Source organism: Anaerococcus porci (assembly GCF_034090325.1).
In the GTDB taxonomy this organism is placed as follows: domain Bacteria; phylum Bacillota; class Clostridia; order Tissierellales; family Peptoniphilaceae; genus Anaerococcus; species Anaerococcus porci.
Window position 1 is genome coordinate 1 of sequence record NZ_JAXDSU010000065.1, and the last position, 57,671, is coordinate 57,671.

Annotated in this window: 44 protein-coding genes and 1 pseudogene; 2 read left to right on the forward strand and 43 right to left on the reverse strand. The window is 29.6% G+C overall.

The window, feature by feature from the left end:
- The 8 genes from SOR60_RS06850 to ulaG form a co-directional block, all read right to left on the reverse strand.
- A partial coding sequence (locus SOR60_RS06850; RefSeq protein WP_320595550.1) for a transaldolase family protein occupies positions 1-330 on the reverse strand: 330 nt, incomplete at its 3' end.
- A 105-nt stretch (positions 331-435) separates the two neighbouring features.
- Positions 436-1,068 (reverse strand): 3-keto-L-gulonate-6-phosphate decarboxylase UlaD, encoded by a 633-nt coding sequence (locus SOR60_RS06855; protein ID WP_320595551.1) that lies wholly within the window; start codon positions 1,066-1,068, stop codon positions 436-438.
- Between the two features lie 10 nt (positions 1,069-1,078).
- The gene (locus SOR60_RS06860) at positions 1,079-1,909 is read right to left on the reverse strand and encodes an L-ribulose-5-phosphate 3-epimerase (protein ID WP_320595552.1); all 831 of its coding nucleotides are present in this window, start codon (positions 1,907-1,909) and stop codon (positions 1,079-1,081) included.
- Entirely contained in the window at positions 1,896-2,588 is a 693-nt protein-coding gene (locus SOR60_RS06865; RefSeq protein ID WP_320595553.1) for an L-ribulose-5-phosphate 4-epimerase, read from the reverse strand. Before SOR60_RS06865 ends, SOR60_RS06860 begins: the two co-directional genes overlap by 14 nt.
- 9 nt (positions 2,589-2,597) lie before the next feature.
- Positions 2,598-2,894: a PTS sugar transporter subunit IIB gene (locus SOR60_RS06870; RefSeq protein WP_320595554.1), complete on the reverse strand. Its 297-nt coding sequence runs from the start codon at positions 2,892-2,894 to the stop codon at positions 2,598-2,600.
- Positions 2,895-2,916: 22 nt separating this feature from the next.
- A complete protein-coding gene (locus SOR60_RS06875; protein WP_320595555.1) occupies positions 2,917-4,380 on the reverse strand; it encodes a PTS ascorbate transporter subunit IIC in 1,464 nt (487 codons plus the stop codon).
- Between the two features lie 8 nt (positions 4,381-4,388).
- Positions 4,389-4,844, reverse strand: a complete 456-nt coding sequence (locus SOR60_RS06880; protein WP_320595556.1) for a PTS sugar transporter subunit IIA — start codon at positions 4,842-4,844, stop codon at positions 4,389-4,391.
- Between the two features lie 42 nt (positions 4,845-4,886).
- Positions 4,887-5,951 carry an L-ascorbate 6-phosphate lactonase gene (gene ulaG / locus SOR60_RS06885; protein WP_320595557.1) on the reverse strand — a complete coding sequence of 355 codons (1,065 nt, stop codon included), beginning with the start codon at positions 5,949-5,951 and terminating at the stop codon, positions 4,887-4,889.
- A gap of 261 nt (positions 5,952-6,212) precedes the next feature.
- Between ulaG and SOR60_RS06890 the strand changes: the two genes are divergently transcribed.
- Positions 6,213-6,968 (forward strand): DeoR/GlpR family DNA-binding transcription regulator, encoded by a 756-nt coding sequence (locus SOR60_RS06890; protein ID WP_320595558.1) that lies wholly within the window; start codon positions 6,213-6,215, stop codon positions 6,966-6,968.
- Between the two features lie 883 nt (positions 6,969-7,851).
- Here the strand turns inward: SOR60_RS06890 and SOR60_RS06895 are convergent.
- From SOR60_RS06895 to SOR60_RS06930, 8 genes are all read right to left on the reverse strand, one after another.
- Positions 7,852-9,642 (reverse strand): flavocytochrome c, encoded by a 1,791-nt coding sequence (locus SOR60_RS06895; protein ID WP_320595559.1) that lies wholly within the window; start codon positions 9,640-9,642, stop codon positions 7,852-7,854.
- 103 nt (positions 9,643-9,745) lie between these two features.
- A complete protein-coding gene (locus SOR60_RS06900; protein ID WP_320595560.1) occupies positions 9,746-10,204 on the reverse strand; it encodes an NUDIX domain-containing protein in 459 nt (152 codons plus the stop codon).
- A 51-nt stretch (positions 10,205-10,255) separates the two neighbouring features.
- Positions 10,256-13,366, reverse strand: a complete 3,111-nt coding sequence (ileS, locus tag SOR60_RS06905; protein WP_320595561.1) for an isoleucine--tRNA ligase — start codon at positions 13,364-13,366, stop codon at positions 10,256-10,258.
- Between the two features lie 382 nt (positions 13,367-13,748).
- Positions 13,749-14,162: an EamA family transporter gene (locus SOR60_RS06910; protein WP_154540158.1), complete on the reverse strand. Its 414-nt coding sequence runs from the start codon at positions 14,160-14,162 to the stop codon at positions 13,749-13,751.
- A gap of 89 nt (positions 14,163-14,251) precedes the next feature.
- Positions 14,252-16,330, reverse strand: a complete 2,079-nt coding sequence (gene feoB / locus SOR60_RS06915) for a ferrous iron transport protein B (RefSeq protein WP_320595562.1) — start codon at positions 16,328-16,330, stop codon at positions 14,252-14,254.
- Positions 16,327-16,560, reverse strand: coding sequence for a FeoA family protein (locus SOR60_RS06920; protein WP_320595563.1), 234 nt, complete (start codon positions 16,558-16,560; stop codon positions 16,327-16,329). Before SOR60_RS06920 ends, feoB begins: the two co-directional genes overlap by 4 nt.
- A 265-nt stretch (positions 16,561-16,825) precedes the next feature.
- A complete protein-coding gene (locus SOR60_RS06925) occupies positions 16,826-17,317 on the reverse strand; it encodes an AMMECR1 domain-containing protein (RefSeq protein ID WP_154540152.1) in 492 nt (163 codons plus the stop codon).
- On the reverse strand, positions 17,317-17,787 hold the full coding sequence (locus SOR60_RS06930) for a glutathione peroxidase (protein ID WP_154540150.1): 471 nt from the start codon (positions 17,785-17,787) through the stop codon (positions 17,317-17,319). Before SOR60_RS06930 ends, SOR60_RS06925 begins: the two co-directional genes overlap by 1 nt.
- A 170-nt stretch (positions 17,788-17,957) precedes the next feature.
- On the opposite strand from SOR60_RS06930, the gene SOR60_RS06935 reads away from it, so the two are divergent.
- Positions 17,958-19,139, forward strand: coding sequence for an NAD(P)/FAD-dependent oxidoreductase (locus tag SOR60_RS06935; RefSeq protein WP_320595564.1), 1,182 nt, complete (start codon positions 17,958-17,960; stop codon positions 19,137-19,139).
- Between the two features lie 459 nt (positions 19,140-19,598).
- On the opposite strand, the pseudogene SOR60_RS06940 reads toward SOR60_RS06935, so the two are convergent.
- From SOR60_RS06940 to SOR60_RS07070, 27 genes and pseudogenes are all read right to left on the reverse strand, one after another.
- Positions 19,599-20,117, reverse strand: a pseudogene (locus SOR60_RS06940) (ATP-binding cassette domain-containing protein); the annotation flags it as partial.
- A gap of 578 nt (positions 20,118-20,695) precedes the next feature.
- The gene (locus SOR60_RS06945; RefSeq protein WP_320595565.1) at positions 20,696-21,625 is read right to left on the reverse strand and encodes a helix-turn-helix domain-containing protein; all 930 of its coding nucleotides are present in this window, start codon (positions 21,623-21,625) and stop codon (positions 20,696-20,698) included.
- Positions 21,615-23,015, reverse strand: a complete 1,401-nt coding sequence (locus SOR60_RS06950; protein WP_154540142.1) for an ATP-binding cassette domain-containing protein — start codon at positions 23,013-23,015, stop codon at positions 21,615-21,617. Before SOR60_RS06950 ends, SOR60_RS06945 begins: the two co-directional genes overlap by 11 nt.
- Entirely contained in the window at positions 23,002-23,703 is a 702-nt protein-coding gene (locus SOR60_RS06955) for an energy-coupling factor transporter transmembrane component T (protein ID WP_154540140.1), read from the reverse strand. The genes SOR60_RS06950 and SOR60_RS06955 overlap by 14 nt, the downstream gene beginning before the upstream one ends.
- Position 23,704: 1 nt before the next feature.
- The gene (locus SOR60_RS06960; RefSeq protein WP_154540138.1) at positions 23,705-24,286 is read right to left on the reverse strand and encodes an MptD family putative ECF transporter S component; all 582 of its coding nucleotides are present in this window, start codon (positions 24,284-24,286) and stop codon (positions 23,705-23,707) included.
- 20 nt (positions 24,287-24,306) lie between these two features.
- A complete protein-coding gene (locus SOR60_RS06965; protein ID WP_154540136.1) occupies positions 24,307-26,028 on the reverse strand; it encodes an ABC transporter ATP-binding protein in 1,722 nt (573 codons plus the stop codon).
- A 1-nt stretch (position 26,029) separates the two neighbouring features.
- Positions 26,030-27,772 carry an ABC transporter ATP-binding protein gene (locus tag SOR60_RS06970; RefSeq protein ID WP_154540134.1) on the reverse strand — a complete coding sequence of 581 codons (1,743 nt, stop codon included), beginning with the start codon at positions 27,770-27,772 and terminating at the stop codon, positions 26,030-26,032.
- A 203-nt stretch (positions 27,773-27,975) separates the two neighbouring features.
- Positions 27,976-29,217, reverse strand: a complete 1,242-nt coding sequence (locus SOR60_RS06975; RefSeq protein ID WP_154540132.1) for an erythromycin esterase family protein — start codon at positions 29,215-29,217, stop codon at positions 27,976-27,978.
- Positions 29,218-29,219: 2 nt separating this feature from the next.
- Positions 29,220-31,223 (reverse strand): FtsX-like permease family protein, encoded by a 2,004-nt coding sequence (locus tag SOR60_RS06980; protein ID WP_154540130.1) that lies wholly within the window; start codon positions 31,221-31,223, stop codon positions 29,220-29,222.
- A complete protein-coding gene (locus SOR60_RS06985) occupies positions 31,216-31,983 on the reverse strand; it encodes an ABC transporter ATP-binding protein (RefSeq protein WP_320595566.1) in 768 nt (255 codons plus the stop codon). The genes SOR60_RS06980 and SOR60_RS06985 overlap by 8 nt, the downstream gene beginning before the upstream one ends.
- Before the next feature lie 93 nt (positions 31,984-32,076).
- Positions 32,077-33,021, reverse strand: a complete 945-nt coding sequence (locus tag SOR60_RS06990) for a sensor histidine kinase (protein WP_320595567.1) — start codon at positions 33,019-33,021, stop codon at positions 32,077-32,079.
- Positions 33,018-33,689, reverse strand: a complete 672-nt coding sequence (locus SOR60_RS06995) for a response regulator transcription factor (RefSeq protein ID WP_320595568.1) — start codon at positions 33,687-33,689, stop codon at positions 33,018-33,020. Before SOR60_RS06995 ends, SOR60_RS06990 begins: the two co-directional genes overlap by 4 nt.
- Before the next feature lie 92 nt (positions 33,690-33,781).
- On the reverse strand, positions 33,782-35,074 hold the full coding sequence (locus SOR60_RS07000; RefSeq protein WP_154540122.1) for an NAD(P)H-dependent oxidoreductase: 1,293 nt from the start codon (positions 35,072-35,074) through the stop codon (positions 33,782-33,784).
- Complete coding sequence (locus tag SOR60_RS07005) at positions 35,067-36,269, reverse strand: aminoacetone oxidase family FAD-binding enzyme (protein WP_176269749.1); 1,203 nt, start codon at positions 36,267-36,269, stop codon at positions 35,067-35,069. Before SOR60_RS07005 ends, SOR60_RS07000 begins: the two co-directional genes overlap by 8 nt.
- Entirely contained in the window at positions 36,266-37,696 is a 1,431-nt protein-coding gene (locus SOR60_RS07010) for a UDP-N-acetylmuramoyl-L-alanyl-D-glutamate--2,6-diaminopimelate ligase (protein ID WP_320595569.1), read from the reverse strand. Before SOR60_RS07010 ends, SOR60_RS07005 begins: the two co-directional genes overlap by 4 nt.
- Entirely contained in the window at positions 37,697-38,881 is a 1,185-nt protein-coding gene (gene ilvA, locus SOR60_RS07015; protein WP_320595570.1) for a threonine ammonia-lyase, read from the reverse strand. It lies immediately after the preceding gene.
- 289 nt (positions 38,882-39,170) lie between these two features.
- Positions 39,171-42,656 (reverse strand): hypothetical protein, encoded by a 3,486-nt coding sequence (locus SOR60_RS07020; protein WP_320595571.1) that lies wholly within the window; start codon positions 42,654-42,656, stop codon positions 39,171-39,173.
- 76 nt (positions 42,657-42,732) lie between these two features.
- The gene (locus tag SOR60_RS07025) at positions 42,733-46,377 is read right to left on the reverse strand and encodes a hypothetical protein (RefSeq protein ID WP_320595572.1); all 3,645 of its coding nucleotides are present in this window, start codon (positions 46,375-46,377) and stop codon (positions 42,733-42,735) included.
- A 314-nt stretch (positions 46,378-46,691) separates the two neighbouring features.
- A complete protein-coding gene (locus SOR60_RS07030) occupies positions 46,692-46,922 on the reverse strand; it encodes a glutaredoxin family protein (protein WP_154540094.1) in 231 nt (76 codons plus the stop codon).
- A gap of 68 nt (positions 46,923-46,990) precedes the next feature.
- Positions 46,991-47,830 carry a 16S rRNA (adenine(1518)-N(6)/adenine(1519)-N(6))-dimethyltransferase RsmA gene (gene rsmA / locus SOR60_RS07035; RefSeq protein WP_320595573.1) on the reverse strand — a complete coding sequence of 280 codons (840 nt, stop codon included), beginning with the start codon at positions 47,828-47,830 and terminating at the stop codon, positions 46,991-46,993.
- Positions 47,827-48,357 (reverse strand): ribonuclease M5, encoded by a 531-nt coding sequence (rnmV, locus tag SOR60_RS07040; RefSeq protein WP_154540090.1) that lies wholly within the window; start codon positions 48,355-48,357, stop codon positions 47,827-47,829. Before rnmV ends, rsmA begins: the two co-directional genes overlap by 4 nt.
- A gap of 3 nt (positions 48,358-48,360) precedes the next feature.
- A complete protein-coding gene (locus SOR60_RS07045) occupies positions 48,361-49,125 on the reverse strand; it encodes a TatD family hydrolase (RefSeq protein WP_320595574.1) in 765 nt (254 codons plus the stop codon).
- Complete coding sequence (metG, locus tag SOR60_RS07050; protein WP_320595575.1) at positions 49,125-51,065, reverse strand: methionine--tRNA ligase; 1,941 nt, start codon at positions 51,063-51,065, stop codon at positions 49,125-49,127. The genes SOR60_RS07045 and metG overlap by 1 nt, the downstream gene beginning before the upstream one ends.
- 287 nt (positions 51,066-51,352) lie before the next feature.
- Entirely contained in the window at positions 51,353-54,841 is a 3,489-nt protein-coding gene (locus SOR60_RS07055) for a hypothetical protein (protein WP_320595576.1), read from the reverse strand.
- 445 nt (positions 54,842-55,286) lie between these two features.
- Complete coding sequence (locus SOR60_RS10590) at positions 55,287-55,514, reverse strand: hypothetical protein (protein WP_320595577.1); 228 nt, start codon at positions 55,512-55,514, stop codon at positions 55,287-55,289.
- Positions 55,515-55,635: 121 nt separating this feature from the next.
- Entirely contained in the window at positions 55,636-56,901 is a 1,266-nt protein-coding gene (tyrS, locus tag SOR60_RS07065; RefSeq protein ID WP_154540080.1) for a tyrosine--tRNA ligase, read from the reverse strand.
- A 500-nt stretch (positions 56,902-57,401) separates the two neighbouring features.
- Positions 57,402-57,653 carry a hypothetical protein gene (locus tag SOR60_RS07070; protein WP_320595578.1) on the reverse strand — a complete coding sequence of 84 codons (252 nt, stop codon included), beginning with the start codon at positions 57,651-57,653 and terminating at the stop codon, positions 57,402-57,404.
- Between the last annotated feature and the right edge of the window lie 18 nt (positions 57,654-57,671).

A 57,671-nucleotide genomic window follows, 5' to 3' on the forward strand; every position in this document is an offset into this window, starting at 1 on the left:
GAATATTAGGGTACAGTTTGTCTTTATCCCTTCTTTTGAAAGGGTGTTTATTGCTTTTAGACCTTCTTCTGTCATTGGTATCTTTACTACTATATTTTCTGCCCATTTTGCTATTTCTCTTGCTTGTTTTACCATCTCATCGTATGTGTAGCTTGTAACTTCTGCTGATATTGGGCCATCTACTATTGATGCTATTTCTGTTACTACTTCTTTGAAGTCTCTTCCTTCTTTGTTTATGAGTGAGGGATTGGTTGTTACCCCATCACATAGACCTAGGTCATTTATTCGCTTTATTTGTTCGACATTTGCTGTGTCTAGAAAAAATTTCATTTTTTACTCCTTTTATTTTTCTAATAAATAGCAGTAAATCTCTATAACTTATTTTTTAAATACTTTAATTAATAATCTTCAAGTTAAGATTTACTGCTTTTATTATTAGAATATTTCTTTAATTTTATCTTTAAAGTCTTGTGCTGCTTTTTTAGGATTACTTGCCTTGGCTATTCCTCTTCCCGCAATAAATGAATATACATCTATCCCTTTGAAAAGTTCAATCGTATTTACATCTAATCCACCTGTTACTGAGACTTTAAAACCCATTTTTACAAGTTTTCTAATTTTATCTAAGTCCTTATCTCCCCAAGTTTCCCCACTTAAAAGTGCATCTCTTGATTGGTGATATACTACTTGTTCTATTCCTATTTCTTTCCATTGTTTTGCTTGTTCAAAGGTCCAGTCTCCATAAAGTTCAACTTGTAACTGATCTATTTCCTTATTTGCAGCTTCCATAGTTGGTATAGTTGCACAACATATTACCGTCATCCAATCAGCTCCTGCATCCTTGCAGTTTTTTGCTACTGTAGAACCTGCATCTGCACATTTTGTATCTGCTAAAATTATCTTTTCTGGATATAAAGCTCTTAAGGCTCTAACAGGCTCCATTCCATCTTGTAAACATAATACTGTACCAACTTCTAATATGTCTACTACATCCCCAACTTCTCTAACTGTTTCTAAAGCCTCAGCCAATGTTTGGCTATCAAGTGCTATTTGTAAATTTGGTTTCATATATTACCCCTTATTTTAATTTTTTTTCTAAAAATTCATAGGCATTTTTTATAATGTCCTTGTAATTTTCTTCTCCATGATTCCAAAACTCTCCTGTATATAAAGCTACATTTTGATTTTTTAGTTCTTTTATACATCTTTCGTATTCTGTATGTCCACCACTACCAAATTCCATATCCCTATATATACCAGGATTTGTTTCTTTTAAATGTGCTGCAAAAATATATCCTTTACCTTCTTTTAAATCTTCAATAACATCTTTACCATATTTTACAGCTGCATTTTTTAAATTTCCTATATCCGGATAAATTCCAAGATATGGGCTATTAATTAATCTTACATATTTCATGGATTTTTTTACTGTATCCATAAAACTTGTCTCCATTGTTTCAAATGCAAGTATTAGACCATATTTACTAGCCATTTCAACAGCTTTTATGAGATTATCTATAAAATATTTTTCAGTTTCAATAGATGATTCTTCATAGTAAACATCATAGCCTGCTAATTGAATTATTTTTATTGAATTTAAATCTGCAAATTCTATGGCTTTTTGCATAATATCTAAGCTTTTTTCACGAATATTTTTATCTAAAGAACCCATAGGATATTTTCTGTGCCCTGATAAACACATAGTCCTTACCCTCATACCCTCATCTATTTGAGCTTGTAAAAGTTTTTTAGAAAAACCATTATAGAGCCTATTTAATTTTTCATCTGACTCGTCAATACTTATTTCCAATTGGTTAAAACCAATTTCTTTGGCAAATCTCAATTTTTCTTTTATACTCAATTCATTTGGTAAGGCTTTTTCATATATGCCAAGATTAATTTTGTCCATAATATGAATTTTCTCCATGCTTTCTTAGATAGTGTTTATCTAAGAGTTCATCTTTCATAGATTCATGTTTTCCTATCGCCTCTAAATGCCAATTCATAAAGGCAACTTCTTCTAATACTACTGAATGAAATACAGAATCTTCAGCATCTATCCCAAAGCTAAATGGACCATGGTTTGCTACAAGAACAGCTGGGACTTCATCAGCTTTTATCCCCTTTTCTTTAAAACATTCTACTATTACAGAACCTGTATTTTTCTCATAGTCTTTTTCTATTTCTTCCTTTTTCATATTTCTAGTTACTGGAATGGTCCCATAAAAGTAATCACCGTGGGTTGTTCCTGAAGCTTTTATATCTATTTTTGCTTGAGCCATTATAGTTGCCCATTTTGAATGAGTGTGAGTTATTCCAGATATCTCTGGAAAATTTTTATATAATTCAATATGGGTTGGTGTATCACTTGAAGGCTTTAAATCTCCTTCAACTACATTTCCTTCAAGATCAACTACAACCATATCATTAGCATTCATCTTATCATATTCCACACCTGATGGTTTTATTACTATATACTTTCTATCATCTGTAATTTGGGATACATTGCCCCAAGTGAATTTTACAAGATTGTATTTTGGCAAAAGTAAATTAGCCCTATATACTTTTTCTTTTAATTCTTCTAACATAAAAACCCCTTATTTTTCTAGGAGATTATTCTCAAGAATTTTTTCTTTTGCTTCATCTTTAGAAAGAATATTTTTCATTCCTATAATTTGAACTCCCTTAGCTCTTAAAGCATCAAAGTCTTTCATGAAATTTTGGGCACAAAAGATGACATCAGCTGTCCTACCTGTAGATTTTCCTTCAGACAGAGAACAATGAGAAATGTCTAATTTACCCTTATATTCTAGTTCATTAAAAGCTTGTTTAATCTTATTCATCATCATTAGTGAAGTTCCTGCTCCATTTGCACATGCTACTATAATTTTCATCTTTTACTCCTAACATATTCAATTATTTATTTTTTGTCATTTCTTTATATTTTTCATAATCTTCAACAATCATGAAATAAGTATCTTTATTTTTCCTATATTCAATTTGTGGTATTGCTATAAGGACTATAGCAAAAATTGCTATTCCTATATAATGAAGGTTATTCATCAATACTGTTGCCATTGGCCAAACTGTAGCCCAGTCAAACATTCCTAAATATCCACCATAATGAGCAAGTCCTGTGTATGATGCTATGAAAGCTGAGCCAAATACTTGGATTAGTCCTGATAAAAATGGCATAAGCATTGCAGCCTTAAAACCACCCCTATTATTTGCATATGTTCCTATAACTGCATTATCAAAGAATAAAGGTACGAAACCTGCAATGATAAGCGTAGGAGACTTAATTAAAAACAATACTGCTATCGCTAAAAATTGACCCAATGCTCCAAACATAAATCCAATTGTTACAGCATTAGGTGAACCAAAACCAAATACAGCAGCACAGTCTATTCCTGGAAGTGCACCTGGAAGTAATTTATTTTGTATTCCATCAAAAGATGCTGTAAGCTCTCCTACGAATGTTCTAACCCCTAATTGCAAAATAGCTAAATTTACTGCGAATGAGAAAGATGATTCTAATATGTAGAAAAAGAAATTATCTTCTAATTTCAAAGCTTCTTGTGCTACTAGATAGTCTTTTCCTAAAACTAGTTGTATTACACCAAAGAAGGCTGTCATAAGAATTGCTGTTGCAACCATGTTTTCATTAAATATAGATAAAAATCCTGGCAATTCAATATCATCTAAATTTTTACTATTTTCCTTGTGATTTTTAAACAATTTATCACTTAACCAACAAGCTAATCTGACACCAAACATTTGTTGGTGAGCTATACAAAATCCAGCACCATCAGTTAATTTTTGTGTATCTTCTACTGTTAGATTTGAACCTACTGCCCAATAAAGCCCTAATAGAATAGCCATTATAATTAAAATTGGAGTTTCTCCAAGTTTTGGAAAACAAAATACTACTAGCCAAAAAGCTGTTGCAGCTTGTTGCATTTGAACGTGTCCTGTAGTAAATACCGCTCTCATCTTTGTAATATTTTTAAGCCTAACTAAAACTATATTTATAACAAAAGCTATAAGTAGTAATAGCATAACCTGTGAAAATGATTTTCCAATTTCGCCCATTGCTTCAGTGACTGCATTTTGACCAAAATAAGGATCAATAACTGTCGCTGATATCTTAAATCTATCCTTTAAACCTGTAAGAATCGGTCTAAATGTTGATACAAGTCCGCCTGAACCAACACTCAAAATCATATATCCTACAGTAGCTTTAATGAAACCAGCTAATGCATCATACCATTTCTTTCCATCAAATAAGTAACCTATTAAAACTATAAAACCTATAAAAAATGCAGGTTTAGTAAGTATATTTTTTACAAAACCATTTAATATACCAAATAATATATCCATACTAACTCCTAAATATCAAACTCTTTTTGTACTCTTATTAAATCGTCAATATTTTCAACTTTTTCTAAAGCATCAATAATCTCATCTCTTCCTAAAATTTCTGAAATCTCGGAAATGTTTTCAAGATGTTTATCAGGATTTTCGCTAGCTATAGTAAAAAATATACATGCATCCTTGTCTCTATCATCTTCATCAAAACAAACCGCCTTATTAACCTTCATAAATGCAACCGCTGTATCATTAACTCCTTCTGCTTTTTCTTGACAATGTGGCATAGCAACTCTAGGAACTAAAACAATATATGGACCATATTTTTCTACAGTTTCAATTATTTGCTTAGGATATCTCTCATCAACAATATTTTTTTCAATTAATTTTTCACAAGACTTTTCAATAGCCTCTTGCCAGGTATCGATTTCTTCATAGAAATCATATAAACCATTTTTTATAATTTCATTAATCATATATTCCTCCAATTTTCCAAGGTGAATATTCACCTTGGTGTCCTATAATATTGATTTAAACGGTACATTTCTTTCATTTTCAAAAGCATCTTCAAAGCCAGGTCTATATCTATACTCTAATTCATCCTTCATAGTTGGCCATACATACTTGCCACCTACATCCCAAATATATGGATGAAATTTATACTTAGACCTATCTTTTCTATATTGCCATAAGTACTTTATTTCCTTAGGATCAGCTTTGAAATTTGTCCAAACATCATGATGAATTGGAATTACAACTTCACAATTTACTGATTCAGCCATTCTTAAAATATCTATAGAAGTCATCTTATCTTGATTTCCTACTGGATTATCACCATAAGATCCAAACGCTATATCTATATCATATTTCTTTCCAACTTCAGCATATCCGATTGAAAAATGTGAATCTCCTGTGTGATAAACTGTACCTGCTGGCATTTTAATCAAATAATTTACAGCCTTTTCATCCATGTTTGTAGGACAAACACCTTCTATATCTTCCCCAACCTCAGTAGTAACAAGACAAGTTCTATCAAAACTATCAAGAGCTATTATTGTTGTATCATTAACCTTAATTTCATCACCAGGTTTTACAATCTTACATCTTTCTTCTGGAACACCATAAGATATCCATTTTTTGACTGACTCTTTTGGTCCTATAAAAGGAACATCTTTTGAACAATTTTTTAGAACAGCAGCTGCAAAGAAAGGATCAATATGATCGTTATGATAGTGAGTAGATAAAACCGCATCAACCTTTGTTACAGCAAATGGATCAAAAACAATCGGATTGGCCCTTAAATTTGGTTGAAGAGCTTTTCCACCTGTCATATTTCTCATTTGATGGTAAGGTTGCATTTCCTTAACCTTCTTAGTCCTTTTGCCATTACCAAACCATAAGTCAATAGCTATATTTGTATCGTTTTCTGTTTTAAACCAGATTCCTGTACATCCAATCCACCACATAGCAAAAGTACCTTTTTCAACTACTTCTTCATCAATTTCCTCATTTAACCATGTTCCCCACTCTGGGAAAGCTCCAAGTATCCAACTTTCTCTTGTAATTTTATCAATTTGGCTCATAAATATATCCTCCATTAATATAACAACAGCTTATTTTCATTATTATGATATAACAGTTTTTATGATTGGTCAAGCACTCAATTCAATCTTTTGCTTATTTTTAATGAATTATTTGAATGTTTTTATATTTATATTAAGGTATAAAGCGTTATTAATCAATTTATATAAAAAATAGCGTTCAAAAATTCTTATTCATTTTATCTTTTTGTGATTTTTTTGATTTTTTTAATAAAAGAAGTTATCATATAATTAGAGGTAAATATGAAAACAAAAAAAACAATAGTAGATAATAGAAGAAAAGATATACTATCCTATATAAGAGAAAATAAAGAGATAAACACCAATGATCTAGTAAATAAATTTAATGTATCTGACATTACTATTAGGAGAGATTTAAATTATCTAGAATCAATAGGAAAAATAGAAAGATTTTATGGTGGAGCAAGACTTAACCAAAAAAATGATTCTAAAAATATTTTAATAGAAAATAAAAAAGAAAAAATAGCAAAAAAGTGTTCTGAATTTATAACTACTAACGATGATATATTTATAAACTCATCTTCAACGGCATTATTAGTCCTAAAATATATAAAGGATAAAAGGGTAAATATAATTACAAATAATGCAAAAGCTTTATTTCTTGATATTGACCCTCACGTAAGTGTAACACTAACAGGAGGAAGAATATCCTATCCAAAAAATGCCCTTACAGGTACATTCGCCTTAAATAACCTTAAATCTGTAGCCTCAGATATATCTATAATAGGTATATCAGGAATATCAAAGGATGGAGATTTAACAACTTCAGTGATGGATGAAGTAGAAATCAATCAATATATGATAAATGAGTCAAAAAGTAAAAACATCCTAGTGTGTGATAGTTCTAAATTTCTAAAACAAGCAAATTTTAAAATAGGGTCTATCACAAATATAGATCTAGTTATAACAGATAATGATATTGATAGAAACACTATTGAGCAATTAGAAAAGTTTGGGATTAAACTTATAATTGTATAAATGTTTTATCTCCTATAAATAATTAATAAAAATATATCCAAGCTAAGTCCTAGTATATTTATTTTATTATATATTGATTTTCTGTTATATAATTATAATCATTAATCGGATAAGAAAAAAAGCGCATTTAAATACCTAATTCCTATAATGGTTTAACCAAAAAACAAAACAATATTTCTAAATTCCCATTGTCCAAAAAATCCTATACTTTGCTATGATAATGCATCAAGCAATGGAGATATAGGATTAAAGGATGGAGCATATATTATCTCCTTTATTAATATTATTAAAGGAAAATTAGAATCATATATAAAATATCTATAAATTTTTATGAAACTTTGAAAGTTTATTAGTTCATATAAGAGTAAAACAAGCTCTATTTATATAGAAATGGATAACTACTGATATATAAAAATACCCCTTTAATGGTTTGTCCAGTAAAAGGGATACATATCATATCAGGATTTATGCTGATACATAAAATTATTTACAGACCAATTTTGAACTTTACTTTATTATAAAAGTTTTCATTTTAATTCAAGGGTGTTTTATTTAATTCTCTGTCTTCAAATGATTTGTATGTGTAAATATCAGCATTACTATTTGGAGTATTATATTCTATAATTATGGTAAATAATTTATAAATTTAAAAAATGAATTCAAAAAGATTTCACCTTAGCAGAGATAAAAAAGTATTTTACTTTTCGACAAGAATAATCATTTATTTTCATGCTATATTCCAAATATTATTATATCTGAAAGAATCAAGAAACAATGGCAGAGATTTTCCAATTGAAATTTCTGTCCCTACTAAACTTATAATACGAAAATCAAGCCAAAAATAAAGACGGACATGATATAAAATCATAGTCCGCCTTCTTTTTTACTTTCCAACAAATCCTGCCGCTTCTTTTCCTGCTATTCTTCCAAATGTTATAATATCTGATACTGCGTTTCCACCGAGTCTATTTCCTCCGTGTACTCCTCCTGTCACTTCTCCTGCAGCGTATAGACCTTCTATAACTTGATTGTCTTTATCTAGAACTTGGGCCTTTGTGTCTATCATTACTCCTCCCATTGTGTGGTGAATTCCAGGTCCTATTGGTCCTACATAGTATGGGCCTTCTTTAAGGTTTGATTTTATTTTATCTAGGTTTTTTCTATTAAATTCTCCATCTTCCTTATTATCCACAGAATTTGACCATTTTTCAAGACTTTCTTTTACATTTTTTTCATCAGTTCCAATAAAGTCAGCTAAAGCTTTCACATCTTCAACTTTTGTAAGTAAATTTCTATCAGCATAGCCTTTTATTACATTTGATTCATCGTACATTTTTTGGTCTACTACAAGCCATGCAGTTTTGTCAGTTTGCTCATTTATAGCACTTGATACAGCATCTCTTGTGCCCATTTCATCAGTAAATCTAGCTCCTTCTTTGTTTAAAAGAATAGCACCATCTCCTCTTAGGGATTCTGAAATTAAAGAGCCATCTTTTTGAACTACTGTTGGGTGAGTTTGGATTTGATCCATGTCTACAAATCCTGCATTTAGTTTTTCTAAAAACTTTATAGCATCTCCTTCAATTGTTGGAGCATTTGTTGATACATAACCATCTAAGTCTGGTCTATATTTTTTAACCATATCATTTGAACCACCAAAACCACCACTTGCAACTATAACTGCTTTTGAATCTACATTTAGTTCTCCTTGGTCAGTGCTTGCAGTTACACCTGTAATTTTACCATCTTCTTGCTTTATTTTTTCTACTCTTGCATTATAAATTACTGGTACATTAAGTTCTTCACATTTTTTTAGCAATTTTTCTACTATGTATGGTCCAACTGAAAGTATCTTGCCATTTTCATCTACTGGTCTATGTTGACGTGGATTTTTAGCTCCGCCTGCAACTCCTACATCAGATAATCTTGCTCCAAGCTCATCTAACCAATTAATTGAATCTGAAGAGTTATCAACTAATACTCTAACAAGGTCAGGATTATTGATGTTATGTCCACCCTTCATTGTATCTTCAAAGAAATCTTCGTTTGAATCATTGATACCTGCTTCTTTTTGAAATTTTGTCTCAGATGCATTCATTCCACCTGTCGCCCTATTTGTATTTCCACCAGCATTTGCCGCCTTTTCTACAACTATGACAGATTTTCCCTCTTGGGCAGCTGAGATTGCTGAAGTAAGCCCTGCTCCACCAGCACCTATTACAACTATATCCGCCTTTTGGTTAAGATCTATTTTTTCTTTTTTGGCTTCTTTTGCCTTTAAATCTTCTGGATTAATTCCTCCCTTTTTAAGGGCTTCGTTTACCGCCTTTAAAAAAGCTGTTGATGATATTGTAGCACCAGATACTGTTTCAATTTGAGTTGATTGGCGATCTACTATCTCTTTTGATAAACTTTCTATTGCTTTTTGACCAATAGTGTCTGTTTCTTTATCCGCATTAAAATCAACAGATTCTATTACTCCATCTGTAATTTTAACCTTGGCTGTAACATCCCCACCATATCCTTTTTCACTTGCTTCAAATACTCCTTCGCTAGTTGAAGTTGTAGCAGAGCCTTCTTTTTCTTTAACAGCAGTATCATTTGAACATGATGATGCAAGTAAAGAAAGTGAAAGTGCAAGTAAAAGTGATTTACCTATATTTTTAATCTTCATATTCCCTCCTTATTTTATAAGACAAGTATAACATATTTGCAATTTTTTTCACAAAATATATTGGGAAATTTAAAAATATTTCTAAAATAATTGTTAATATAGTCTAGTAGTACAATATATCTTCTTTGTCTACATCCCAATAGACCTCTCTTATCTTTCTGTCATAAATTTTTAATATCTCAGGCATGGAATCGCTCATATTATCCATATTCTTAAAGTCTTCATAGTCTATCCAAGAAAGTAGTCCCTCCCTATTTTCTTTTACTAGATTCCCTGAAAAATCAGATGTTTCGTATAATAGTCCCACATCTTTTTGAAATTCCCCATCTTTATTTGTATAAGCCCAAGTAATTATTCCAACAAGTTCTGGATTTTTAATATCTAAATTTGTCTCCTCTTTGGCCTCTCTTATAACAGAGTCCTCAAAACTTTCTCTTTTTTCTACCTTTCCACCAGGAAAGGTAAGACCTTCCCGGCCTTCCTTTTTCTTTTTATCAAGGACTAGGACCTTCTTGGTATTTTTATCATAAATTTTCACCATGTTCATGAGTCTAATTTTCATATTATCTCCTTAAAATAAAAAGGAAGCAAGAATCCTTGCTCCCCCAATCTATTATTTTCTTTCAAGTTCAATCTTTGCCTTTTTATCATTTAACTCAAATTCTTCGCTTGATAATTCTTTAGCTTGCATTGAATCAGCTAAAGTTTCTTTTTTGATTTCTTTTTCATATTCTTTAAGAGCTTTTGTTAAGTCTTCATCCGCCTCAAAGAATATTTCTATCCTATCTGTAACTTCATAGCCACTATCTTTTCTTAAGTTTTGGATTTTAGATACAAATTCTCTTGCATATCCTTCTTTTTTAAGATTTTCTGTAATTTCTGTATCAAGTACTACAAAGACATTTCCATCCATCTCAACATCGAATCCCTCCTTTGCTTGGATTCTTACGTCGAGGTATTCTTTGTCTACAATATATTTTTCTCCATTTATCTCAACTTCTTGTGGATTTTCTTCAACTTTCCTTACAAAATCTTTGGCATCAACATCTTGAAGGTATTTCCCAAAGGCTCCTACATTTTTACCAAATATTTTTCCTACTTTTCTAAAGTTTGGCTTTAGGTAAAAGTCCATAAATTCTGATAAATCTTTGGCAAATTCTACTTTCTTAATATTAAGTTCTTCTTTGATTAGTCCTGTTAAATTAGATATTACTTCTTCATATGATCCATCTACCACTATTTTTTCAAGTGGTTGACGTACTTTTATGCTCTCTTTTTCTCTTGAGGCACGACCTAGAGTAACTATCTTTCTTACAAGATCCATTTTCTCTTCAAGTTTTTCATCTATAAGTGACTCATTGACCTTATCAAGTATTTCAACGTGTACTGACATCTTTTCTGTTAAGTTCCTGAAAATTTCTTCAGCTATAAATGGAGCTATAGGTGCTGTCATTTTAGCTATAAGAATTAGAGCGTCATAGCAAGTTTTGTATACAGCCTTTTTAGATTCTGTTAAATCTTGGTTCCAAAATCTCTTTCTGTTTCTTCTTATATACCAATTTGATAAGTCTTCTACAACAAAGTCATTTACTAAGTGTACTACCTTATTGTAGTCAAACTCATCCATTGACTTATAGTAGTTTTTAAGAAGGGAATTAAGCCTTGAATATAGCCATTTATCTATCTCTTCAAGTTTTACATTTTCAAATGACTTTATATCATCAAGATCTATATGGTCAGTATTGGCATATAAAACAAAAAAGTTATATACATTTTCTATCGTCCTAAAGAAGTTGTTTTTAACCTCTATAAGACCTTTTTCGTCAAATTTAGTAGGTACCCAAGCAGGTGATACATATAAAGAATAAAATCTTACTGCATCTGCCCCATACTTATCGAAAAGTTCAAATGGATTTAAGGTATTTCCCTTTGATTTTGACATCTTTTGACCATTTTTATCAACTACAAGGTCATTAACGAGTACATTTTTATAAGGTGCCTTTCCTGTTATGATTGTTGATATAGCCATAAGTGAGTAGAACCAACCCCTTGTTTGATCTATTCCTTCACAAATAAAGTCTGCAGGATAAAGTTCATCAAAGTTATCCTTGTTTTCAAATGGAAAGTGTACTTGAGCAAATGGCATGGCTCCAGAGTCAAACCAAACATCTATAACGTCTGGAACCCTGTGCATTGTTTTTCCACATTTAGGACAAGTAAGAGTTACATCATCAACATATGGTCTGTGAAGTTCTATATCCTCACTTATATTTTCATTTGCCTTCTCAACTAATTCTTTTCTTGAACCTATTGATTCTATGTGATTACAATCATCGCATCTCCAAAGGTTAAGTGGAGTTCCCCAATATCTTGACCTTGAAATTGCCCAGTCTTTTACATTTTCTAACCAGTTTCCAAATCTCTTATCACCTATAGTTTGTGGAAACCAATTTACACCATTATTATTTTCTACCATTTTTTCAGAAAGTTTGCTCATTTCTATATACCAAGATGGCTTAGCATAATAAACAAGTGGTGTTTTACATCTCCAGCAGTGAGGGTAGTTGTGTTCAATTATTTGTTTTTTGAATACTTTTCCTTCATCTCTAAGGTGTAAAAATATTTCTTCATTTGTATCGAAGATAAATCTTCCTTTCCAAGGAGTTTCAGTAAAACATCCCTCAAGATCTACTGGTTGGACAAATGGTAGCTTATACTTTCTGCCTAATTGGTAGTCATCTTCACCAAAGGCTGGTGCTGTATGAACTATTCCTGTACCATCTTCTGCTGATACATAGTTAGCACAAGTTAAGTAAAATGCCTTACCTTCAACCTTTACATATGGAAGTAATTGTTCATATTCCACATATTCTAAATCCTTGCCCTTCATATGTTCTACTATTTCATACTCATGATCTCCCATAACTTTTTCAACTAGAGATTTTGCAAGATAATAGTAAGCACCATCTGTCTTATCATCTACTTTTACATAGTCAAGTTCTGGATGAACAGTGAGGGCAACATTTGATGGAAGTGTCCATGGTGTTGTTGTCCATGCTAGAAAATATTCATTCTCCCTATCTTTTCTCTTAAACTTACAGATAAGTGTTATTGCCTTATCCATTTGGTAGCCTTGGGCAACTTCGTGACTTGCAAGACCAGTACCACATCTTGGACAGTATGGCATAACCTTAGCTCCCTCATAGATAAGTCCTTTTTTGAAGGCTTGATTTAATAGCCACCATTCAGTTTCTATATAGTCATTGTCTAAAGTTATATATGGGTTATCCATGTCATATAAGAAAGCCATCCTATCTGACATATCTCTCCACATATCAGAATATTTAAATACGGAGTCCTTACATTTTTGATTAAATTTCTCAACCCCATATTCTTCTATTTGATCTTTTTCTGTAAAGCCTAGTTCTTTTTCCACTTCTATTTCTACAGGAAGTCCATGTGTATCCCATCCTGCTTTTTTAAGTACCTTATAGCCTTGCATGTTTTTATATCTTGAAGTCATATCCTTCAAGGTCCTAGCTATAACATGATGGATACCTGGCTTGCCATTGGCTGTTGGAGGTCCATCATATATTATATATTCATCAGCATCTTCTCTTGTTGTAAAAGTCTTATCTAATAAGTCTATATCAGACCAATACTTAGATAAATCTAGTTCTCTTTGTTTTATATTTTTTGTATCTAGTGATTTAAAACTTGTCATATTACTCCTTCTATAAAATAATAAAAAAACGCCCCCAAAAGGGACGGTCCACCCAAAAATTGAGCATGAAGTTAACGCCTATCTTACGTAATAAACTACTTTTTTCATCTATTAGGCATAAAAGATGATCTTCATAGAAAACTAAACTGACCACTCTCACCTTGCTGGTCTTCTCTGTAAGTTATCCTATTCTACTACTCTTCTTTTAATAGCCTTATTATCTATTGATTAATTTACTAGATTTTAGAGATTTTGTCAAACGAATCTTTAAGCTTATATTTTTTCTATATTTAGAATTTATTGTAAAATTTATTAGTATTTAAACCCAAAATTTTATTTGACTTTTTAATTGGATATTTCTATGACTTATAATAATATAAATCTATATAACCATAATCAAAGTTCCTGCACCTATAAGTATACACCCTATAAGAGATTTTATAGTAAAGTCCTCTCCCAAAAATACGAAGGCAAGGATTAAGGTCAAAACCACACTCATCTTATCTATAGGAACAACTTTTGATGCATCCCCATATTTTAGGGCTGCATAATAGCAAAGCCAACTTGCTCCTGTTGCAAGACCTGAAAGTATTAAAAATATCCAAGATTTTCTTCCTATATTGTGTATTCCTGAAAATGAATTTGTTATAAAAACCATACCCCAACTCATTAACAAGACTACAAAAGTCCTAATGGCAGTTGCAAGGTTTGAATTTACTCCATCTATACCAATTTTTGCAAGAATTGATGTAAGAGCTGCAAAAACTGCCGACATTATAGCTAAAATTATATACATATTATCCCCTTTCTACCTATATATCAATTATAAAGTTTATATTGATTAAAGTCCAAAAAGAAGCCCCACTAAAAGTGGAGCTTCTAAAACTAAAATAAAAACACAAGAATTCTTGCTAAGCTCGTAAATCCTATACAGATTAAAATCCCAAATACTGTTGGCAAGATAAAAGATAGGACTGTCCATTTAATTGATTTTGTTTCTTTGTAAATTGTCAAAACTGTTGTGCCACATGGCCAGTGCATAAGACAAAAAATAATCATATTAATAGCAGTAATAAGAGTCCATCCATTATCAATTAATAGTCCCCTTAGTATCTCAGGATCTGATATGTCAAGAAGAGCCCCCTTTGCCATATAGGTCATTATCATAATTGGTACAACTATTTCATTTGCAGGAAATCCTAGAATAAAGGCTGCAAGGATAACTCCATCAAGTCCCATCAAAAATCCCAAAGGATTTAAAAATCCTACAAAATGATTTAAAATACTATCTCCAAATATGGAAATATTTGCAAAAACCCAAATTATTATTCCTGCAGGTGCTGCAATAATTATAGCTCTTCCCAAGACAAAAAGCGTCCTATCAAAGATTGATCTTACTATTACAGTTCCTATTTGTGGCATCCTATATGGTGGAAGTTCAAGGGTAAAGGATGAGGGAACTCCCTTTAAGACAGTTTTAGATAAAAGTTTAGATGACACAAAGGTCATAAACACTCCCAAAGTAATAACAAAGGCAAGAATCGCAGCCGATAAAAAGCTTCTTGTAAACTTATTTCCTACTCCAATTACAAGAAACATTGATATAGTTGATATAATAGTAGGGAATCTACCATTACATGGTACAAAGTTATTTGTAATAATAGCTATTAACCTTTCTCTTGGTGAATCTATTATCTTACATCCGGTAACCCCCGCAGCATTACATCCAAAGCCCATACACATTGTAAGAGCTTGTTTACCACAGGCATTACATTTTTGAAAAGACTTATCCAAATTAAAGGCAACTCTTGGAAGGTAGCCAAAGTCTTCTAAAAGAGTAAATAATGGGAAAAATATTGCCATAGGTGGTAACATTACTGATATAACCCATGCAACAACCCTATATATACCAAATATTAAAGGTGAGTAGATAGCTTCAGATACTCCTATCGCCTTCACAAAATCTAAAATTTTATCTTCAAAACCAAACAATAGCTCATTTAGCATATCACTTGGTACATTTGATCCTACAATAGTAATCCAAAATACTCCCAAAAGGAGTAAAAACATTATTAACATTCCCGTATACTTACTTGTAAATATCCTATCTAAAATCCTATCTCTTTTTTCATAATTAGGATTTTTATAAAGTACAGCCTTCGAACATATATACTGACTTTTAGCTACAAAACTTATAGAAATAATATCTTCAATTCTTTTTTTATCGATATCATTTGCTTCTAGTTTTTTTCTTGATTCATCTAATTGTTCTTTAATTTCTTTTTTATCTAAAGGATTTTCTCCAAAATACTTCTTGCTAGATGAAAGTATGGAAGGATTATCTTCAAGTAGCCTTATAGCATACCATCTGCTATTAATCTTATCCTTATAATACTTATCCAATACTTTAGCTATCTTTTTTATCTCATCTTCCATAAGTCTAGGATAGGTAATTTGTATTGGATTATAAGGATTAGATTCAAGACTATCTAAGGCTTTTTCTATATTGGAAAGACCTTTCCCACTTCTTGCTGCTGTTCCTATTACAGGTATGGATAGCATTTTTGATAGGGACTCTAAGTTTACTTCTATATTTTTCTTCTTAGCTTCATCTAAAAGATTTACACATAAAATAACCTTTTTTCCAGTTTCTATTATTTGAAGAAGTAAATTCAAATTTCTTTCCAAAACAGTACCATCGCATACAACTACAACTGCATCTGGATTTTCAAAGCAGATAAAATCCCTTGCAATCTCTTCTTCCTCCGAGTGAGCCAAAAGAGAGTAGCAACCTGGTAAATCAACCAATTGAATGTCCTTATCCTTAAACTTAACCCTCCCCTTAGCACACTCAACAGTTTTGCCAGGCCAATTCCCCGTATGTTGTTTAAGTCCTGTTAGGGCATTAAAAACTGTCGACTTTCCAACGTTAGGATTTCCAGCAAGAGCTATTGTTTTTTTCATAGCTTATCCTCTTTTTTTATTAAAACTCCCCTAGCATCTTTATTTCTAATAGCTATAATTGTTTTCATAATAAGATAGGCCTTTGGGTCTTTCATAGGAGACTTAAAAAGACATTTTATATCAATTCCCCTAACAAATCCCAAATCTTGTAACCTTCTTTTCATAGAAAAATTATCTGAAAAGCCTAGAATTCTTGCACTTTCTCCAGGTTCTAATTGATTTAAGTTCATATTGACTCCTTTTAGGATTTTAAATTTAAATTATTTTTTAAGTATTTAGTCAATATAATTATAAATCAAACGATAATAATAATCAATATCTTTAAATAAAAAAGAACTATTGTAGAATGAATTAATAATTTCAAGATTATTAAAAGCTCCTCCACGACAATTAGCCTCCATGAGTCTAGGATATCCTCACATTGTCTATGGGTAACTTGTAATGATAAAACGTTAGAAATTCATAATTTTACAATAGTTCCTTAATATTTAATATTTACTTGTGGATATTTACCTTAAACTTATCTATAGAAAAATTGTCCCAGCTATCTACATTGGCCTTCTTAATAGCTTCCTTTAGCATATCTAAGTCAGAATCAAAATCTTTTCTAAAAACATAATGATTTTTATCCATGAAATTTATCATTACCCCATCATAATCATTAAAGTCTTCTATAAAGGGTAATTTTTCAACATCATAGAACTCATATATAGTAATATCAAGATTTTTAATATTGTTTTTTGTTATTGGATTAAAACTTAGGTCAAAAAAACCTGCATTTATAGATTCGTATACTATATCAAGTCCCATATTTTCTTTGCTAGGAAAAATAGAGCCAGATATCCCCTTTAACCTTCCCCCATTTTCAATTTTAACTACAATTCCATTAGACATATTTTTAAAATAATCATTAAATTCTCTTAAATAGGTCTTATTTTCTAGATAATTTTTAATTGCATTAAGACTAAGTTTTACATAATCATCCATTACAATAAACTTTCTATATCTTTTTTTAATTTTTCGGGCTTAGTATTTGGAGAAAACCTATCTACAACATTTCCATTCCTGTCTACCAAGAATTTAGTAAAATTCCACTTAATCTTATCAGATAAAATTCCACCTTCTTCTTTTTTAAGAAAAGTATAAAGTGGAGATTCATTTTCTCCATTTACATCAATTTTTTGAAATCTATCAAAGCTTGTACCGAAGTTTAAGCTACAAAAATTATCAATTCCCTCATCATCTTCTGGTGCTTGGTGGCCAAATTGGTTACATGGGAAATCTAGAATTTCAAAGCCTTGTTCCTTATATTCTTCATAAAGATCTTCAAGCCCTTGATATTGTGGAGTGAAGCCACATTTTGTAGCAGTATTTACTATTAAAAGAACCTTTCCCTTGTATTTTTCAAGTTTTACGTCTTTTCCCTTGTTATCTTTAACTGTTATATCGTAAATCATAAATCCTCCTATTTTAAATCTTTATAATTAATTGTATATTTTTGAAATTCTTAGAGAACTTTAAAATATCCTTGTTTTATTATTTACCCAATTTCTGATAAAATTATATATAGAAAGATTTTGGGTAAAATAATAACAAAAGATTTTATTGTAATTATAAAGGAGATTTTATGTACGATTATTTAATTGTAGGAAATGGTATAGCGGGACTAAAAGCAGCTGAAGCAATTAGAAAAAAAGATAATGAAGCCTCAATTGTAATAATCTCTGAGGCAAGTCAACATACTTATTGGAGAACCAGATTATCTGAACTTATCTGTAAAGATTTTAATGAAGAAGATATATATGTTAAAAAATGTGATTGGTATGATAAAAATCATATAAAAGAAATATTTAATACAAGGGTAGAAAAACTTGATCTTGAAAATAAGAAGGCCATACTTGAAGATGGAAAAAAACTAGGATATGGCAAGGCTCTTATTGCTACTGGAAGCCATCCCTTTATTCCAGCCATTAAAAATGTCGACATAAATGGAGTGTTTGCAATAAGAAGTATAGAAGATCTTAATAAATTTAGAAACCATATAGAGAAAAATAAAAGAGTCGTAGTTATAGGTGGTGGACTTTTAGGTCTTGAAGCAGCTTACTCTATCAAAAAGGCAGAATGTGAAGTTCTTGTAGTAGAAAGCTTTGACCATATACTTGCAAAGCAACTTGATAATGAATTATCCGAAAAACTCGAAGTAGAACTTAATAAGGCTGGAATCGCTACAAAAACCGGTAAAAATACTATTGAAATCTTAGAAGATAATGGAAAACTTTGTGGAATTAAACTTGATGATGGAGAAGAAATAAAAGCAAATACTGTAATAATACAAGCAGGCGTTAGAAATAATCTTGATCTTGCAAAAGAAAGCGGCCTTGAAGTTGAACGTGGGATAAAGGTAGATGCAACTCTTAAAACAAGTAATGAGAATGTATATGCAGCAGGAGATTGTGTTCAATTAGCGGATACAACAATTGGTCTTTGGACTGCTTCTATGGAGATGGGACAAATAGCAGGAGCTAATATGGCAGGCGATAGCAAAACATATGAAACTCCAAAGCCATTTTCTCAACTTATGATAGGAAATATTAAAGTATTTTCAGCAGGCTTTAATAAGGGTGAAGGAATAGAAGAGATTAAAAAAGAAAATGGAGAAAATATCTACAAGTTATTTAAAAAAGATGGTGACTTTGTGGGTGCAATTTTGTGGAAAGACACCAAATATCAGATGGATGTCAAAAAAATCGTCTTTGACAAGCTAGACCCAAAAGAAACCAAACTTGGTAAGGAGATTTTTGGTCTATAATAATTTAAGAAATCTATAATGCAAAAGAGTCAAAGTCCTAAAATAAAAAAGATAAGTATTTAATCTGACCCCAAAAATAAATATTTGTAAAATTTTATGTGCGAAAACCTCCTGATTAGGGAAAAAACTAATCAGGAGGAATTTCTATGCCAAGAAAAATGCTAGAATAATATTAAACAAAGTATCTAAAATTGTAATCGGAGAGTAGCAAGCAGAAATAATACAAAACTTACAAAAAACTCTAAAAATCTTTTAATAGATTAATGAACTAGAGAATATTTAACTTATAAATATGGTGAAAAAAACACTATCTTAAACGCAAAAATCAATCAATCAAATATTAACTATTGGTATTAAATCCACTACACCTAATTAATTAAATATTATGTCCAGTTTTATCGGTACACATCATGTCAAAGCTTAAATTGATGCACAAAACTATTTACAAACCCTACTAAGCTATCTATTTTTTTCTACTAAAGCACCTTCTTTCATATAAAAATGGACATCAACCAAACTACTTATAAAATCGTGTTCGTGGCTAGCTAGCAAAATTAGTTTGCCTTTTTTCTTCTCCTTGCTTATAATCTCCTTTAAAACCTTAATACCTTCTTCATCAATTGCAATTGTTGGTTCATCAAAAATTAGAATTTTAGGATCTTCCATGATTACATTTGCAATAGCTAATCTTTGTTTCATACCTAAGGAGTAGGCTTCGTATTTTTTATCCTTTGCCTCTGTAAGTCCCACCTTATCTAATACTTGCAAAATCCTTTCTACATTAACAATTTTGCGGATGGAGGCAATTATTTCTAAATTTTGCAAACCTGTTAAACCTTTAAGAAAACTAGGATTTTCTAACAAAAGCCCTATGTCTTGTGGGATAATATTTCCATCTATTTTTTCACCTTGGATATAAATTTCTCCATCATCAATTACAATCAGACCACATATGGCACGAAATAACATTGTTTTTCCAGAACCATTTCTTCTTTATCCTCCATTCACATACATATAAGCCGCACCAGGATTCATTTCTATATAATATAATAACGTTTTCTATTTGTTAATATATATTTAATTTATTTTAAAAAAACATATTAATTGTGTGTTGTCAACTTAATATAAATTAATACATTAAACAATTGTATAGAAAGTCAAAATATTGTGACATAAGTGGTTAGGTCTCTTACATATTTTTGGGAATTTTTTCGATGGTTTTATGGATTGACTAAAATCCCAAGAAATATATGCTATTCTAAACTACTTTTTCGAAATATTCTTCAACGACTTCATTTGGATTTTTGAAGTTAAGTGCCTTGCGCTAAGTGATCTCTCCCTTGCTTAAATTGAGTTCTGACACTTTTTATAGTTTTTCTTCAATAGAGAATCATTTCTCTCTTAGAACTTTTCTTGATTTCTCTATTAATTATTTTTCCAAGATCTGTATATTGGCGTAATTTGACAGCTTATTTCTGAATTATCCAAAGCTTTTTTAAAAGTTTGATCTTTTATTTTTCAGAATTTCACCATTACAAAATTCTCTTATTTTTTTATTATATTTTATTCTTTTTCCTATATTCACTAGGACTTCGTCCTGTGAAAGCTTTAAAAGCTCTAGTAAAATTTGAAGTATTAGTAAAAGATACTTCAAGAGAAATCTCTGTGATTGACTTATCTGTATTTATAAGCAAATCCTCTGCCCTTATTAGCCTAAGCTTAGATAGGTATTTCATAGGTGTATATTGATATTTTCCCATAAACTTATGGGTTAGGCTTGATTTTGATATTTTGAATTTCTCACAAATATAGTCAAGACTTATATTTTTTTCTAAATTTTCTCTCATATAGGCTTCAATTTTTTCTATATAGAAAAAGGAATCAGATTGGTAATATGTATCCTTAAAAGAATTTGAATTAAGGAGTGATATCCTATAAATTAACTCTAGGCTCTTTAAACTAATAAGATTAAAATCACAAGACTCTAATACTTGTACAAGCTCTTTTGCTAAGGATACTAATGTCTTATCATCAATTACCCTTCCTATATCCTTAATATTTTTAATGCTATCTAAGAATGATTTTATAAATGGATAGGAAAAATCTTTCTTTTCTATTTTTTTATCTACTATGATTATATTAAAGGCCCTAGTATTGTGACTTGATGTATAGGACATCTTAGATTTTGGAATTGCCTTTCCTAAAAAAATTTCGTTTGTGGTAATTAGGATTTTGGCATAATTAATATAAGTAAAGTAGTTTCCTTCAGCACAAAATCCTATCCTAAAACCAGTATTTCCTGGAGAGTTCGATGCTTTTGCCTGATATTTTTTCTTAAGATTGATATACATTATAAAGACACCAGGAAAGATTTCATAGCTTGTCATTTTATTTTCTTTATTTTCTAGCCCTTCATAATTAATTATCTTAGGATTATCAGTTTTAATTTCCCTAAATCCCCAAGATTTTAGCCTATTATATGTCATTTACAAACTCCAATATATTTTCATTTGCCATAGAGATAAATTCGTAGTCGTGGCTTACTATTATTACAGTTTTGCCATCTTTTTTCATTTTTTTTATGATTTTTACAAGTTTTTCCATAGAAGGATAGCAAAGTCCACTTGTTGGCTCATCCATTATTACTATTTTTTTAGAACTTACAAAAGCTAAGCCTAAGGCAAGTCTTTGCTTTTCTCCCCCTGATAAACTTTGTGGATGGGAATTCTTTTTATCAAAAAGTTCAACCATTTTTAATATTCTATCAATTTTTCTCTCATCGACTTCTACAATTTGCATTTCACTTAGAACTGATTCTGTAAAAAGTTGGTAATTTACATCTTGCATAATAAGACTTATATAAGCTGGAGGAAAAGATATCTTATCATCATTTATAAAGAAATCTCCTTTTTGTTTTTTGTTAAGATTGCAAACATTTCTAATAAATGAGCTTTTACCTACACCATTTTCTCCTATAATAAAATATATGCCTTGATCTAGGGAGAGGTTAAAGTTAAATATAGTTCTTTTCTTATACCTACATTTAAAGTTTAAAAATTTAAGACTTTTATTTTTGTCATAAGTCTTATCAAAAAGATTTTTAACTTCATAACTTTTATGTCTTAAATTATTTTTTTCTATAAGATTAATAGATCTAAGTTTGTTTTCTTTTATTATATCATCATTAATTTTTAAGGCATCAAAGCCAATAACTTTTTTATTTTTTATTATATAAAGCTTATCTAAGATATCTTTTAAGTAGTAAAGTCTGTGTTCGGCTATTATTATGATTTTTCCAAGATTTTTAAGCTGATTGATAGCTGATTTAAGCCTTATTATAGATTCCTTATCAAGGGATGCGCTCGGTTCATCAAATATATAAATCTCATTGTCCATTACAGATACAGAAGTAATTGCTACGAGTTGTTTTTCTCCTCCTGATAATTTCATAAGATCCCTATCAAGAAGATTTTCTGTTTGAAGAAGTTTAGTAAAATGGTTTATTTTTTTATATATTCCATCTTTAGAAATATTTCTATTTTCTAGTCCAAAAGCTATCTCATCCAAGGAGTTTACCGCATAAAATTGATTTTTAGGATTTTGAAAAACTGTTGATATAAAAAGACTTCTATCGCTTATATTTTTATCTAAAAGACTATTTCCTTCAAACAGTATATCCCCACTTATATTGGCCTTGTTAATTTCAGGAATTATTCCATTAATTAAACTTATAAGTGTAGACTTACCTGAGCCTGACTTTCCTGTTATGACATTTATAGTTCCCTTTTTAAAGGCTAGGTTTATCCTATCTAAGATTTTTATTTCTTTTTCATCTTGGTCCTTAAAATAAAGGGAAAAATCTTTAAATTCCAACATATTTTACTCCTATATATAAGGCTAAAAGAAAAATACCAAAGCTTATTAGAAAAAAATCTTCTAACTTTATCCTTGTTTTTGAAATAGATGTTCTAGGATAACCTATTTTCATACCTCTAGTCATTGCAGAAATTGCTACATTATCTGCAGTTTGTGATGTTATCATAAGAAGTGGTACAAACTTATATTCGAGAAATTTCCCTGGATCTTTAAAGAAATTTCTCATAGTAATCCCATGCATATACATAGCCTCTTTTATAGTTTTCTTATCTTCTCTAATAGAATAAAAAAACCTAAACATTACAGAAATAGGGATAATTATAGGATCTGGAACCTTCATTTTTTGTAGGCTTTTTACTAAATCGCTCATTTTAGTTGTAGTAATTGAATAATAAGTCATCATAACAATTGGCATAATCTTAATTCCTATCATTACATAAATTCCTATCAAAACTATTAATATATTGTCTTTAAAATTTCTTAAAAGTATAGGATAAATCGCAACAAGACTATAAAAAATCACTCCCCTTATAAAAAAAGAATAATTTTTATCAAAAAGTGATAAAAAAAATGGAAAAAGGGCTAAAGAAAGCCCAATAAATCCATATCTTTCAGAAAGCGTCCCTTCTGTCGCAATAAAGCCTACAACAAGAGTCATAAAAAGTTTTGACCTAAAATCAAATCTCATTTTAAGCCATTCCTGCTTTTTTGAAATGTTTATTAAGTAGCTTTATTCCTATAGTGCAACCAATAAATCCACCAACAATTCCAAGAAGAGTTACTGGTATGAATGACCAATTTGGCATAACTGCAAATAAAGTTTTTACATATTCCTCACCATAACCTTGAGAGATTAATTTTTCAATATAAGATTGCCTTGCATAATACATAGGTAAGATATTTACTCCTCCAAAAAGCATAAAAGTTGCAAAAGATAATCTTGCATATTTAATTGATTTATAATTTCCTTTTTTAAGAATCCATTCTGCAAGTAGTGAAATTATAACTATACCAGGAAAAACTATTGCTCCATGACCTGATAGAGAAAAGGCTATTCCAAATAGTATTCCCATTATTAGAATCATACCAAACTTATCTATCTTTGTTGAATAAAGCATAAATACTATTCCTCCTAATATTCCACAGGCAAAGGGTACAAAAGGCATAGTTTGAGGGATAAAGCCAATCATACCTCCACACCATGAAGCTACTAATACCAAAAGAGAAAATACTCCTGCGTTTACTAAGTCTCTTACTGAAAATTTATTCATATACTTATCCTTTCTTTATTTTAATAGACAAACTCTTCAGAAAGTCTTGATGATTCTATCATTTTCTTATAAGCTGAACTTTCTTTTAAAAGTTCTTCATGTTTACCCGATTTTTCTATCCTTCCATCTTTCATTACTATTATTTGATCTACATTTTGAATTGATTTCATTCTGTGAGATATTATTACTAGAGTTTTATCCTTGCTTAATTTATTGAGAGAATCTTGGATATATTTTTCATTTTCTACGTCAAGATTTGCTGCAATTTCATCTAGAAGAATAATATCAGCATCCTTTAAAAATGCTCTTGCAATAGAAATTCTTTGTCTTTCTCCTCCAGAAAGCTTAGAGCCATTTTCTCCAATTTTAGTATTGTAGCCATCTTTTAATTTATTTACAAAATCATCACAAGAAGCAAGCCTTCCTGCTTTAAGAACTTCCTCATCACTTGCATCCATTTTTCCTATCCTAATATTATCCATTACTGTTCCATCTATAAGAAGAACATCTTGAAATACCATGGAGATATGGGAAAATAAATCCTCAGTTCTACTTGTTTTAATATCTTTTTTATCTATTTTTATAGAACCTTTATCATAGTCATATAACTTTGCCATAAGTCTTAAAAGAGTGGTCTTACCACAACCAGATGGTCCCACAAGGGCTGTACTTTCGCCTTCCCTTGCCTTAAATGAAATATTATCTATAACTTTTTTATCCTTTAGATAAGAAAATTCTACATTTTCACCTTCTATATCAAAATTTTTAAAATTAGTTTCTTCTCCTTCTATTATTGGAAAATCTTTTAGACTTCTAATCTTTTCAACTGCTGGGTTTATATACATAATTTCACCAAAATATTGATTAAAAGCTGTTACACTATCTATAATCCTTGCAGCTGCAAAAAGATAGCCTGCTAAATATAAAACATTTATATTTCCACTTATTAATTCTCTTAGACCAAAAAACATGACAAGTCCCAAAGATAGGTTTGAAATTGAAGTTGCTATTGCTATAGGTATAACTTGACCAAGCTCTGATTTTATGTGCTCTTTTTCCAAAACTTTTATAAAATTTAAAATTTCTTTTTCTTTTTTATCTCTTAGTTTATATTCTCTTATTTCTTTTTGAAGGTCTATTATCTCTTGAAAAAGTTCAGACGATCTTCTTTGCTTTTTGTAATAAGTACTTGTTGCCTTACTTTGATTTTTAGCTGATAGGAAACTCGCTCCTATGCTTAAAGCAGTAGGTATTATAATAGAAATCCCTAGAATTGGACTTCCTATAAGTAAAAGTATAGAGATAATTAAAAAGCTTATTAAAAAACCATAGTAACCTGGGAGAGCATGACTTAGCGCATGTTCAATTGTTTCCACATCCTTCATTATAGTTTGAGAAAGATCTGTAAGATTTGTTTTTGTATAAAATGAAAGTGGAAGATCTTTTATCCTGTCAGCTATCTCTATTCTAAGATTAGCTGATTCTTTGTAGGTTTCATTGTAGGTTGTAATATAGTCCCTATTAAGAATAAAGACCATTAGTAAGGCTATTAGTAAAAATCCTATAAGACAAATTTTAAAATCAAATTTTCCAAGCCCCATAAGACCTTGTATTGCATACATCATTAAAATTATAGGAGTCATAAAGGATAAACTTTTAAGTGTTGAAAAAAATATAGCTTTGCATAAGCCACTTGCTCCCTTTTCTGTTATGGAATATTTATTTATCAAGTAATTTTTCATATCAAATCCTCCACTCATTAGCTTTATCATAAAGATCTACAAAATACTTATAAGATCCATCTTTTGCCATAAGGTCTTTGTGATTTCCTTTTTCTTTTATCTTTCCATCATCTATAAGAAATATTTCGTCTACTCCCCTAATAGATGAAAGTCTATGGGCAATCATAATAGTTGTCCTATTTTTCATTAATTCTTTGAAAGCAATTTGTAATTCATGTTCATTTTCGGGATCTGCCGCAGCCGATGCCTCATCTAAGATAAGAATTCTAGGATTTTTCAGAAATATTCTTGCAATAGAAATTCTTTGAATTTCTCCACCAGAAAGATTCACTCCAGCATCTCCTATTACTGTATCAACTCCCTTTTCAAACTTATCTATAAACTCAAAACAACGTGCTTTTTTAAGTGCTTCTATTACTTCTTTTTTCTCTGAATTTTCTTTAGCAAGGGCAACATTATCATAAATTGAAATCCCCTTAAAAAGCTTTGGATTTTGAAAAACCATTCCAATGTTATCCATCAGAAAATCCTTGTCATAGGATTTTATATCACGACCATCTAGAAGAATCTTTCCCTTATCAAGTGGATAAGAACCTGAAATAAGCCTTGCTATAGTTGACTTTCCAGAACCCGAACTTCCCACAAGAGCATAAGACTTACCTTCTTGAAATTTTACAGAAAAATCTTCTAAGATATTTTTTTCATCATCATAAGAGAAATCTACCTTTTCAAAAACAATATCCGCCTTATCTATTTTCTTTGCTTCTCCAAAAATAACTTTCTTTGATTGCATCTCTTCAAATAATCTTTCTAGGTTATCAACCGCAGAATTTGCTTGAAAATGATAAGTTGATACGTACATAATCTTCATCATATTGGCAAAAAACATACCTGTAAAAAGCGTAAAAAACAAAATCTTTGCTGACCATAGATAAGGATCAGATCCATTTTTCACCATGAAAATCGCAAGAAAAATCGGACTTACAATAAATATGTTTAATAACCATTGGAAAGTTACAAAAGGTATCCTACAAGACATTGAATATTCATATACGATATCCCTATAATCTATTATTGATTCATATAAGCTTTTAATTCCCTTAAGAGGAGCATTGAAAATTTTAACTACTGGAATAAATCTTACATATTCTACAGCTCCAGCATTAAGCTTATCTAATTTTTTCATATAGATTTCCATAAAAGTTTTATCTCCCATCATAGCCTTCATTATAAAAAATGAAGCTAGAACAACTCCTACAAAGAATAATCCTAAAAATAGATCAATCTTAAATACTAAAATTAGCATTAAAATTGGAGTAATAATAGCAGCTGTTTGATCCGGAATAAGATGTGCTACTGCCATATGGGTTCCTTCAACATTATTGTCTATAATTTTTCTAACTTCACCTGAGCTATGTGTATCAAAAAAACTTTCGCTAGCCCTAAGAAGTTTTTTTGCTCCTTTCTCTCTTAATCTTGTTTCAAGCCTAAAGGCTAATAAATGACTTTGCCAAAGCCCCAAAAAATATATAAGACCATAAGCTATAAAAAGAATTACAATAAGATTTGAATATTTGATAAGTCCATCGCTTGAATTTTTAGTAAAAATCACTTTAATTATTGTCCATATCTTATAATAAGCAAAAAATAAAGTCAGATTAGAAATAGCTGTAAAAATTACAGCAAATATTGCCTTATTTTTTATCTCTGGTACATAGGCAAATAATTTTTTATATGTGTTCATCTTAACCTCCTAATTTATGATATTAATAACTATTATCATTATATACGAGATATTCTGATTTTTCTTATCATTTATCGTTTCTTATTCATAAAGTATCTAGAAACAAAATCTAAGAATATTAAAAACTATAGGAAATTAAAAAATACCAGATCTAAACTAGAATTAGATCCGGCATAAACTAAACATATATAAAATTAATTTTTCTAATTTATTATTTCAGTAGGATTGGCTTCATAGATAAATATCATTGAATCATACAAATCTTTTGGAACTTGGTCTATTCTATAAGTTTTTGCAATTACATTCATCATAGGAAAATATCCTTCGCCCAAAGAACCCATTTTCATTTTACTTTCTACTATGGACTTAGTAGCCCCATTTTGAAGATTGTTAAAATCTAGGTAAAAAATCCCATCATATTTTTCTGCCTTTTGGGCTATTGGGTCTGCTGATATAAATTTTTTGATAACTCTTTTTTTATCTGTCATTGAGCTTATATTAACCCTTGTCTTATAAAAGTCTGTACCTATGGTAAAGTACTTATCTTTAAAAAATTCACTAAGGTGGTCACCCATGATTTTGTAAATATTTGAAGTCTTTCCTATATGGCCATTGTGTCCTGCTATCATAAGCTTTGAGTTTCTATTATCTTCAAATTTACTAATCCAGATTACATTTTCTGCCATTAGCCTATCTCTTGTTTCATATTCTTTAAAATTATCATCAAGGCTATAGTAGGAAAATCCTTCAAGAAAATTGTCTATCGCTTTCTTAAAAATTATATCATCATCGCTTTCTTCTTTTATCTTATCTTTAAGAACTTTAAGATTTTCTATCAAGTCTTTTACTTTTGAATCTTTTACTTTTATAGGATAAGTTTCAAGGACTTTTAGCTTATCTAGGGCAAATTCTATCCTATTTTTTCCCACATAATCTTTTATGGTTGGTATAAGCTTCTCTGGATTTTGCATATCAAAACCATAGAAGGAAAGTTTCTCATTGTGAATCTTGTTATATTCTTTCATCCATTCTATTAGATTTTTCATTTCTTCAGTCTTATATATAGAAAATGAAAAATATTCCAATGGATTTACTTTAATATTTGGATTTTTTATATATTTGTCTATAAGAATTCCCTCAGAAAAATCACACTCTAATGCAAAGGCTCTCACATCATTATTTTCTACCAGATTTTTAAATACATCAAGTTTAAGCTTTTGAAACTCTTTATTTCCATGGCTTGCCTCTCCAAGGGCAATAATCTTTGCTTTTTCACCTATTTTAATATCAGAAATTTTACGAGCATTTTTGTCAAGATCTGATATTTCTTTTCTTGCCTTAAACTCAGGATATTTAGTCCAAATTGTAAGTCCAAGTCCTATTGCTATAAATCCTATTATGCTTATACAAAATATAAGTTTTAAAATTTTCTTTAATACTCTCATGCTTACTCCTTGTTTAACTTTCCAATTTCAAAATATATAGGTAGAGTTATCCTAAATATAAGAAAATATATTATAGCAAATATCAATATACATAGAACTTCAATTTTTATAAATAGGGACTTATCTAACACAGTAAATAATTGTAGGATACCAAAGGCTAGCTTACTTGCAACTAGTATATGAATTATAGCAAGGACTAGGGGTGCAAAAAATGTCACATAATTTTGCTTGGCTACTGATTTTCTAATCTCACTATTACTCATTCCGATTTTTTTAAGAATTCCTATACTACGTCCATCATCGATTCCTTCTGCCACTTGTTTGTAATAGATTACAACTATAGCAGATACAAAGAACATGAAAGAGAGAAGTATTACAGTTATATAGGCTCCTTGGTGTATTTGGTCGAATTCAAGTCTTGCTTCGTAGGCATTCTTAAATTCAACCTTTCCTTTTAAATTTTGATTTTTTGATATATGATCAATCATTATCTTAGAAAATTCATCCATTTTTTGGACATCTTTTTCTTCTACATCAAAGTACTTTAAATGAATACTCCTTTCACCAAAATCATACCCAGGTCCTTTTTCTTCAAGTTTTTTTAAAAAGTCACTTTTATCTTTTACAACAACTAAAAGATTATGAAAAAGAGTAGCGGTTGTATCTGTTAAAATGTAGTCTATTTCCCTTAAGTTTTTACTAACATTTAAATCTACCCCATCTATGGATAAGCTTTGGTAGGTCTTGTTTTTAGAATCATAAACTAAGGCCTCTCCATCATTTAAGCTTTCTTTTGTATTATTGGCCTTATTAAATGAATCTATGTCAGTAAGAGATACTATTGTTATGCTTTTATCCATCATAATATTTTTAAATTCATCATCTTCCACTAACTTTAATTTTTCATCTTCTATCTCATTTGTTGTAAGTAAGCTTATATCTGCAATCCCCTCATTTTTTTCTTTTATATTAAAATCGGACTTTTCTAGATTTATAAGCTTATCTATGTTATCTTTTAAGTCTTCACTTTGATAGGATATTACAAAATCTCTTGGACTTATCCTATCTAAAAGACTATTTTTTCCTATAAACATAGCAACCATTACTATAAAGCTCATCAAAAGCATGGATGCTATTATGCTTATAGATGAAAGGGCCATAGCTGATTCTTTGCTTCTTTTTATAAGTTCTCCTATAAAAGTCATATTTGTAGATTTATAATAAATTCTTTTGTTTTTTCTAAGTAGTTTTAATATCCAAATTGTAACTGACCTAAAGAATAAGAATGTCCCAAAAATAGCAAGAATAATCGCAGGAAAGAACTTTGGTATAGCATCCAATGCCCCATCTATTGATAGAGCTATTTTATAGGATAAAGCTAAAAATATTATGGATAAAATAAAACTTATCATTGAAAACTTAGGTTGAGCTTGTCCCTTTTTTGCCATTTGAGAAAGTTCTAATGGATTTTTCTTTCTTATAGAATTCAAACTTATGATAGTTATAAGGATAAATATAAGAGAAAATACTATAAATCCCAATTTTATAGCATCTATATTAAAATTAAGATTTATTTTTCCATATCCTAATAACCTCCCAACCAAATTTATAATTAGGGGTGATAAAAGTAAGGACAAAAATGTTCCAGATAAAAGACTAAGAAGAGCTAGGATTATATTTTGAATAAATAAAATTCCTCTTAAAGATCCTTTATCCATGCCTAGTCCATATAAAAGTCCTAATTCCTTATAACGACTTTTTACAACAGCATTTGTCATATATATTAGAAATAATACTGCAAAAAGTGCAATTACAAATTGACCATATCCTAGTATAGATTCAATAAAGGCTCCACCCCTAGAATTTAGAATAAAGTCTTCTGTCTTTAAGTCAACTATAAGGTTAAATATAAAAAGCATGAGGGATGATGCTATTATATAAGGTAGGTACAAATACTTGTTTGTAGAAATTTGCCTTTTAGCTAGGGTAAAGTTTAGCTTATTCAAGACCCTCACCTCCAGCAAGTATTATCATTTGGCTTTTAACAAGTTTTTCATACATTTGCTCATTAGTCATTTCTCCCTTATAAAGATCATAAAATATTTTCCCGTCTTTTATAAATAAAACCCTAGACGCTCTTGCTGCAGCCATGGTTGAATGGGTTACCATCAAAATAGTTTGACCTGTTTCATTTATCTTTTCAAAAATATTTAAAAGTTCCATTGATGAATTTGAATCAAGTGCACCTGTTGGTTCATCTGCAAGTAGGATTTCTGGATTTGTAATTATTGCTCTTGCAACAGCTACTCTTTGTTTTTGCCCTCCTGAAAGCTCATAGGGAAACTTATAAAGAAGACTGTCAATCTTTAAAGCCTTAGCTATAGGATTTAGTTTTTCTTCCATTTCTTTATACTTAGTATTTTCTAAAACTAAGGGTAAAAATATATTATCTTTAATATTTAAAGAGTTAAGTAAGGAGAAGTCTTGGTAGACAAACCCTAGTTTTTCACGACGAAATCTCGCCTTTTCCTTGTCATTTTTATTTTTTATCTCTTCATTATTTAAAATTATTTCACCACTTGTAGGATTGTCTAAAGTTGCTATAAGGTTAAGTAGGGTTGACTTGCCAGAACCAGACTCTCCCATTATAGCTACAAACTCTCCCATTTTTACCTTAAAATTTATATCCTTTAAGGCTGTCACTTTTGTTTCTATTTTCCCTTCATTATATACTTTTCTTAAATTATTAATTTCTAAAATATTCATACTATCCTCCGTAAGTCTATATTAGTACAAATCAGAAAATTAATCCCTAATCTAATATTACAATTTAAAAAATTAAACTTACAAAATGTAAGTTTAATCTTGAATTAATTTATTTCTCTTCAAATTTATAGAAAAATCAGTTCCTTTATTAGGCTCTGATTTAATAGAATATGAATATCCAAGTTTAGCAAGTATATCATCAACCAAGAATAATCCTATACCAGTAGAGTTTGCATCTCTTTTATAAGTATCTCCAGAATATCCAAATTTTTTAATATTTTCTATATCTTCTTTCTTTATTCCAATACCACTGTCGATAATTTCCAAGACATTTTCCTTGTATCTTATAGATATAAAGCCTTTTTCTGTATATTTTATAGAATTAAATAAAATTTGCTCTATAACAAAAGAAAGCCACTTTGGATCTGATACTATCATTTCATCTTCTATACAAAGATTTAGACTTAATCTTTTTTCTATAAAAAAACTCCTATATCTTTTTGCTATATCTCTTATAAGGCTTTCAATAGAAAATGACTTGAAATTATAATCAAGGCTTGCCCTCCTAGATTTTATAAAAGAAAGTAGAGATGAAATATAATCATCAATCTTTATAAGTTCTAAGTCTATATCCATACAATCGTATCTTTGGCTAATAAGTGAAATTGCTGATATAGGGGTTTTAATCTGATGAGTCCATATGGTTAAAAGTCCTTCCAAATCATCTTGTCTTATCTTGCTTTTAAGTACTATATCCTTAAGTTCCTTATCTTTTTTTTTGAAAATTTCACCTATATGTTTTTCATATATATCATCTCTAAGATAGGTAAATTCACTATTTTCTAACAATTTTTGAACTTTTACATATCTAACAATACATAAAATTAGTAAAATAAAGGAAACTAAGGTTAAAGTATAAAGAAAAATCCACCAATCAAGTGAAAAGGCAAAAGAGATAAGTCCAAATACAAGCGAAAATACAATCAAAGAAATGATATAGTCTTTATTTCCTGAACAAAAATTTTTCAACTTTTTCATTTTATATAATAACCTACTCCCTTTTTTGTATGAATAAGATTATCTAAGCCAAGAGCTTTTATCTTTTTTCTTATCCTATTTATATTCACAGTTAAGGTATTGTCATCTATAAAAGATTCGGTAGACCAAAGTTTATCCATAATCTTCTCTCGACTTACAATCTTTCTTGGACTTTCAAGTAATATTTCCATAATTAAAAATTCATTTTTAGAAAGAGCTATGCTTTTACTATCAATTTCTAAAATCATCTTATCTCTATCAAGAACTAAGTTCTCATATTTTAACTTTAAATCATCTACATCATTAAAGTCAAAAGACCTTCTAAGAATTGCTATAATTTTAGAATGAAGGACTTGCATAGAAAATGGCTTTGCAATAAAATCATCTGCTCCATAGTTTATAGCAGATATTAAATTTATATCATCTGATGCAGAAGTTAGAAAAATAATTGGAACTTTGGATACTTTTCTAATTTCAGAAGTCCAGTAAAATCCATTTTTATAAGGTAATTTCAAATCCATAATAACAAGGCTAAAATCACTTTTATTAAAATCATCTATTACTTTTTCAAAATTTTCCACCCTACTTGTCTTATAGCCCAAAAGCTCAAGCTGGAAAGATAGCTCTTCTCCTATTTTCTTGTCATCTTCAACTAATAGTATTTTCATAAAATCTCCTTTATATAATTATAAGTGATTTTTAAAAAATATCATAAAAAAAGACTCCTGCAAGATTAATTCTTGCAAGAATCTAACTTAAATTAAAGTTTCATTGAATTTTGTCTTCTTCTAAGTTTTGTAATTATGGCATCTTCATCAAGCTCTACCATAGATAAGTCTATTACTGTATCCTTTTTGATATCAACAATAGCTCTTGTTTTTTCTGTAATAAGGGCTATTGGTAGTAGGTCCTCTTTAATTGACCTATTGTGGTCAGTTAGCTTTCCAAATACCTTGTCACTTCCAATACCATCAAGGGTTTCTCCCTTTTTTATATCTCTTTTTGCAACTGATACAGTATCAGCAACTTGACCATGAAGTGGAGCTATAGTTGGTTCATTTTCTACTACTGCATTAAAGATAGTTATAGGAGTTTCAAGACTTGTTAAATGGTATGGCCTAAATAATAAATAATTTGGACCATCTCCGAAGCCTAAGAATTTCATCAAATCTCTTACTTCTTTTTTATCACTTGTTACTATAAGAAAAACTCCTGGAGCCATACCAGGTGAAAAGTCTACTACCTTATATGAAGATAAAACTCCTCCCTTATCTTTCAATCTAAAGTCTTCTACTGCTGTTTCAGGACTTGTTTTTATACCATGGCACCCAAAAGTATCTGGTAAAAATCCTAGGCAGTTGCATACTGAGTTAAGCTCAATCATTGTATTTGTTCCGTCGACAAAACTTGTAAGCATTCTTGGTGAAAGTCCCTTTTTTTCTGCCTCATCTTTTAATTTTTCTGCTGTAGCATAATTATCAAGAGGGTTATTTTTACCCTTGGCTGCTACAAGAATTTCAAGACCTATCCCATAGGCAAAATCACATAATTCAATTATAGAACCTGGTTCATCTCCAGCAATTCCAGTATAAATAACTCCAGCCTTTTTGGCCATATCATAAAGAACTGGCCCAACTACTGCATCACATTCTACATTAAGAGTTATAAAATGTTTATGATATTGGATAGTTTTTGTAGCAAGTAGGGCCCCAAAAGGTGGATTTCCTGTAGCATCTATAACCGCTGTAATTTGTAAAAGTTTATAGGCTAGTTTGTAATTTGAGCTAACTACTACGAAACCTCTATTTAGTGCCTCAAAAGCCTCATCAAAAGAATCAGTATTTATGATTTTATCTTCTGAAATTCCAGAATCGATAAGAGCCTCTTTACCCTTTTTAGGTGTGTGTTCTACCACTAGGGCTACGTCTATTGCATCGATGCTACCTAATTGGTTAATAAGACTTGCTCCCATTTTTCCACATCCTACAATAGCCAATGATATCTTTTCTCCATTGTGCTTTAATTCTTTAAGCTTTCTATTAATTTTAAACATTTAATCTCCTTATATCATCTGATGCAGCCTTTGCCGATGAAAAAGCCCACTGAATATTATATCCTCCACAATCTCCAGCCACATCCATAATCTCACCTATAAAATAGGTATCAGCCATATCCTTTGACTTCATCGAATTCTTATAAATTCTATCGCAAGCTACACCCCCAAGTGTTACTTGTGCATTGTTTTTGTCATGTATATCTACTATATTAAAAGAAAATTTCTTTAATATTTTTACCAACTTTTCCAAGTCATTTTTTGATATTTTTACCGAATCCTCATTTATTTTAGCCCTTTTTAATATATCAATTATGAGTTTTTGGTCAATATTTCCAATAAGTAAATTTTTAATAGCTCTTTTTGGAAATCTTTGGGCTTTTTTTTCTAAAATATCAAAAAGTCCCTTTTTTTTATACTCTGGATAAAAGTCAATGTCAAGCCTAATCTTTCTTTTATCTTTAAGAGCTAGAGAAATTATATTGGAAAGATCAAGTATTGCAGTTCCAGTAAGACCATAGGATTGAAAAATTATGTCATCTGTTGACGATTTTTGGAATTTATCATCTACAAAAAGTGAAGCCTTGGCAAATACCTTACAGCCCTTAGCAGTCTTTGATAGGGGATTCTCAGTCTTAAAATTAGTTATACCAAATGTTTGATCAATAAGTTTAGTGTGTTTTTTTAAAATCTTTAAAATAGACCCATCAGAACCCGAATTTTTAAGGCTAAGTCCTCCACTTGCAATAACTAAAATATCATATTTAAAACTTTTTTTATCGGTAATAATAAGTTTTTTCTTAAAATCAATGTCTACTACTTTTATATTGTAGATAAATTTAGCGTTTTCTTCTGCCTTCATCAAAAGTGAGTCCCTGACAGTTTTTGAGGATTGGGTCTTAGGATAGCATCTTCCAGATGGAAAGTTAATCCATTCTATTCCCAAATATTCAAAATACTCTAATAAATCCTTGTTTGAAAAGCTATCAAGACTGTAATTTACAAAATCTTTTTCGTTTGAGTAAAAGTTTTTATGATCCATGTTTATATTTGTAAAATTACACCTTCCATTTCCAGTTGCAAGAAGCTTTCTTCCAGAAAATTGATTTGATTCCAAAACTGTTATATCATTTTTATCTAAAAAAGAGCAGAAGGCAAGCGAGCTTACCCCTGCTCCTATTACAAATATTTTCATATCTCTTTTAAAACTTCCCTTATTGTGTCTTTTTCATAATAATGAGTCTTGATATTTGCCTTAAGTTTTAAGAAATTTTCTTCACCCTTCCCAAGGCAAAGTACAAAGTCGCCTTTTTTTGCACTTTTGATGGCATATTTTATAGCATCTTTTCTATTTTCTATTATTTTATATTTACCATTTCTCTTTTTTATACCTCTTACTATATCATTTGAGATATTTTCAAAGGTATCAAACTTGGGATCATCAACTGTAATTACAGAGAAAACTCCATATTTGGCAGAAATTTCTCCAATAGCTTCCCTAATTTCTACTGTCCTATCCCCACTTATACCATAAACTGCATATATGTCCTTATCTTTTGGCAAAACCCTGTATATATTTTCAAAGGCTGTACTTGTGTGGGCAAAGTCTACTACTATATTTATAGCAAGGTCATTTTCTATAAATTCAAGCCTTGATTTTACCCCTTTAAAGTCTTTCAATACATCTGCTATATCTTCTAATCTATATCCTAAATCAGAGGCAATCGCTATGGCACAAAGTGCATTGTATATATCATAAATACCAAATCTTTTAAGCTTAAAGTTTATTCCTTTTATCTTAAATGATAGTCCTTCATCAATTTTTTTAATATCTAATGCCCTAAAGTCACTTTCTTCATTTATGGATATGCTTATAGGATTTTTAACAAGTTTTAGGGCTTTCTTACCATAATCATCATCCTTATTTATAATAGCTTTTTTACAATTTTGAATCAAAATCATTTTAGCCTTAAAATAATTTTCCATATCCTTATGAAAATCCATGTGTTCTGGTGAAAGATTAGTAAATACACCATAATCATAGTCTATACCAAAGCATCTTTTTAGATATAAACCATGGGATGATGTCTCCATAACTATATTTTTAAGATTAAGTTTATTTGCTTCTATGAGTATATTATTTATATCTGTAATCTCAGGAGTTGTGTGTTCTGTAGCTATAGTTTTATATATCAAATCTGCCCCATCTGTTCCTATATTCCCACAACTGTCCCCAAGTTTTGTTAAAATAAAAGAAATCATATTGGCTGTTGTTGTCTTGCCATTGGTCCCTGTAACTCCTATCATCCTTAGTTTTTTAGAAGGATAGTTAGAAAGTTTATTTGAAATTTGGGCAAGAGCTATCCTTGAATCATCAACTCTTATATAATTTATACCACCTCTGAAGTCTATATCCTTATTTGTATAAACTATAGTACTTGCTCCATTTTCAATGGCTGAGCCTATAAATTTGTGTCCATCAAATTCTAATCCTTTGATAGCTAAAAATATATAATTTTCTTTTATTTCTCTAGAATTTGAAGAAATCCCCTCTATATCTCTATCATTTCCTATATTTTTGTCAATATAGTCGATTCCTTCTAGTAATTTTTCAATATTCATCTAATGAACGCTATATCCTTTCTCAGTAAGTAAATCCTCAATCTTCCTGATATGGTCTTTTCCGTTTGTTTCTAGTGTCAACTCTACTTGAATGTTCTTATACCTACTTGCTGAAGCTAGAGAATCATGCACTACACTTATAATGTTTGCCTTTGTATAGGCAATTATATCAAGAAGATCTCTAAGTTTTCCTGGTGCATTTACAAGTTCAACTGTAAATCTTGCAATCCTTCCATCTTCATAAAGTCCTTTATGAATAAGTTGAGAAATAAATGACATGTCAATATTTCCACCACTTATAACACAAACAACATTCTTTCCTTCACAATCAAGTTTTTTGCTTGCAGCAAGACTAAGAGCACCTGAAGGCTCTGCTACTAGTTTATGTTTTTCCATCAAAGTAGTCAAGGCCACCATAATTTCTTCTTCTGTTACTGAGATATATTCATCAACATATTCTTTACAAATCTTATAAGTTATATCTCCAACTCTAGCAACCGCTGTACCATCTGCTATAGTATCAGCTGAAGCGAGGGTTACCGGACCATCATTTTTAATTGCAGCTTGCATAGAAGCAGCATTTGCTGGCTCTACCCCAACTATTTTAATTTCAGGTTTAATTTCTTTTGCAGCCTTTGCTATACCTGAGATAAGTCCACCTCCACCGATTGGAACTAAAATGTAGTCAGCTTCTTTAAATTTTTCTAATATTTCAAGAGCTATTGTTCCTTGTCCTTCAATAACATCTTCATCATCATATGGTGGAATAAAGGTATATCCCTTTTCTTTGGCTAAATTTTGTGCATATGTATTTGTTTCATCAAATGTTTGTCCATGTAAATCAACTTCTGCTCCATATTTTAAAGTCCCTTCTACTTTAATCATTGGTGTTGTTTCTGGCATACAAACTATCGCCTTTATACCTTGATGGTTTGCAGAATATGCTACACCTTGGGCATGGTTTCCAGCTGAAGCTGTTACAATTCCTACAGACTTAGAAGCTTCATCTAATTTAGAAATTTTGTTATAGGCCCCTCTTAATTTAAAAGAACCAGTCTTTTGTAAGTTTTCTGGTTTAATATATACATTATTCTTTGAAAGGTTAGAAAAAACCTCTGAATAAAGCATATAGGTTGGGTCAATTGCTTCGTCTACTCTTTTTTTTGCATTTTTAAAATCAAACATAATGCCTCCTTTATTTGATTATAACACAAGTAAAATTTAAAATAATGTTTTTTCATAAAGAATAAAAGCTTAATATACTCCAAAAGAGAAATAGCTAAATATAGATATTTAAATGATACTTTTAATCTTTTTTATATAGTTTTTCCCCTTATCTATCTTGTAAAAACGTTTTTTAAAACCTTAATAAGTATACTACAATTCAATCAAAAAAACAAAGATTTGATTAATTGGACATTATTTTTTAAAAATAAAAATCAGAGCCTTAATTGGAAGACTCTGATTTAAAATATTATTTTATTTTTTTGCTAATTATTAAGCTAATAGAACTTATGATTATAATAAACAGTGCTGGTAAGGAGCTTCTTATACCTGTTCTTACATTTGATGAACTAGACTTAGATTTATTTTTACTTGCATCCATCTTATTTTTCTCATGTGTATTCTTGTCTGATTTAGCATTACTAATTGGTGAAAGCTCAGGCTTATCTTTTTTATCTGTGTTGTTAGAATTGTCATTTATTTCTGAGCTAGATTCTTCTGTATTGTTAGTTTTAGAATTTTTATCTTCTTTTGATTTATTGTTGCTTTCACTAGCATTAGAAACTTGTGTTTTTCCATTTACCTTTGAATTTCCTTCTTGACTATTAGGCTTTGTAACCATTTTTCCCTTTTTAACATTTTCTTTAGAAAATTCTTCATCTTTATTTTCACTAGATTTTACTTCTTTATTTTCCAAACCATTTGACTTGCTATTATAGGATGTGTTTTCTTTATTATCAGTTTGTACACCCTCATCTTTCTTATTTTTAGAATTCTTTAACCCCTCCATTTTCTTTTCAACAGATGATTTTTCTTCTTCTAATTTTTTTACTTTATCTAGAAGTATTTCCTTTTCACTTTGAACTTTTTCTAGTTTTTCTTTAGCTACTTTTTCTTTTTCTAAGGAAGCATTTAGCTTAGCTTCATTTTCATTTTTAAGCTTTTCTAGATTTTCTAAGGCTTGTTTCTTATCTTCTTCGGCTTTATTTTTAGCTTCTTCTAGAAGTCTTATGTTCTCTTTAAGCTTTTCTTTTTCTTCTTCTGATTTTTCTTTATCATTTATTGCTTGGTTTTTAAATTCATTTAGCTTATTGTTCGCATCATTAAGAAGACTTTCCTTTTTCTCTAATTCTTTTTCACATTTTTCTTTTTCTAAAGTAGCCTCATCTTTTTCCTTATTTGATACTTCTATTTCTTTTTCAAGAGATTGGGATTGAGAATTAAGATTCTCTATATCTTTTTGTAGTTTTTCATTTTCATTACTTAAAGCTTTTATCTTCTTATCTAAATTATCATCTTTTATTTCATCAACATCTGTCTTCTTATCTGAGTCTTTTTTAGAATCTTTTTTATCATCTTCGTTTGTAATTGGCTTAGTTTCTTCTTTTTGCTTATTATAATCTGTTTGTTTTTTATCTAATGGCTTGGCTTCATTTTTATCTATCTTAGAATCTTTTTCTTCTATTTTGTTGCTATTAGTTTCTTGAGATTTTTCCTTTTCCCTTTCTATTTCTAGGCCATTATATACAAACTTTTCCTTATCATAGTTAGGAAGTTTTTCATTTTTAGGTGGTTGTTGAGAACTTAGCCAATATCCTGGTTGGTCATCATCGTTTTGAAGTTTTTTGTATTCACTATCTTTGGCATATCCTACAGTTTGTTTAGATAGTTTTATATTTTCACTATCAAAGGCTTTCGCTTTTTTAGCGTCACTGGCATAGGTATTTCCTGCCTTTAGATAAGCTTCTTTATTAGATATCTCACCCTTACCACTTACAGCAGCTCCTCCTTCATATGAATGTCCACTTCCTCCTATAGCTATAAGTCTACCTTCTCCATCAACTTTTCCATTATTAAGGATTAATGCATCCCCTCCAATAGATGTTGTAGCCATTCTTCCTGCCCCATATAGGCCTAGTGTAGAATCTTTTTCTATACTTAACTTAGCATTTTCTATCTTTAATGCATTTTGACCAGTATAGACTCTTTTTGTTTCAGGATCCTTTCCTGTTGGTGCTTCGTCTCCTCTTACATAAACTTCTCCAACAATCTTACTATCTCCACTTACGAGTACTACAGGTTTAACATTTTTATTTGCCTTATTTGAATCTGTTAAAAAGTTTGTGTTTGAATATATGAGAGAATTTTCTAAAATCCCGCCTTTTTTAAGCTCTATTTGACCATTTATAGATGCTCCATTTAAAAACTCTTTATTATATGGGTCATAGTTTACAGAAAGTCTTCCGCCGTTTTCTACAGTTATTTTTCCAAAGATTGAAGAATCTCTTACATTTAATATTCCACCATCTTTAACAATTATATTTACCGATGATAAGACTTTCATATTTTGTATAGTTAAATTTCTTCCCTTACCTACGATTAGTGTTTGTGTTTTTTCCTTATTTAGATAACCAAGCTCTCCTAGCTTTCCACTTTCATGGGAACCAAACCATGCTTTTAAATCTTTTGGAACTTCAACCACTTCTTTATCCTTAGCAAATCTTGTAATAAGCCAAGGACTCATATCCCACATAAATTTACCATCTTTAGTCTTTTTGAAGTTTTCTTCTTTTATGAAATCTGATAGATACTCATCTGTCCTATAAATTTTAAAGTCTAAAGAATTTGTAGTAATTTCGTTTCCCATATTATCTACTAATTGTACAGAAATAGGATATATTCCCTTTTCTTTAGGATCTCCATTTAGGATTATAGCTGAGCTATATGAATCATATTTTCCTTTCATCCCTGATTTTTCATTAAGGATTATATTTTTTACCTTAAGATCTCTAAACTCATTAAGTTCCTTATAATCTTCGTCTGTTGGGTTTTCTTTGTCACTTACAAGAATTTTTACATTTGAATTTTTACTATTTGTTGCCGTTCCTGTCGCCGCTGATACTCCGTCATACTTTTTTTGTCCAATGACTGCTGGCTCAAAACTTCCAACAAGTTTTACCTTATAAATTCTTTGTGTCTTATCAGTAATATTTAGACTATTATTACTTTTGTTATAGACATAATTATAGTCTTTATCAGCTATTTTTATACTTACTATATCATTGTTAGCTAATCTATTTATATAGATTTTGTTATCTGAAATAGCATAGGCATCTCTATTAAATATTACTAGTTTACTTGAAGCTTTTTCTAAGACTTTTCCCCTTATTTTTATAGAATCAATTTTTCCTATAAGACTGTTATCCATAAGTTCTATGTAACCGTCAGACACATCTTCATTGTAAGATTTTACTATAGAGTCAGTGTTGTTTTCTTTTTTTACTTCTTCTTTTTTCTCATCTATCTTATTTTCTTTCTTCTCGTCTGATAGCTTCTCCTCTTTTAGTGAATCTTTAGCAAAGATAAGTCCCATAAATCTATTAGGATCTTCAATATTTAGGCTTATTTTCTTATTATCACTTGTTATAATTTCAAGCTTATCTCCCTTTTTTAATTTTGATATAAATAATTGTGGATCTACTTGGTTTATACTATAACCTTCCTTATCTTTAAGCTCAATTTGCTCATCCCTTTTCTCATATGATTCTCCATTGATTTTCACATCTTTAATCTTATCTAAAATATCCCTATTAGAGAAAGTAAATGAACAACCATATATACCATTTGATGTGGTTGATACTATTGTATTTATATTATCGGCCTTACTTGTTAGGCTTGTAAAGTTAAGAGCTAGAGCTAGAGCCGATACAGCTACAACTTTTTTTATGCTTTTCATATTGTCTCCTTTTTTATTTTTATTTTATTTTTTCATTATAAGACCAGATCAAATAAGAATCTGGTCTTTAAGTTGATTATTTTCTTTTTTTAGTTAATTTTAATCCTATTGTGCTTATAGCTAGAACAAGTATGCTTGAAAGAGAAGATTCTACTCCTGTTTTTACATTTGAATATTTTGATGTACTAGGATTTTTAATAGTTTTTTTATTATAATCTTTAGCTTGATTTTTATTCTCTAAGCCAGGCTTATTATTAGATACCTTATCATCTTGGGTATCATTATTTTCGCTAGACATTTGATCTTTTTTATCATCTTTATTTGTAATTGGCTTAGTTTCTTCTTTACCTATATCATTATCTAATGGCTTTGATGTATTTCTATCTATATCAGTATCTTTTTCAGTCTTTTTCTCATTTGAAATTTCATTTACTTTTTCATTAGAATTTTCTTCTTCAACCTTTAGCTTATTGTCTGTGTCTTCTTTTAATTTTTCGTTTAATTCTTTATTTGAATTTTCAAGATAAGTTTTCTCTTCTTCAAGTTTTTCAAGCTTAGCTTTTGCTTGATTAGCTTCATTTATGGCCTTATCCCTTTCAGACTCAGCATTTGCTCTTTTATTATTTGCATCGGCTAATTCATTTTCTAATCTTGCAATCTCAGATTTTGCACTTTCATTTTGGCTTTCTAATTCTTTTACTTTAGTCTTTTGATTATCTAGTTCTTTTTCTAAATTTACTTTCTCTTCTTCTGTTGTTTCAGCCTTATTTAAAGCCTCATTTAATTTATTTTCAGAATTTAGAAGCTCATTTTTTGCCTTAGCTAGATTAGATTCTAAATTTGCAATTTTGTCACTTGCAATTGTTTTTTCTTCAATGAGTTTGTTTTCATTAGCTTTTAAATCAGATATACTATTTTCTAATTCTTTAATTTTATTTTCAGCCTTATTTTTTACATCATTTGCTAAATTAATTTCATTTTCAAGGCCCTTTATCTTTTCATTTGCCTTATTTAAATCGTCTTGAGCCTTTTTCTTATCTAAGTTGGCCTCTTCTAATTTTTTATCAGACTTATTCTTATCTTCTAAAGCTTTTTGAGCTTTTTGTTTTTCAGATTCTAAGTCTTTTTTCTTATTTGATAGATCATCTAAAAGCTTATCTCTTTCACCTTCTACTTGTTTCTTTCCGGCTAAGGCTTCGTTTTTAGATTTTTCTAATAAAGCTAGGTCATTTTTAGCCTTATTTAAATCAGCCTGTGCATTTTCTGCTTCTTTTTTAGAGCTTTCTGCTTTTTTCTCTGCTTCTTCTTTTTGTTTTTCTAGCTTTTTAACTTGAGTATTAGCATTTTCTAGTTGTTTTTCAAGGCTTATAATCTCTTCTTTACTAGCTTCGTTGTCCTTAGCTTCCTTTAACTTTTTCTTTGCTTCTTCTAATGATTTTTGTGTATTTATAAGCTCATTTGTTTTGTCATCTAGAGATTTAACAGCATCACTTGATAGCTTATTTAATCTCTTGACTTCATCATTTAAAGATTTAATTTCTTTATTAGATTTTTCTAATTTTTCTGATAAAGTATTTTTATCATTTTCGGCCTTATTTTTTGCAAGTTCTATAGAATTATTTTTTTCTACTAGTTTCTTTTTCTCATCATTAAGATTTTCTTTATCTTTTTCTAAAGATTTAATTGTATCATTTGCCTTAGCTAATTCATTTTTTATATTTGATATTTCCTCTTTTGAGACATTTTGATATTTTTGGAGTTCATTTAATTTATCTTGAGCTTTTTTGGCATCTTCTTTGGCCTTAATAAGTTCCCTATCCTTTTCTTGTATAGACTCGTCTGCTTTTTGGATAGCTAATTTTAATGAATTGGCTGCATCCTCTTTAGCTTTTTCTAACTCCTTGCTTTTTTCTTTTAAGTCTTTTTTAAGCTTTTCAAGTTCAGTTTTTGCTAGGGCTTTTTCTGTTTCTGATGCTTTGTTTGATTTTTCTAATTCAGCAATTTTATCTTCAGCCTTCTTTTTAGCTTCACTAGCTATTTTTTCAGCATCTTGAGCCTTTTTCAAAGCATCTTTTATTCCTTCTAATTCATTAGTTTTATTTAAAAGCTTATTATTGGCTTCTTTTAAGCTATTTTCTGATTCTTTACTTTTTGCTAGAGCTTTATTTTTAGATTTTTCGGCTGCAAGTTTTTGAGATTCTGCCAATTCTTTTTCTTTTAAAGCTTGCTTTTTGACCTTTTCTGCTTCTTCTAATTTTTTATTAGCATCATCTTTTTCAGCTTTTAGTGTCTTTAATTCTTCTTTTAGACTTTCTAGATTTTTTATAAGCTCAGCCTTTTGTTTGTCTGTTGTACTTGTTGATTTCTTAAGAATTTCTAGGTTCTTTTGAGCTTCTGTAAGTTTATTATTTGCATCTTGTAATTCTTTTTCTTTTTGATCTAATATAATTTTATTGTCTGAAGCTTTCTTATTAGCATCATCTAGCTTTTTATTAGCTTCAGCTAATTTTTTATCAAAATCTGTCCTTGCATTTTCTAAGCTCTTTATAGCCTCATTCTTTTCACTTTCAACCTTATTTTTCTCTTTTTCAACATTAGCCTTTGCTATTTCAAGACTCTCTTTTTGAGATTCTAGAGTTTTTTTTGCCTCATTTGCTTCACTAGCTTCTTTTTTAGCAGCATTTGTTTCTTCTTTTGCTTTTTCTAGACTTGTTTCAGCTGCTTTTTTTGCGTTTTCTGCTTCTACAAGCTTATTCTTTGCATCTATTACCTCTTTTTTAGCTCTTTCTATTTCAAGATCTGAGGAATTTTTAGCTTTCTCAAGTTCGCTTACCTTAGCCTCTGCTAGGTTCTTAGCCTCAATTGCTTTATTTTCAGCTTCCTTTGCATCATTTAATTTTTTTTCTGCAGTTTCTTTCTCCTTAATAGCTTTATCTTTATCGTTGTTTGCCTTTGATAGTTCTTCTTTAGCTTTCTCTATTTCCTTTTTCAGATCAGCTATTTTCTCATCTGACGTTTTTTCTATAAAAAAATCGCTTAATTCTATTTCATTAGATGAATCATCACTGTACTTAAATTTTAATTTACCATCACTTGTTTTGCTTATTTCAGCTTTGGGATTTAAGTCTTTAACTTCTTTTATAAGCTTGTTGATAACTTCATCACTTAGATTTTTAATATCATCTACTTTTGTTTTCTCATTAGGTCTGATTACGGGGTTTAATTCATTTTCTTTTTTATTTTCTCCTTTAGAATCAGCATATCCTCCATCCGTTAGATCAATTTCTCCCTTTTCTTTATAATCAACCCAAATTGGTTTAGCTAAAAATCCTTTAGATACCTCAAATTCAATTTTATCTGTACTTGAAACTGCCGGGAAAATATAAATAGCATATTCATTATTATCTTTAACATATGAATTAGGATCTGCTTTTAGATTTCCTGCCTTTACACCATTGATGCTTATATAACTGTAATTTAATTCTTTTCCATTGATTTTTACTTTATTAATCCCACTAATACCAAGATAGCCACCATTTATCTTTATCTTAGTATAATTGTTCTTATTGGAAATTGATTGTGACCTTCTATGCCTACTAATATTCTCATTTTTTATATTTATTTGTTCTTTATTAGTATTATTATTGACAATAGGTGCAAAATTAAGTGCAAGAGCTACAGCTGTTAATGATATAGCTCTTTTTATGTTTTTATTTTTCATTTTATCTCCTTACAATATTTAATATTTGTCAAGTCAAATTATAGGGTGCTATTTAAAAAAAGTCAATGATATTGATTATCAATATAATTATTATTTGAATACAATCTATTTTAATAAATATTTATTTGTAAATAAGTTTGAAAATATTTTTTTTGTTTGATATATAAATCATTAAAAATTTAATAAAAAGATAAGTTTGAAATTAATAGTTTTAAAGTAGATAAATTTAGCCTTAATTTTAATACTTAACTCATTTGAATATATATAAGTTTTTCTGCACTAAAAAAGAACCCTAAGGTTCTTTTATATTAGTTTTATAATCCTAGCTTTTCAGCTACTAGATTTTTGTTAAATCCAACCATATCTTCACCATCTATGTTTATTACAGGAACTCCTCTATATCCTTTTTCAACAAGATAGTCTATAGCTGATCTGTCTTCATCTACATTTTTTTCTTCAAAGTCTATATTATTTTCTCTTAAATAATTTTTAGCTGCCTTACAATGTGGGCATGTATTTGATGTATATATTGTTACTTTACTCATAAAATCTCCTTTTGTTTTTCTTAAAATCTTTTTCTGTATAAGATATTATACTAAATTGATAGCTAATTTCAATTGTCAAGTTCATTGCTTATCTTAATAAAGTCATCTAGGGATAGATTTTCAGCCCTTAAATTCTCCTTTAATCCTAATTTTTCAAAAATCTCCCTAAGTTTTTCCTTTTCAATAACACTTGATAGAGAATTTAAGATAGTTTTTCGCCTTTTATTAAATCCTGCCCTTACAAGTTTAAATAAAATATCCCTATCAACATCTTTATCATAGATTCTTAAATCAAGTTTTAAAACTTGGGAATCTATCTTTGGTTGTGGCATAAAAACTGATTTAGGAACCTTGAAGCCACTTATAAGATTTGAATAAAATTTTATAAATATAGAAAGAGAAGAATAATCTTTCATGCTTTCGTCAGCTTTCATCCTATCTGCAACTTCCTTTTGTACCATTATAGTCATATCTTTACAAGCTAGATCATTTTCAACAAGTTTTTCTATGATTGGAGTTGTAATATAGTAAGGAAGATTTGACACGACCTTAAAGCTTTCTCCATTGAAGTTTTCTTTTACAACTTTTTCTAAATCTATCTTTAATATATCGGCATTTATTATATCAATATTTGAAAATTCTCCAAGATTATCCTTAAGAATTGGAATAAGGGTTTTATCAATTTCTATTACTACAAGTTTTTTGCAAGTTTTAGCCATCTCTTGGCTTATTGTTCCGATTCCCGGTCCTATTTCTAGGATGTTTTCTCCCTCTACTTCAGATAAGTCTATTATTTTATCTACAAAGTTTTTATCTATAAGGAAATTTTGCCCAAGAGACTTAGTAAATTTAAATCCATATAGTTTCTGGATATCTTTTATTGTCTTTGGTGAATATAGTTTTTTCATATCTTTTTTACTGCACTTTCAAATTCTTCTCGGCTTATATTAAAGGAATTTAGTTTTGATAGGAGTTGTTTTGAATTAAAATATCCTATAGATAGAATATCTCCAAGTCTTGCTCGTCTTTCCTTGCTAGATTTAGATAAGGTTAGGTTATTATCTAGTAGGTCTTTGATTGTAAATTCTTCTCTTCTTTGTCTAGTACTTGCATGAGCATTTTTTAAAGCATTTATTATATCATCTTTTGAAGCATTCTCAATACCTAAATCTCCTTTTTTTATTGCCTTATTCCTATCAAGAAAGGCATGTTTTGCATTTGGTATTTCTTTTGCAATCTTTTCCCTTATCTTTTTTCCGGCAAAGTCTGGGTCTGTAAATATAATAATCCCACATCTTTTGTCTATCTCTTTTAATCTATCTATTAAATCATGTCCAAAAGCAAGACCATTGGTTGCTATAAGCTCACAATCTATGGCAGATTTAATATTAGTAATATCATCTTTTCCTTCAACTACTATTGTTTCTTTTATCATAATCTATCCTATATTAAAAAATCTTTTGGCATTTTTAGAAGTTTTCTTACAAAGCTTTGATAGTTTCATACCTCTTAGGCTCGCAATTTCTCTTGCAACTTCTACTATCTTTCTTGGATCATTTCTATAGCCCCTATATGGCTCTGGTGTAAGATAAGGTGAGTCTGTTTCAAGCATAAGCTTATCCAAATCTACATTTATAGCTGCATTTTTTTCATTTTCTGCATTTTTAAAAGTCACTACCCCACCAATTGAAATATAGTATCCTCTTTTCATACACTCTCTTAGATGATTATAAGTATAAGAAAAGCAATGAATTTGAACACTTAGATCAGGAAAGTTCTTAAGTACATCAAGACAATCATCAATAGAATCTCTAGAATGAATTACAACCGGAAGATCTACTTTTCTTGCAAGCTCTAATTGTTTAATAAAGATATCCTTTTGTAGATTCTTATCATCGTCTCTCCAATAATAATCAAGACCTATCTCTCCAATAGCAACAACTTTTTCATTCTCACAAAGCTCTTCTAATCTTTCTATATCCCCATCTCTATATTCATGCACATCTGATGGATGAAATCCAACCTCTCCATAAATGTTGTCATATTCATTACAAAATTTAACAATTTGTCTTGAATTTTCAAGGTTTACTGATGGCACTATTACATAATTTACACCAAAATTAGACAGATCCCTTATAAGAAAAGATCTGTCATCATTAAAATCATCACTTAATAAATGAGCATGTGAATCAATTAAATCCATTAAGATATCACCGTACCTGGTTTTACATCTTTTATTGTGGTAAGAAGAACAGCTTCATCTCCTGCTGCAAGTAGCATACCCTCTGAAAGTATTCCTCTCATTTTTACAGGTTTAAGATTTTTGATTACTACAACATTTTTTCCAACCAAATATTCTGGTTTGTAGAACTTTTTAATACCAGAGACTATAGTTCTCTTTTCACTTCCTATATCAATCTTGAAAACTAAAAGTTTGTCAGCATTTGGATGTTCCTTTGCTTCAAGAATTTTACCGACAACTAAGTCAAGCTTATCAAAATCATCTATTTTGATTTCTACCTTATCCTCTTTTTCTTTTTTGTCATCTTCATCCATTTTAACTCCAAGTCTTTCTTCAACTAATTTGTTATTTAAGTCATGAAGTTTTTTAAGTTCTTCTTCTGTATCAAGCCTATTGAATAGGTTTTTACCTTTGTTCACCTTTGTTTTCTCTTTTATAAGGCCAAATTCTTTAGCTGATTCAAAGCCAAAATTTTCTACACCTAGTTGTTTTAGAATCTCACTAGTTGTATTTCTCATAATTGGCTCAACAAGTTGAGCTATAATTCTTAAACTTTCTGCAAGATTATATAAAACAGTATTTAGTCTATCATATTTTTCTTCACGACCTAAAATCCAAGGTTCTGTTTGATCTACATACTTATTAGATCTTCTTACAAAATTCCATAAAACTTCTAGAGCTTCATTGAATTTGAATTCATCCATCAAAGATGTGAACTTATCATAAGTAAGACCTGCAAGTCTTATTAGATCTTCATCAAAAGCATCAAATTCCTTGCCTTTTTTTATTTCTCCACCATTGTACTTTGAAATCATTGAAATAGTTCTTGAAAGAAGGTTTCCTAGGTCATTTACAAGATCAGAATTGTACCTATCCATGAATTTCTTAGATAAAAAGTTTCCATCTGATCCAAAGTTAAATTCGCGAAGTAGGAAGTATTTTAGGGCATCTGTTCCATAAAGCTCAACAAGTGGTTCTGGATACATAATATTTCCCTTAGACTTACTCATCTTATCATTATCAAATAAAATCCAACCATGAGCAAAAACTTTTTTAGGAAGTGGCATATCAAGTGCCATCAAAAGTGCAGGCCAAATTATAGTATGAAATCTTACTATATCCTTTCCAATCAAGTGAACTGATGCAGGCCAATATTTGTTAAATTTCTCTTCGTCATAACCATATCCTATTGCTGTAAGATAACATGAAAGTGCATCTATCCATACATAAACAACATGTTCATTATCAAACGGAACATCTACACCCCAATCAAAGGTGTTTCTTGTAACTGACAAATCCTCAAGTCCCTTATTTATAAAATTATTCAACATTTCATTTTGCCTAAATTTAGGCTCAAGAAACTCTGGGTGGTCTTTGAAAAGTTCCCTTAATTTATCTGTGTATTTTGAAAGTCTAAAAAAATAAGACTCTTCCTTGTGATAGTCAACTTTTCGTCCACAATCTGGACAGTTTCCATTATCTAGCTGACTTTCTGTAAAATAAGACTCGCATGATTCGCAGTAATATCCCTCATACTCTCCCTTATAAATATCACCCTTGTCATAAAGATACTGAAATATCTTTTGTACATTTTCTTCATGTTTTGGATCAGTTGACCTTATAAATGAATCATAATCTATATCAAGTTTTTTAAGTAAAAGCTTAGTTTCTCCAGCTATTTTATCTACAAATTGTTGAGGTTGGCTCCCATGAGATAAGGCTGCATTCATAATCTTTTGACCATGTTCATCTGTTCCAGTTGTAAGAAAGGCATCATAGCCTTGTAAATTTTTATATCTTTTTAAAACATCTGCTATAACAGAAGTATAAATATTACCAATATGTAGGTTACTATTTGGATAATATATTGGTGTTGTTATATAATATGCTTGTTTATCCATAAACTCTCCTTTAATTAAAATACTATTAAGTATATCTAAAATTTTAATTATATCTATCCTTATTATAGCCTTTTTGTCCTTATTTTCCAATTTTTAATAAAGCTATGTAAGCTAAAATAGATTTCAGTTTAAAGCCTGCCTATAATGGAAAATAAAATATTAGCAAACTTTACTTAAATACTAAACATTTTCACTTACTTTAATCAATGAGACCCAAAGGGAGAATGATTTAGACAAAAAAACTGACACCTTGATTAACTCTTGATGTCAGTTATAAATTTATCTTATTATTTTTCTTTTTTTCTTAAAACAAAGCTTGCAGCAGAGCTAATTGATCCTATTACTAGACTTAATAGACCACTTGATACTCCTGTTTTAGGATTTTTCTTTTCATAAGTGTATTTTATTTCCTTTGAACTTTGTTTTTGATTAGATTTTTTTCTATTGTTTATTTTTTGACTGCTATTTTCATATTTATCTTTAGTTTCTGGATCTTTTTCATCTACCTTATTTTCTTCTTCTTTTTCTACATTCTTAGAAGGTTGCTCAACTTTTTCTTCATCCTCTAATAATTTTTGTTTTTCAAGTTCAGATTTTTCTTCTTTTAGCTTATCTACTAATAATTGAAAATCTAGATAAGAGGCTTTGGCTTTCTTATAAAGATTTTCTAATTCTTCTAATTTATCTTTACTAAGCTTCTTTTTATCTTTTACTTCCTTAAGTAAATTATTTATATCATCTAAGGATTTTTGACTTTCTTTAAATACTTTATATAAAGCTTTTATATTATCAAAATCTTCAAAACTTTGAGGATTATCTAAGTTTATGGCTTTAGCCATTTGCAATAATTTTTCTAATTTACTATATTTTTCATTAGTTAATTTAATCTTATCTTCTAATTTTTTAATAGTGGCCTTATCTTGGTCATTTTTATTTTTAGAAGCTTTAAGTTTTTCTTCTTTAAGTTTTAAATTATTTAGTTCTTCTTCTAATGCCTTTAAGCTAGCCTTACTGTTAGAAATATCTTCTTCATTTGCTTTTATTTCTTTATTTTTATCATCTAAAAGTCTTTGAGAATTTGCCTTTTCATTTTCTAATATTTTTACACTTTCATAAAGGTCATTAATATCCTTATTAAGAGCTTCATTTTGAGATTCTAAAGCTTTTACTTCATTAACTTTTGTATCCCTTTTATCTTTTAGATTTTTAAGATTTTCTTCTTCTAATCTTATTTTTTCACTTAATTCTTTTGAATTTGATGATGAATTTTGAATTTTATCATTAAGCTCTTTTATATTTTTAGCCAAATCACTTTTTTGGTTATTTAAGGTGTTTTTTTCATCTTTCTTAATCTTTAGTGAATCGTTTAAAGTTTTGGATTCTTTTGTAAGTTCAGACAATTTATTTTGCTTTTCTTTTTTCCTGCTATTCTCATCTGAGATTTTTCCATCGAGCTTAGCTATATTTTCTTTTAAAGTTTTAACCTTATTATCAAGAGCTATTTTATCAGTTTTTAGCTTTTCTAAATCCACCTTATTTTTCTTTATTATCTCTTTATTGTCTTTGTTTATTTGATTATTTGCACTAATTTGATCATCTAATACAGCTATATTTTCTTCTAAGGCTTTAATTTCTTGTCTTTTTCGGCTAAGAGCATTTTCTTGATCTTTAATTCTAGCTTCAAGTTCTTTTATTTCTCGACTTGTTTTTTCATCAAGCTTAGCTACCCCATTTATAGTATCTTTGAGGTCTTTCATATAGTCATCTAGTCTTTTTTCATAGTCTTCTATTGAATATAATTTTTCATTATCTGCTTCAGGATTTAAAACTACGGAGTGAACATAACCGTATAATCCTTCTCTTATAGCGTAACCTGCACTAATTGAATCGCCAAATTTAAAATTATTATACATATTATCATCTACTAAAGTTGTATAATGTCCTACTTTTGGTTCATATCCTAATTGTTTTAATTCATTTTTATGGTTTGCTATATACTTTTGCATATCCATTCTAGAATTGACCCCTATGGATCTAAGATAATCGAATGTTTTTTTTTCTATATCCCACCATCCTTCTAATGGACTCTCTATATTTGGATAATCTGATTTACCTGCATTAAAATTAGGATTCCAAGCTAAATTTTCAAATGTTTGGTCATGAATTTTAGCATGATCCATTTTATTGGCTGAATAATTTGCATTAGCTTGTGCAACAGCCATTACATAATCATTTACTTTTAAAACACTTAATTTCTTACCATCAATTCCACCATCTTTTTGTCTTTTTGCATTTACTATTTTTAAAGATTCGATTGATTTTTTCATGTATTCAAGTTTTCTTGAATCCTCTTTACCTATTAGCTTGTTTTTTTCTAAATACTCTGCTCCTATTTCATCAAGTCTTTCTTTGTGGCTAGCATCTTTTGGTATAGGAAGTTTTGTAAATACATCTAGAGCCTTTTGTGAGCCCATCTTCTCAAAAAATCCTACTGAACCCTTATCCCATTGAGCTTGGGCTTTCTTTTTATCTTCTTCTGTTATAGTTTTTGTAGCAGAATTTTTGAGATTTTCTAGATCAGCTTTTCTTTTATTTATTTCATCAAGTAAGGATTTTTCTTGATTTTTTAAGTCAGCTAAACTTTGATCTTTTTTAGCTTTTTCTTCTTTTATAGGCTCAATATTTTTTATATTTTCTGTTATAGCACTTTCTATATCATTATTATCTTTAATAAGTCTTTTTTGGTCATTTTGATTTTCTAAAATATCATCATTTGCCTTGGCTAGGTCAGTTAGAGATTTAGACTTATCATTGTTTAATGATGATATTTTTTTATCAATTTCTTTGATAGAATTTTCAATATCTTTTATAGACTTATTAACTTCACTTAGCTTATTTTCTAAACCTGTGATTTCTACATCTTTTGACTTTATATTATCTTCGATTTTTTTAAGTTCATCTTCTTTTAAGCTAAGTTCTTCTTTGATTTTTTTAACTTCATCAGAAGTCTTATTATAATCGTCTAAAGATTTTTTAAGATCTTCTATGGTTTTAGATGAATTTTCTATAGATTGTTCTAAAGTTTTTATCTCTTTATTGATTTTTTCAATATTTGCTTTATTACTTTGAACACTTTCTTTGTCCTTGTTTAATGAATTTGTCTTATCATTTATAGCCTTATCTTTTTGTGAGATATTATTTACAAGATTTTCTTTTTCCTTATTCCTGTCTGATAAACTTTTTTCAAGACTTTCAAGGTTTTTCTTTTCATCTAAGGCCTTTTTGTTATTTTCCTTAGCTTTTTTCTCTTCAGATTCTTTAGCCTTAGTATCTTCTTCTAGTTCTTTTTTTGATATGCTTTCTTCTTTTTTAGCCTTTTCTAAGTCTTCTTTTTCCTTAGCTAGACTAGCTTGGGCTTCTTTTAAAGTATTTTCATAATTTTTCTTATTATCTTCTACGCCTTTTTCTAAATTATCCTTGCTTATATCTACTTTAGATTGAGCGTTTTTCTTATCTTCTTCAAGTTTTTTTTCACTTTCTGATAAGTCCTTATATGATTTTTCTTCATTTTTTAGATCATTATCTGCCTTAATTAGGTCAGACTCGGCCTTATTTAGTTCATCTTGAGCCTTATTAAGATTTTGAGGGCTTACTTCATTTTTGTCTTCAATATTATTTTTATTAGTATCTGCATGAGAAACATTGTCTGTTTGTATAAGGACAGATGTTGAAATAGCTGCTAATAATACTAATTTTTTTAAATTATTTGACTTCATTTGCTACTGTAATTCTCCCTTCTACATTTTATAGCTTACATATATTATAGCAAATTTGTACAATATTTGGGATTTTTTTTATATATTTTAAGGCGAAAATTATTTAATAAATCCAAAAAACACCAAGTCCTATTTGGACTTTGTCTTAATACATTATTTATTTTTCAGCCATCTTCTCTTGGCAGTTTGATTTTTCGTAAATATCAACTCCACCCATAGCCAACTTGTCTATGAATTCCAATATAAGGATAGGTATCAATTTTTGTTAAATATTTTATATCTACTCCAAATTCTAAATCTTTTCCCTTGTCACAAAATTCATTGTATCTTTTAACTTGCTCTATAAAACTATCTACATCTTCTATCTCAAATTTTTAGGCAAGCTCTTCTAAGCTATCTGGCATACAGGTGTTTATAAGTTCTGGAACTACACTGGTTCTTTCTTCTACATCTTCATCTGGCATATATTTTTAAGCTCATCTAGCTCTTCAGCCTTTCCAGGGAAGTTTTCGGATTTTTCTATATAGGCTGAGTCAAATATTTGCATATAGTAACCCTTATCTTCTTCTATTCCATAAGACTTTAAAGCCTTTGGAGTAGATCCAACACTTTGATCTAAAGCTTCTATAAAGTCAGGGGCATTTTTCATTATTAAAAACATTTCTTTATTCATAAAAATCCTCCCTTTTATAACATTATATGACAAGATAAAAAAATTCACTTTTTAATTTTAATATAGAAATTAGAATAGAAAAGAAAAAAACTTCCAAGTTTTGACTTGGAAGTCTTTTTCTTTATTTTATTGTCAGCTTATGAAAGCTCTTTTTACCTTTTTTTACTATTATTTTTCCATCTTTAAATAAGTCTTCATTTATTTCAAATCTAGGATCTGTAATTTTTTCATCATTTATTGAAACTCCACCACCCTTTACGGTATCTCTTGCTTGAGAATTTGACTTTGTAAGAGATAATTTTGTAAGGAGGGTTAAGATTCCCATTGGAAGTTCATCTTTTTTAATTTCTGTTGTAGGCATTGCTGATTCATCTCCAGCTCCACTAAACAAGGCTTTTGATGCTTCTAAGGCTTCTTTTGCCTTATCTTCTCCATGGATTAGCTTTGTAACTTCATAAGCCAAAACTTCTTTTGCATGGTTTATTTCTTTGGCATCTTTGCCATTTCCAAGTCTTCTACATTCATCTGTTGGAAGGAAAGTTAGCATTAGTAAAAATTTCTCAACATCCCTATCATCTACATTTCTCATGTATTGGAAAAGTTCATATGCTGATGTTTTTTCTTCATCAAGCCATACAGCTCCCTTTTGGCTTTTACCCATCTTAACTCCATCAGCAGTTGTAAGAAGTTTGAAGGTCATACCATATACCTTCTTATCTTCTTTTTTTCTTATTAAATCATATCCACCTATGATGTTTGACCATTGGTCAGAACCACCAATTTGAAGAGTACAATTATGTCTCCTATAAAGTTCTAAGAAGTCATATGATTGAAGTAGCATGTATGAAAATTCAAAGAAGGTAAGTCCCTTATCCATCCTATTCTTGTAGGCATCTTTTTTAAGCATTTCATTTACAAGGAAATTACTTCCTACATCTCTTAAAAATTCTACAAATGGAAGCTTGAGTAACCAATCTCCATTGTTTACCATTATAGCTTTCTCGCCTGTATCTTCTCCTTCATCTTCAAATTCTAGAAATCTTTGGAATTGGTTATAGAAACATTGGGCATTGTGATCTATTCTTTCTTTAGTCATAACCATTCTCATATCTGACCTTCCTGATGGATCTCCTATCATTGTAGTACCTCCACCTAGTAGGGCGATTGGTCTGTGACCGTAGTTTTGCATTCTCATCATTACCATAATTTGAATAAGGTGGCCAACAGTTAGAGAATCAGCTGTAGCATCGAAACCACAATAAAATGTTAGCTTCTCATCTTTTAATTTTTTGGCTAATTCTTCTTCATCTGTGGCTGCTTCAAAATATCCACGATCTTTTAACTCATCAAATACTGAGTCATATTCTTTTGGGTATTGAAATTTCATTTTATTCTCCTTTTCTTAAATTTGAGCACAAAAAAAGAGTACTAAGAAGGCATGTATATGCGGTACCACTTCTTTTTATACTCGTCACTTTCACTAGGTAGAAAGTCAACCTTGGACAAAGAATTTTGTAATTCGAAGATTTTTACTTTCTTCTACTGGAAACCCTGTAAGTCCTATTTACTTATTTTGTATTATACACGCTTATTCTTAATTTATCAACTAGTCTAAACATTTTAAAATAAAATAGCAAAAGGTATAATGCTATCCCTTTTGCTAATCTAATCATAATTATATATATGATAACAGCCTTTTTCTCACCACGCTTATATATCCTGAATTTACTAATTTATCAAGACCTTTTTTTATTCTACTTACTGGGTATCTTTCTTTTTTCAAAATATCAATAATTTCATTTCTTGTAATTTCAAGGTTATATAAATATATAGAGTTTGGTATGAATCCAATAAGAAGAAGTCTTTGAAGTTCACTAGATATAGCATCTATAATAAGTGACTCATGTACATGACTTGGGAATTCATTTTAATATTTATAAGAATATTATCATTTTCTCTAATCTTTTCTAGATTATTCCATGTGTTAATATTAGGCAAAAAATATACATTTGATTTGGCATGATTTTTATGAAGTATAGAAAGATCAGTAAGAAAAGCTAATTCGTTACTTACCCTATTTTTATATACATCTTTATATTTATTTCTATCTTGATAGTATATTTTATAAATATAATCCATAATATATACTTTATTTAA

Excerpts from the sequence above, each read along its gene's own strand:
- SOR60_RS06855 (WP_320595551.1), bottom strand. The coding sequence starts at position 1,068 with ATGAAACCAAATTTACAAATAGCACTTGATAGCCAAACATTGGCTGAG.
- SOR60_RS06860 (WP_320595552.1), bottom strand. The coding sequence starts at position 1,909 with ATGGACAAAATTAATCTTGGCATATATGAAAAAGCCTTACCAAATGAA.
- SOR60_RS06865 (WP_320595553.1), bottom strand. The coding sequence starts at position 2,588 with ATGTTAGAAGAATTAAAAGAAAAAGTATATAGGGCTAATTTACTTTTG.
- SOR60_RS06870 (WP_320595554.1), bottom strand. The coding sequence starts at position 2,894 with ATGAAAATTATAGTAGCATGTGCAAATGGAGCAGGAACTTCACTAATG.
- SOR60_RS06875 (WP_320595555.1), bottom strand. The coding sequence starts at position 4,380 with ATGGATATATTATTTGGTATATTAAATGGTTTTGTAAAAAATATACTT.
- SOR60_RS06880 (WP_320595556.1), bottom strand. The coding sequence starts at position 4,844 with ATGATTAATGAAATTATAAAAAATGGTTTATATGATTTCTATGAAGAA.
- ulaG (WP_320595557.1), bottom strand. The coding sequence starts at position 5,951 with ATGAGCCAAATTGATAAAATTACAAGAGAAAGTTGGATACTTGGAGCT.
- SOR60_RS06890 (WP_320595558.1), top strand. The coding sequence starts at position 6,213 with ATGAAAACAAAAAAAACAATAGTAGATAATAGAAGAAAAGATATACTA.
- SOR60_RS06895 (WP_320595559.1), bottom strand. The coding sequence starts at position 9,642 with ATGAAGATTAAAAATATAGGTAAATCACTTTTACTTGCACTTTCACTT.
- SOR60_RS06900 (WP_320595560.1), bottom strand. The coding sequence starts at position 10,204 with ATGAAAATTAGACTCATGAACATGGTGAAAATTTATGATAAAAATACC.
- ileS (WP_320595561.1), bottom strand. The coding sequence starts at position 13,366 with ATGACAAGTTTTAAATCACTAGATACAAAAAATATAAAACAAAGAGAA.
- SOR60_RS06910 (WP_154540158.1), bottom strand. The coding sequence starts at position 14,162 with ATGTATATAATTTTAGCTATAATGTCGGCAGTTTTTGCAGCTCTTACA.
- feoB (WP_320595562.1), bottom strand. The coding sequence starts at position 16,330 with ATGAAAAAAACAATAGCTCTTGCTGGAAATCCTAACGTTGGAAAGTCG.
- SOR60_RS06920 (WP_320595563.1), bottom strand. The coding sequence starts at position 16,560 with ATGAACTTAAATCAATTAGAACCTGGAGAAAGTGCAAGAATTCTAGGC.
- SOR60_RS06925 (WP_154540152.1), bottom strand. The coding sequence starts at position 17,317 with ATGGATGATTATGTAAAACTTAGTCTTAATGCAATTAAAAATTATCTA.
- SOR60_RS06930 (WP_154540150.1), bottom strand. The coding sequence starts at position 17,787 with ATGATTTACGATATAACAGTTAAAGATAACAAGGGAAAAGACGTAAAA.
- SOR60_RS06935 (WP_320595564.1), top strand. The coding sequence starts at position 17,958 with ATGTACGATTATTTAATTGTAGGAAATGGTATAGCGGGACTAAAAGCA.
- SOR60_RS06945 (WP_320595565.1), bottom strand. The coding sequence starts at position 21,625 with ATGACATATAATAGGCTAAAATCTTGGGGATTTAGGGAAATTAAAACT.
- SOR60_RS06950 (WP_154540142.1), bottom strand. The coding sequence starts at position 23,015 with ATGTTGGAATTTAAAGATTTTTCCCTTTATTTTAAGGACCAAGATGAA.
- SOR60_RS06955 (WP_154540140.1), bottom strand. The coding sequence starts at position 23,703 with ATGAGATTTGATTTTAGGTCAAAACTTTTTATGACTCTTGTTGTAGGC.
- SOR60_RS06960 (WP_154540138.1), bottom strand. The coding sequence starts at position 24,286 with ATGAATAAATTTTCAGTAAGAGACTTAGTAAACGCAGGAGTATTTTCT.
- SOR60_RS06965 (WP_154540136.1), bottom strand. The coding sequence starts at position 26,028 with ATGAAAAATTACTTGATAAATAAATATTCCATAACAGAAAAGGGAGCA.
- SOR60_RS06970 (WP_154540134.1), bottom strand. The coding sequence starts at position 27,772 with ATGAACACATATAAAAAATTATTTGCCTATGTACCAGAGATAAAAAAT.
- SOR60_RS06975 (WP_154540132.1), bottom strand. The coding sequence starts at position 29,217 with ATGAGAGTATTAAAGAAAATTTTAAAACTTATATTTTGTATAAGCATA.
- SOR60_RS06985 (WP_320595566.1), bottom strand. The coding sequence starts at position 31,983 with ATGAATATTTTAGAAATTAATAATTTAAGAAAAGTATATAATGAAGGG.
- SOR60_RS06990 (WP_320595567.1), bottom strand. The coding sequence starts at position 33,021 with ATGAAAAAGTTGAAAAATTTTTGTTCAGGAAATAAAGACTATATCATT.
- SOR60_RS06995 (WP_320595568.1), bottom strand. The coding sequence starts at position 33,689 with ATGAAAATACTATTAGTTGAAGATGACAAGAAAATAGGAGAAGAGCTA.
- SOR60_RS07000 (WP_154540122.1), bottom strand. The coding sequence starts at position 35,074 with ATGTTTAAAATTAATAGAAAGCTTAAAGAATTAAAGCACAATGGAGAA.
- SOR60_RS07005 (WP_176269749.1), bottom strand. The coding sequence starts at position 36,269 with ATGAAAATATTTGTAATAGGAGCAGGGGTAAGCTCGCTTGCCTTCTGC.
- SOR60_RS07010 (WP_320595569.1), bottom strand. The coding sequence starts at position 37,696 with ATGAATATTGAAAAATTACTAGAAGGAATCGACTATATTGACAAAAAT.
- ilvA (WP_320595570.1), bottom strand. The coding sequence starts at position 38,881 with ATGTTTGATTTTAAAAATGCAAAAAAAAGAGTAGACGAAGCAATTGAC.
- SOR60_RS07020 (WP_320595571.1), bottom strand. The coding sequence starts at position 42,656 with ATGAAAAGCATAAAAAAAGTTGTAGCTGTATCGGCTCTAGCTCTAGCT.
- SOR60_RS07025 (WP_320595572.1), bottom strand. The coding sequence starts at position 46,377 with ATGAAAAATAAAAACATAAAAAGAGCTATATCATTAACAGCTGTAGCT.
- SOR60_RS07030 (WP_154540094.1), bottom strand. The coding sequence starts at position 46,922 with ATGAGTAAAGTAACAATATATACATCAAATACATGCCCACATTGTAAG.
- rsmA (WP_320595573.1), bottom strand. The coding sequence starts at position 47,830 with ATGAAAAAACTATATTCACCAAAGACAATAAAAGATATCCAGAAACTA.
- rnmV (WP_154540090.1), bottom strand. The coding sequence starts at position 48,357 with ATGATAAAAGAAACAATAGTAGTTGAAGGAAAAGATGATATTACTAAT.
- SOR60_RS07045 (WP_320595574.1), bottom strand. The coding sequence starts at position 49,125 with ATGGATTTAATTGATTCACATGCTCATTTATTAAGTGATGATTTTAAT.
- metG (WP_320595575.1), bottom strand. The coding sequence starts at position 51,065 with ATGGATAAACAAGCATATTATATAACAACACCAATATATTATCCAAAT.
- SOR60_RS07055 (WP_320595576.1), bottom strand. The coding sequence starts at position 54,841 with ATGAAGTCAAATAATTTAAAAAAATTAGTATTATTAGCAGCTATTTCA.
- SOR60_RS10590 (WP_320595577.1), bottom strand. The coding sequence starts at position 55,514 with ATGAATAAAGAAATGTTTTTAATAATGAAAAATGCCCCTGACTTTATA.
- tyrS (WP_154540080.1), bottom strand. The coding sequence starts at position 56,901 with ATGAAATTTCAATACCCAAAAGAATATGACTCAGTATTTGATGAGTTA.
- SOR60_RS07070 (WP_320595578.1), bottom strand. The coding sequence starts at position 57,653 with ATGGATTATATTTATAAAATATACTATCAAGATAGAAATAAATATAAA.